This window comes from Savagea faecisuis (assembly GCF_042675605.1).
Classification (GTDB): Bacteria; Bacillota; Bacilli; order Bacillales_A; family Planococcaceae; genus Savagea; species Savagea faecisuis.
In genome coordinates this window covers 1-57,671 of record NZ_JBHTJF010000042.1, presented here as the reverse complement: position 1 = coordinate 57,671, position 57,671 = coordinate 1, and the positions used below count along the sequence as shown (strand labels likewise).

Genomic DNA, 57,671 nt, shown 5'->3' with positions numbered 1-57,671 from the left:
GACCTGAACGAGGACCGAATGGACCTTCATCTAGCCATTTTCCGAGAGCTGGAATATGTGGTGCTAAAAACGCTGCCATTTCTCGTTTTAATTTAATATCTTCATTCGTTCCTTGAATATGTTCAAGTGCTAAGTTCGAACATTCACGGTTCCATAAACCAGCTGCTAAACGCTCATCTGCTGCAGCTTGGATTGCCGCACGACGTTCTTCTGGATTTGATTCTGCTTGTAATGCTTTTGCGATTCCATCAACAGCGACTGTTGCATCAGGAACACCTGAGTTTAAACCACGTGCGCCAAATGGAGCAAATAAGTGTGCTGACTCTCCTGCAAGAATGACACGGTTGTTTTCATCTGTGTATTTATCAGCAACGACTTGATAGAATGTGTATGTTGAAATCCAAGTGATGCGATCTGCATATTTCGGATCCATTACTTTTGGTAACCACTCACGAACTCCTTCTTCTGAACCGTACCACTCGCGGTCATCTTCATCGAATAATTGAAGGTCAATACGCCATCCGCCAGCAAATGGTACGTGCATGACGTTACGTCCTCCAACACTTGGGTGTTCATAGTGGAAAATACGCTCGATTGGTAGTGGATTTTCTTCATCTTCTTCAACGTCCACAACGATGAATGCATCTGATTTACGTGGACCTTCGAATTTAATGTCTACTGATTGACGAACAACTGAACGTGCCCCATCTGCACCAATGACATATTTTGCAGACCATGAACCGTTTTCTGTTTCAACCGTCACGCCTTCTTCAGACGTTACAACGTTTGTCACAGGCTCTCCCCAAACAAATTCGATCCCTGCTTCTACACAACGACGATACATTGCTTTTTCAATTTCATGCTGATGTAAGCTTGAAAATGCAGGAATTGTATTTGGAGCTGGTGGTTCATATACGCGCTTATACACTTCGTCACCTTTATAAAGTGAGCGTTTTACTGGCCATACAACGCCGATATCTGCTAGTTCCATGCCAAGCCCTGGAGAAACTCCTTCAAGTAATTCTAATGTTGCTTTATGAATATAAATCGCACGGCTCCCCGCACGCTCACGCCCTAGCTCTTCTGCTTCTATAATTGTTGCTTTAATTCCTTTGCTATGTAGCGCTAATGCTGCTGTCATTCCTACTGGACCAGCACCAATTACTAATACTTCTCTTTGGTTTGTCATACTAATTACCTCCAATTAAATATTGTTCCATTTTCTTTTTTACATCTTCTGGGATTGGCTGTGCTTTTGGTTTTCCACTTTCAAGAGAAACCCATGCACGTACTTCATACCCTTCAGCTAAGACCGTCTCACCATCTTTAAAATGATGAATGAGCTTAAACACTTTTTCTCGAATCATTTCAACCTTTGTCGTTAAAACGATTTCTCGGTTAAACAATCCTGGAGACTTAAAAACACAATTTGCCTCCACTAACGGTGTAGCTAGTTTTTTAGACATTAGTTGATCTGTCGGGTAACCGAGGCTCTGAAAAAACTCATGGGTCGCCTCATCCATCCACCGATAAAAGTTCGGATAATACACGATTCCCGCTGCGTCCGTATCTCCAAAACGGATTTTAAAGCGATATTCCACTATGTATTTCCCCCCTTTCTTGCTGCTAACTAAATCTCTCGTTGATCGAGGACACGTTTTGCCTTCATTTCAAAACGAGGCAATGTATTTTCTTCCACTCGTTCTACCTCAATTCGTAAACCTACTCGTTCACGTAATAGTTTTGCAAGTGGTTTAACAACACTTTCAGGACCTTCAATTTGTAATTTCACTTGATGTAATTCATCTTCTGTATAATAAACGATACGGAATTCTTTCACTTCACTAAATTCACGCACAATCGCTTCGAGTGATGTTGGATAAATGTTAATGCCACGAATGGAAACCATATCATCTGTACGGCCAACGATCCCGCCAGGTAGGAAATGATTTGTGTTACCACATGCACAATTTTCTGTCTGATAAATAACTGCATCTCCTGTACGATAGCGAATCATTGGATAGCCGTAGCGTCCTAAGTTTGTTAGTACTAATTCCCCTTGTTCACCCGGTTTCACATGTTCTAACGTATCTGGATCGATAATTTCCACGATAAATTCACTTTCATTTACGTGCATTCCCTTTCGTTCACTACAAGAGTAGCCGTATGCACCCATCTCAGTCATTCCGATATGGTCGTAAAGTTTAGCGCCCCATAGATTTTCAATTTGTGAACGAGTCGATGGAACAGACCCACCTGGCTCACCAGCTGTAATAATTGTACGAATGCTTGAGTTTTTAATATCTAGTCCCATATTTGCTGCTACTTCCGCAAGACGCAGTGCGTAACTCGGTGTACATAATAGAACAGTTGCATTATTGTCCAACATGCTCTGTAATCGTTGTTCAGATGACATCGTTCCCCCAGGCATTGCAAGTGCCCCTAATTTTCGCACCCCTTCATGCGCAGCCCAGAATCCAATGAATGGTCCAAATGAGAAAGCGAAGTAACAGCTATCCGCTTTTGTCACTCCTGAATTTTTCAGTATTTCAGTCCAACAACGTGCCCACCAATCCCAACTTTGTTCTGTATCTAATACTTTTAGCGGACGACCCGTCGTACCAGATGTTTGATGGTATCGAATGTAACTTTCTTGTGGGTACGAGTGATTACGACCTAGTGGAGCATAGTCAATTTGATCTTGTGCTAGTTCCTTCTTTGTCGTAAATGGAAGACGTCTTAAATCTTCTAAATCCTTAATTGGTAAATGGACATCTTTAAATTTCTCTTTATAGAACTCATTAAAATTTGATGTGAAAACTAATAGCTCATTTAAGCGTTGATAGCGATATTTTTTTATATCTACTTCTGTTTCATATATTTGATGAACTGTCATAGTTGCCCTCCTATACAATAACTTTCTATCTTTTAGAAAATTATTAATTTTTAGTATATAAAGTATGTTAAAGTGAATTATAGAATTTGAAAAGGTTTACATTCTGCTATGTGGAACAAATTCATATATTTTTCACTTTTTATCATTTATTTTGATTTTCTATTTTTTTCTTTTTATTAACCTTTTACAATATTGCTATATTAATATAATTCTGAAAGGAGTAGAACTGTACTATGACACGTACAAAAAAGAGTTCTTTGACAAATGCTTTGCATATTTTAAAGAGCTTTACAGTCGATGATACTGAGTTATCACTCGGTGAGATCGCTGAACAAGTAGCTGTTTCAAAAAGCACTGCATGTCGCTTAGTCCAAACGTTAGAAAGTGAAGGGTTTATTATTCAAAATACCCGTTCGAATACGTACACACTCGGAACATCAATTTTATCGCTTTCAAACACGATGCTCGATCAATTTTATCGACTAAAAGAAATGACTGTTTTTTTAAAACAATTAACATTAGCAACAGGTGAATCTTCACACATAGCTGTTTTAAAAGGAAATGAAGTTTTATATTTAAAAAAGGAAGATAGCCAATACAGTGTGCAGTTGCGGTCGCACATCGGAAAATGGAACCCTGCTCACTGTACAGCTTCAGGTCTTGCTCTATTAAGTGCACTGAAAGAACAGGAGTTAGTGAAGCTATATAAGGAAGGTTTTGAACAACCTACCCCCTTTTCCATTTCTTCGATTCGTCAATTAACTGAACGATTACAAGAAAGTAAAAAACAAGGGTACTTTATGAGTGAAGGAGAAATGGTAGAAAATGTTCTTGCCATTGGGGCACCGATTTTTAACGAATACGGTGAGATTATTGCTTCTATTAGTGTGGCAGGGTTACGCCAGCGGATGCGACCTCAACTAAAAAATGTCATTCGTCAAGTGACTCAAACGAGTGATGAACTTTCTCATTTCATTAAACAAAGGAGGGAGTGATTCAATTATGAAACATGCATTAGATGAGAAATACTTTGTACAATCTGTTAAAAATGCTCTAAGGGTGTTGAAATTATTTACGCCAAAAACACCACAGCTTTCCGTAACGGATATTTCCAAAACATTAAACTTACCGAAGTCGACCACTCATCGTTTAATCAAGGAACTCGTCGTAGAAGGCTTTTTAAGGCAGGATGAGAAAAACGCTAAATATATGCTCGGTTTCTCCATCTTAGGGTTAGGGGGAGTTGTTCGAAGTCATAAAGAAATTTATTTGGAAGCCCAACCACTTTTAGCACAGTTAGTCGATCGTTTTCAACTGCCTGTCCATATTTGTGTCATGGAACAACGAAATATCGTCTATTTAATGAGGGAAATGGGGGAAATTCCTATGAAACTCATTACTAAAACAGGTCGTCGCAATGATTTGCATTGTACAGCGGAAGGATTGGCCATTCTTGCGTTTAAAAGTAAACCGGTGATTGAAAGTGTTCTAATGCAACCGTTAAAAAAATATACACAGTATACACTGACAGATGCAGATGCACTAAAGGAAGAAATTTTAAACGTCCATTACAAGCAATTTGCCATTACAAAAAACACATACGCCATTGGTTATTCCAGCTACGCAGCCCCGATCCAAGATTATACGGGAGAAGTTGTTTCCTCACTCGCGATCATTGCTAAAAATAACTATTTTCAATTACATGAGGAAGAAGACATAATAGAAGCAATGAAAGAAACCGCCAAAGAAATTTCAGAACTCCTCGGTTATTATGAGTAGTTTTTGGGGAATGGACATTTGTTTTCTGTAGAAAAAGCGACCTAAGCCTCCGACATTTGTGGAATCTTAGGTCGCTTAGAATAATCCAAAACATCTCACTAGCGTCGCATTAAAATGACTTAACACCTTTGAATAAACAGAGTTTTCTGTAATATAATTCAAGTAAAAAAATCCTTTATAATGGTTGGGCGGTAGTAAACCATCCAAATCCAAAATAAAGGACATAAGCATGGATAAGCTTACACGAAAAACATCATTTAAACAATGGTTTTCACCAATTCCTCAAGAAAACTTGAGGAATTGGTGGAAGCCTAAATTACTATACAAAGAAGCTACATATCGCTTCATTCTTGAAATTATTTATATTCGCGCAGCTCAACGAAATCGAAAGTCTGCGTGCAGTTAGTGAGACCTTGTTTTCTGACGATCTTCAAAAAGCAACGGATTTAGAATCGATTAGCTTTTCTCAACTAGGACGCCGATTGAATCAAATTCCAACAGAAGTGTTTCAGGAGCTCTTTCTCGATTTAGTTGCCCAAATCCATGAAAAATCGCAATATAAGCAGCACCGAAAAACGACAACACCATTGAAAATTATTGATTCGAGTACGTTGCCACTCAACTTAAACAATCACAAGTGGGCTGAATTCCGCAAAACAAAATCAGGCATTAAGCTTCATTTGCGCCTTGTTTTCTTAGAAAAAGGCTGTTCATATCCAGATAAAGCCGTGCTGACGAATGCAAAAGAACACGATCGTGGCCAGCTTGAAGTACTTGTTGACGACAAAGAATGCATGTATGTGTTTGACCGTGGTTACTTGGATTACGAGCGATTTGATCGCATGACGGACGAAGGATATTTCTTCGTCTCACGCTTGCGAAAAAACGCTGTCACGCATTCCATCGAAACATTCTATCTCCCAAAAGAATCCTCCGTTTTATCGGATGAAATGATTTCTTTAGGCACGGCACAAAGTCTGGCGGGCAATGAGTTTCGTTTACTAAAAGTGGTGGATTCAAAAGGAAATGAACTGCATCTGATTACGAATCGCTTTGACTTAAGCGCTGATGAGATCGCCGAACTGTACAAATCACGCTGGGCAATTGAGTTGTTTTTCAAATGGCTGAAGCAGCACTTGAATATCAAAAAATTCTACACACAGAGCGAACAAGGCGTACATAATCAAGTGTACATCGCAATGATTGTTTATTGCCTGCATGTGCTAGCGCAGTTGAACACGAATAGTTCAAGAACGTACTTACAAATTAGCCGCTTATTGAAAGCAGCACCTTGGAAATCCGCTCATTTATGACAACGAAAAATCGCTGGAAAAGCGGTCCCATAAAGGGTTTCTTGTTTCTGTCGCACTCGTCAAAGGTTATAGTAAAAAAATGGATGTTTACTACCTCTGTTCCAGTGTCTTCGTTTTTCTTCTCAAACGGAAAAATAAGAAAACAGAAAATTCTGTTAAAATTTATGCGACACTAGTGAAATCTTTTTAAACAGTTTTATTATCGATGGACAAGAATTTTATTCTAGCGGAAGCATCGGCTTAAGTTTTTATCCAGACCATGCAAAAACGACAGAGGATCTGTTAGATAAAGCGAGCATTGCGGTTTCCAAAGCGAAAGAACAAGCAGGCGTCAACTGTACGATTTATAATGAATCGATGGATAAAGATCAGTTAGAAACATTGATCATTGAACGCAAATTACGTACTGCATTGGAAGATGGAACATTGCAATTGCATTATCAACCAAAAGTAGATGCCCAGACTCAACAAGTCGTCGGGATGGAAGCACTCACACGTTGGATTGATGATGAATTGGGATTTATTTCACCAGGTAAATTTATACCAATTGCGGAAGAGCGGGGACTTATTAATGATATTGGAGAATGGTCGTTACGCACAGCTTGTTATCAAGTGAAAGAATGGAATGAACGTTTCGGTACGGGCTATAAAGTGGCGGTCAACATCTCGCCTACGCATTTCATTCAACCTAACTTTTTAAGCAATGTAAAACAAACGATTAAAGAGACAGGGGTAAACCCTAAGTTTATCGAGTTAGAAATTACGGAAGAAAGCATGATGGAGTCGACAGAGCATACGATTAAAGTATTGTCTACATTGAGAGAATATGGCATCACTTTAGCAATCGATGATTTTGGAACAGGCTATTCATCATTTAGCTTTTTGAAACAATTCCCTGTCGACTCTTTAAAAATTGATCAGTCGTTTGTGAGGGACTTATCGACAGATAATGATAGCTCAGCAATTATCGCCGTGATGATACAACTCGGTCATGCGCTCGGCTTAGAAGTTGTAGTCGAAGGTGTAGAAAAAGAATCAGAATTAATCATATTAAAAAAATTAGAAGCAGATATTATTCAAGGGTATTATTTCAGCAAGCCTATCTCTACGAAAGAATTTACAGAGAAGCTTGAATATATTCATCGTTAATTGAAAAATTCATCACTTTAAGCGAGTAACATATGCTTAAGGTGATGAATTTTTTGTCGTTTCGTACTATTAATAAACTAATAGCTACAGTAGCTATGCTTGCTAGATTATTTATTTTTGCAAGCCATCTTGACAACCGGTAGACATTTCCCTATCGTTCAAATGGAAAGACTAACATAAAAAAGGAGAAATATGATGAAAAAATTATGGATAGCGATCGCTTGTAGTTTAGCGCTCGTCGCTTGTTCAAAAGACAAAGAAGTGGTAGAAACACCCGTAATTGAAGAAGAACTGGAAGAAGTAGTAGAAGAAGTTGTGCTCTACGATGCGTTAACGGGAGTGGAAATTGAAGAAGAGAATACGTTCAAGCCAATCGTTGCGACAATCAATAACGATCCGAAAGCTCGTCCGCAAACAGGGGTCGGTGCGGCAGATATTATTTATGAATTTTTAATTGAAGGACAAGGGACGCGTTATGTCGCACTTTACCATTCCGAAATGCCAGAACAAATTGGGCCGATGCGTAGTGCGCGTCACTATTTTTTACCGATTCCACAAGATTTACAAGCCTTTTACGTCGCACATGGTTATAGTCCGTTAGCACGTCAACAGCTCGGACAAGGAGCGATTAAACATGTGAACGGTATGGAACATGACGGATCGTTATTTAAGCGTTCTTCAGACCGTTATGCACCCCACAATTCATACATTACATACGAAGCGATTCAACAAGCAATGGAGATGACGAATACACCACTCGACGAAAAAACATTGCCAGAGTTAACATTTAATGAGGAGCCTGTTGATCGTGGTACAGTCGAAACGATGTCGGTTCGTTACGGTCCGAGTAATTTATTTAAAAGTGAATATACGTTACAAGAAGATGGGACATACATTCGTTCGGTTAACGGGGAAACGTTTATCGAACGTTTAACGGGAGAAGCGGTACGTTACGCGAATGTGATTGTCATCGAAGGAACGTATGACTGGATTGATCAAGAAGGACGTCGTGATTTTGATTTACAACAAGGAGGACGAGGTTTTCTCTTCCAAAATGGAAATGGATTACGGATCGATTGGACATATGATGGCGGCATCATTCGTCCATTTGTAGATGGTGTTGAAATTCCTTATGAAAAAGGGAAAACATTTATCCACGCGATTCCTTCAGACTTATCGTTGGAGAATAGTGTTTCATACGAAGAAAAAGTTGAATGACTATTCATTTTTTGCGATAATTTGAGCACGAGGTGATAGGTATGTGGACAAAAGATTTGCAAGAGCAACAACTTGCAGTAATACGAGGAAAGAAAGCACCGACGATCGTCATTCAAAATGTGACGTATTTACATGCGTTTTTTAAACAGTGGAAAGTCGGAAATATTTGGATTGATGGGGATCGTATCGTGTATGTCGGAACGGAAATGCCGAATATGCTAGAAGGTACGGAAGTGATTGACGGAAGTGAACGGTATGCTGTTCCTGGTTATATTGAACCGCATACCCATCCCGCTCAGTTATACAATATGGAGTCATTTGCAAATTACGCAGCACAGACGGGAACGACAGGGTTTATTTCAGACAATTTATTACTTCATATGCAATTTGATGAAGAAATGAACGAAGCGATGCACGATGAATTACAACGCTTACCTTATGCATTGTATTGGTGGAGTCGACTTGATTCTCAAACGGCTTTACATGATGAAGCACATTATTTTAATCGTGAAAAATTGAAACGTTGGATGGCGCGACCCGATGTTATTATGGGAGGCGAAGTAACCGCTTGGCCCGTGCTATTAAATGGCGATGAACGAATGAGCAATATGGTCGCTTTAGCGAAGCAAAATGGCTTAAAAGTAGAAGGTCATTTGCCAGGAGCGTCAGAGCGCACACTCGCTCAATTAAAATTGCTCGGCATCGATGGCGATCACGAGTCGATGACGTTGGAAGATGTGGAGAAGCGATTGCAACATGGTTATGCCGTGACATTGCGTCACTCGTCTATTCGCCCCGACCTTGCCGACATGTTAAAAGGGGTCATCGCAGAAGGATGGGACGTATGGGATCAATTTATGATGACGACAGACGGTTCATCTCCTCTTTTCCATGAAACTGGAGTGATCAATGACTGTATCCAAGTAGCGATTGATGTTGGGGTAGAGCCAATGCATGCTTACTTAATGGCGTCTTACAATCCCGCGCGTTATTACAATTTAAGCGAGACGCTCGGTGTTATTGCGACCGGTCGTCGTGCGATGATTAACTTACTACAAGACCCACGAAATGCAACGCCGGTAAGTGTTCTATCTGATGGACGATGGATTGTAAAAGACGGAGAAGTTCAACCGATGGACATTGAGATTGACTGGTCGATGCTCGGCACGTTAGAAACGTCTGTAACGTTAACAGAGGATCTACTTACACCGATGACGAATCTCGGGATTTCTTTAGAAAATGACGTCATTACGAAACCGTATGAATCGGAGCTTGATTTAAGTGTGAGCGGTTTAAACTATGAACATGACGAATCATTTTTAACAGTCATTTCGAGAGACGGCAAAATTCGGATGAGTTCTGTTATTAAAGGGTTTGCTGACCACATCGACGGGATTGCGACGTCGTATTCCAATACAGGTGATTTCATCATCATCGGAAAAAACAAGAAGGCGATGATTCGTGCATTCAATGAAGTGTTACGAATGCAAGGTGGCTACGCTCTCGTTGAAGGAGAAGAAGTGGTCGCATCTATTCCGACACCAATTGCCGGTTCTTTACCTAATTTACCAGTGGAACAATTGATTGAAAAAGAACGCCATTTCAAAAACGAAATGCAAAGGCTTGGCTATCGTCTAAACAATTTCGTCTTCACTTTTTTATTTTTACAATCGATGCATCTCCCATTTATTCGCATCACACGTCAAGGGATGATGAATGTTTTGAAACGAGAAGTGCTCGTCCCTGCTCAAAAATAAATCTTTCGCACATTAGTGTGTGAAAGTGTTACAATAGATTTACGGAAGTATCGTTCGATGTAAATCTATGAGCAGAGGTGAACATTTTGCAAATTAATAAAATTAAAGGAAGACAGACAGAGCAACTGTTTGAAGCGATTTTGTCACTTGAAAATTTGGATGACTGTTATCAATTTTTCGATGATTTATGCACGATTAGTGAAGTGCAATCATTAGCACAACGCTTGGATGTCGCATTTATGTTGCAAGACCAAAAGACATATGACTCCATCCAAAAAGAAACGGGAGCGAGCACAGCGACGATTTCACGAGTGCGACGCTGTGTCGATTATGGCTCAGGCGGATACGAAAAAGTTTTGCAAAATATTCGAACATCTAAATAAGCACGATCTAGGACCGACCTGAATGACATTTCAGGTCGGTTTTTTGCTATACTAAATGAATGAATGATATAGAAGAATGGATGATGAACGATGTATGAGAAAAATTGGCGTCATTTATTTAAATTAGACCCAGCCAAACCTTTAGCGGATGATGATTTGGAGAAAATAGCAGAATCAGGAACAGACGCGATTGTCGTAGGAGGAACCGACGGAATTACACTTGAAAATGTGCTCGATTTACTCGCGCGTATTCGACGTTTTTCAGTTCCTGTTATTTTAGAAGTATCTACGATTGAATCTGTCTCGCTCGGATTCGATTTTTATTTTATCCCGACTGTTTTGAACTCGACAAACGTGAAATGGATGAACGGATTACATCACGAAGCGTTAAAAGAATACGGTCATTTAATGAATTGGGATGAAGTGTTGACGGAAGGTTATTGCATTATGAATTTAGATTGTAAAGCAGCGAAGCAAGCGGAAGTTGTTGAGAAACCGACGGAAGATGATGTCATTGCATATGCGCAAATGGCTGAGCATCTTTTCGGGTTACCTGTCTTTTATTTAGAATATAGTGGCACGTACGGAGAGCCAGAAATCGTCAAAGAGGCGGCCTATCAACTCGAAAACACTAAACTCTTTTATGGAGGTGGCATTGATACGGTAGAGCGCGCGAAAGAAATGGCGCAATACGCAGATACGATTATCGTCGGAAATGTCGTCTATACCGACTTAAAAGAAGCGTTACGCACAGTTAAAGCTGTAAAAGAAACTGCAAAGATTGTATAATAGAACAAACGTTCTAAAAGAGGTGGGATAACATTGGATTCAATTACAGCCAATTTATTAAAAGGAATGAATAAAGAGCAACAAGAAGCGGTGCAAGCGACAGAAGGACCGCTTTTAATTATGGCGGGGGCAGGGTCGGGAAAAACTCGTGTGCTAACACATCGTATCGCGTATTTAGTCGTCGAAAAAAGAGTGTACCCTTCCAATATTTTAGCGATTACGTTTACGAATAAAGCGGCGCGCGAAATGCGTGAACGTGTCGACGGTTTACTCGGAGCGGGAACGAGTGAACGCATGTGGGTATCGACATTCCACTCGATGTGTGTGCGTATTTTAAGAAGAGATATTGACCGCATCGGCATTTCAAAAAGCTTTACAATTTTAGACAGTGCGGACCAATTAACGGCAATTCGCAATGTGTTAAAAGAACAAAACTTAGACCCTAAGTTGAATGACCCGCGCGGTTTACTTAGTGCCATCAGCTCTTTGAAAAACGAATGTATCGACGTGAAGCAATATAAAAAGCAGATCGAACATTCAACAGACCCGAGCGAACGACGTGTAGCGGAAGTGTACGAAGGCTATACGAAAATGCTTGAGAAAAACGAGTCTCTCGATTTCGATGATCTCATTATGAAGACGATTCAACTGTTTAAAGAAATGCCTGAAGTGCTTGAATATTATCAAGATCGCTTCCGATATATTCATGTCGATGAGTATCAAGATACGAACGATGCGCAATACGAACTCGTTCAACTGTTAGCAAAAGCGCACCGCAACGTCTGTGTCGTCGGTGACTCAGACCAGTCGATCTATAAATGGCGTGGAGCGAATATCGGCAATATTTTATCGTTCGAAAAAGATTACCCAGAAGCGAAAGTCATTTTATTAGAACAAAACTACCGTTCGACGAAGACGATTTTAGAAGCGGCGAATGACGTCATTCAAAATAACGCAAGCCGTTATGACAAGCAATTGCGAACAGACAATGCAGATGGCGAGCCGATCTATATTTATAAAGCGCGCGATGAAAAACAAGAAGCGCAATTTATCGTTGAAAAAATTATGGAATTGCGCCAAGAAAAAGGATATACATTAGATGATTTTGCGATTTTATATCGAACGAATGCGCAATCGCGAATGATCGAAGAATATTTAGTGAAATCAAATTTAAATTATACCGTTGTCGGTGGAACGAAATTCTACGAGCGGAAAGAAATTAAAGACTTATTAGCGTATTTACGTTTAATTGCGAACAATAATGATGACTTAGCATTAGCGCGAATTATTAACGAGCCGAAACGCGGCATAGGAGCGACTTCATTCGATAAAATGATGAACTTCGCTTTAATGAATGACCGTTCGATTTTCGATGCATTACAAGAAGTCGATTTTATGGGACTTTCAGCGAGAGCAGCTAATGCAGCGCGCACATTTCGTGAAGGAATTCGTCATTTAACAGAGATGCAAGAGTATTTATCGGTATCTGAGCTCGTCGAAGAAGTATTGGAGCGCACAGGCTACCGCGATATGTTGAAAAATGAAAAAACGATTGAAGCGGAAAGTCGTTTAGAAAACATCAATGAATTTTTATCCGTGACAGATGCGTTTGAGAAGCGTGCGATGGATGAAGGGGAAGATAAATCTCTCGTTTCGTTTTTAACTGATTTAGCGCTCATTGCGGACATCGATAGCCTCGATCAAGAAGAGGAACAAGAGAGCGAAAAAATCGTCTTAATGACGATGCACTCAGCGAAAGGGTTAGAATTCCCAGTCGTTTTCGTCATCGGTATGGAAGAAAATATTTTCCCACATATTCGTTCGATGCATGACAATGAAGAGATGGAAGAAGAACGTCGTCTCGCTTATGTCGCGATTACACGTGCGGAAAAAGAGTTGTATTTAACATGTGCATCAAGCCGCATGTTGTTCGGACGTACGAGCTTTAATATGCCGTCACGTTTCATCAGCGAAATCGATGCAGAACGCACGGAAATGTTACATCAAGAAAATGTCGTCGTGCAATCAAATGTATCGTTCGCATCACGTAAACCTGTACAACGTACGACGATTCGCAAACCGGTTTATGAAAAGAGTGGTAGCGAGAAATTAGCGTGGCAAGCGGGAGATCGAGCGAGCCATAAAAAGTGGGGCGTCGGTACAGTCGTCAGTGTCCGCGGTACAGGAGATGATATGGAACTCGATATCGCCTTTCCACAACCGACCGGCATTAAACGATTACTCGCTAAATTTGCACCGATTGAGAAGGAGTCGTGAGCGATATGTTAAATGGAAAAGAACGTATCGAAGAGTTGCGTAATTTGTTAACGCAATATGGTAAAGAGTATTACACCTTAGATAATCCGACTGTGTCAGATTATGAATACGACCAACTCATGCAAGAGTTAATTCAATTAGAAGACCAGCATCCAGAGTATTTTTCTGCGACATCTCCTACGCAAAGAGTAGGAAGCACACCTTTAGAAAAATTTGAAAAAGTGACCCATACGACGCCGATGCTCAGTTTAGGAAATGCTTTTTCGAAAGAAGATGTGCGCGCATTTCATGAACGGGTGACGGAATCTTTACAAATGACACCGACTTACGTTTGTGAGTTAAAAATCGATGGATTAGCGATTTCATTAACGTATGAAAATGGACAGTTTGTAAGAGGAGCGACGCGAGGGGATGGTGTTGTAGGGGAAGATATTACGTCTAACTTACGTACGATTCAAACGATTCCGTTAGCTTTACCGACTGCAGAAACTCTCGAAGTGCGGGGAGAGGCGTACATGCCGATTCAATCATTCGAAAGGTTGAATGAAGCACGTGCGAAGGCAGGAGAAGCATTATTCGCCAATCCGCGAAATGCAGCGGCAGGTTCATTGCGTCAATTGGATCCTAAAATTGCAGCGAGTCGCCATTTAGCGGTGTTCATTTACGCTTTAGGCGAACAAGGAACGTTAGATGGCATCACTTCACATTCAGAGGCGCTCGCACGTTTAGATGAGCTCAATTTCGTGACGAACCGAGAGCGACGTGTATGCGAAACGATTGAAGAAGTAATTGCATATACGGAGTACTGGACAGAACATCGTCATGATTTACCGTATGAAATCGACGGCATTGTCATTAAAGTCGATCCATTTGAAGACCAAGAGCAATTAGGATATACGGCGAAAAGCCCTCGTTGGTCGATCGCTTATAAGTTTCCAGCGGAAGAAGTGACGACGGTTATTCGCGACGTGGAGTTAAGAGTAGGACGTACTGGTGTTGTCACACCGACAGCTATTTTAGACCCTGTACAAGTAGCGGGAACGACGGTGCAACGTGCTACACTTCATAATGAAGATTATATCGTTGAACGCGACATCCGTTTAGGAGATCATGTCGTATTACGAAAAGCAGGAGATATCATCCCTGAAATTGTGAAGCCGATTGAAGAACGTCGAACAGGCGAAGAAATTCCGTTCCGCATGCCTCATGAATGTCCGAGTTGTCAATCTGAACTCGTTCGTTTAGCAGAAGAAGTCGCTCTTCGCTGTGTCAATCCGAGCTGTCCTGCGCAAATGAAAGAATCGATCATTCATTTCGCTTCACGCAACGCGATGAATATTGACGGACTCGGTGAAAAAGTGGCCTATCAATTGTACGACGCTGGACTCGTTCAGAAGTTGAGCGATTTATATACGCTTGAAAAAGAGCGACTTTTGGAATTGGAGCGCATGGGAGAGAAAACGGTAACGAACTTGCTTGATGCTTTAGAACGCTCGAAACAAAACTCATTAGAAAAACTATTATTCGGGCTAGGGATTCGTCATGTCGGAGCGAAAGTCGCTTCTATTTTCGCACAATCGTTCGGCACGATGCGTGCATTGATGGAGGCGACGGAAGAAGAGCTCGTCGCGATTGACGAAATCGGACCGATTGTGGCAAACACAGTCGTTCAATATTTCGCTTTAGAAGAAGTGCAACAATTAATCTCAGATTTAGAACGTTACGGACTGAATATGACATACGACGGACCTGTCGCACAATCGAATAATGAAGAAGCACCGTTGTTCGAGCAAACGGTTGTGTTAACAGGAAAGCTTGAGCAAATGACGCGTAATGAAGCGAAGCAATACGTCGAGCAGCTCGGCGGGAAAGTGACGGGCAGTGTTAGTAAAAACACGACGTTACTTATTGCCGGTGAAGCGGCAGGTTCTAAATTGAAAAGAGCGCAAGAGTTAGAAGTGGAAGTGTGGACGGAAGAACAATTCGTAGAACTTCTGCAGAAAGAAGGGATTGTATGAACAAAAATGTGAAACGGTTATTGGCCGTTTCTAGTATGACTTTGTTGTTAGCGGGATGTATCCCATCGCTTTCTCAAGAAGACTCGCTGACGCAAGAAACAGAAGAGAGTCAAGAAGAAGTCGTCATGATTCCTGAAGTGCAATTGAAAGAAAGTTACTATCGCACATTGTTACCGTTCAAAAAGAGTCCAGTACAAGGGCTCGTCGTCAACAATATTTATACGAAATATGATATGAAAGAAGCGGAAGAAGGATTACTCCGCTTATCTTCTCAATATTACTCGACAGACGACCATTTTTATCAAGAGGGACAATATTTATCAGAGGATACAGTGAAACAATGGTTACAACGCGTCTCAGCGGATGAAAAAGGATTGAATCCAGCGAGTTCAAATACAGGTCGAGACGAACAAAACCCACTCTTTTTAGCGCATATTATGGAGCAAAACTTTTTGAAAAGAACGTCAGACGATAAAGTCGTTGTGGAAGGAATTACGATTGGTCTCGCTCTCAACTCCGTCTACTACAATTTAGAAGGGAAAGAGTTTCCGCTCGGCGATGCTCAAGTGAAAGCAGAGGGTGAAAAAATCGCCAATGAAATTGTGAAACGAATGCGAGAAGAGTTAGAAATTCAAAATTTACCGATCGTCGTCGGCTTATTTAAACAACAGCCGCGCAATGCGATTGTTCCAGGGACGTATTTTGCGGTAGGAAAAGCAGATAAAGGGAAGACGAGCATCGGAAATTGGACAGCGATTCAAGAAGAGTATGTGTTATTGCCAACAGATAATACGGTCGAAAAATATCGCGATGTGAATATGAAATTTAAAAACTTTAAACAAGAAGTGGATGAATATTTCCCGAGCTTTGTGAACGTCGTCGGAAAAGCGTTTTATAAAGATGGTGACATGCAGCAATTGACGATTCGCATGCCGATTCAGTTTTTCGGTACGAGCGAATTGATCGGATTTACTCAACATGTAACCGGTCTCGTTCAAAAGCATTTTTCATCGACGAATGTCGAAGTGAATATTACGTCGACGAATGGGCCGGAAGCTTTAATTGTTAAACCAGCCCAAAGTGATGAGCCATTTGTTCACATTTACGATTATTAAAGTGAAATGGCAACTTTTCACGTTACAAAAACGATGTTATGATAGGTAGAGTACAAGATAGGAGGCGCATTATGTCAAACTTTACAAAAGAAGATGTTCAATACTTTGCAGACTTCGCACGTCTCGCATTAACAGAAGAAGAAAAAGCAGCGTATGCAGAGCAGTTACAACAGTTAGTTGAGTTAACAGCAAAGTTGAAAGATGTTGATACGGAAGGTGTAGCACCGATGACACATCCATTACATCGCGTGAACGTATTACGTGAAGATAAGCCAGCAGACTTATTAGACCGTGAAGAAATGTTGAAAAACGTTCCAGAACATGAAGACGGCATGATTCAAGTACCGAATACATTTTAAACGAGGAGGATCCTTGAAAGATGAGCTTAATGAAAAAATCGGTGATTGAACTTCAATCACTCATTCAAAATAAAGAAGTTTCTGTTAAGGAATTAACGGAAGCGGCACTCGCTCAAACAGAGAGTGTAGAACAAGAAGTACAAGCTTTCATCACAGTGACGAAAGAAGAAGCACTCGCTCGCGCAGAACAGTTAGACAATGCGGATTCAAAAGAAGGCGCATTGTTCGGGATTCCAGCAGGAATTAAAGATAATATCGTAACGAAAGATATTACGACAACTTGTGCAAGCAAAATGTTAGAAAACTTCGTACCTGTTTATGATGCGACAGTCGTTACAAAATTGAACGAAGCGGGTGCAGTATCGCTCGGTAAATTAAACTTAGACGAGTTCGCGATGGGTTCAACGACAGAAACATCAGCGATGAAAGAAACACGCAACCCGTGGAATACAGCGAAAGTTCCAGGTGGTTCTTCAGGTGGTTCTGCAGCGGCAGTAGCGGCGAATGAAGTAGCGTTCGCACTCGGAACAGATACAGGTGGTTCTGTCCGTCAACCTGCAGCTTTTTGTGGAATCGTCGGTATGAAACCAACATACGGTCGTGTATCACGCCTCGGTCTCGTCGCATTCGCTTCGTCATTTGACCAAATCGGTCCGATGACAAAAACAGTCGCAGACAATGCGCTCGTTTTACAAACGATTGCAGGAGAAGACCGTTATGACACGACATCAGCAACTGAAGAAGTGCCGAACTATGTGGCGCAATTAGATGGTAACTTAAAAGGACTCAAAATCGCGATGCCGAAAGAATTTTTCGGAGAAGGTCTCGATCCACAAGTGAAAGAAAAAGTGGAAGAAGCGATTAAACAATTAGAAGCACTCGGCGCAACGGTGGACGAAGTGTCGATTCCGCATGTCGTTTACGGTGCAGAAATGTACGCGGTGATCGCTTATGCGGAAGCTTCATCAAACTTAGCGCGCTATGACGGTATTCATTTCGGTTACCGCTCACCAAATGCGACGAACTTAGACGAAGTGTACACGATGTCACGTGCGGAAGCATTCGGCCCAGAAGTGAAAAAACGTCTCTTATTCGGAACGTATGCTTTAAGTGCTGAACATCACGATCCATTGTACGTACAAGCACAAAAAGTACGTACGCTTATGACGGAAGACGTTCAAAATGTTTTAAAAGACTATGACATCATCGTCGGACCGTCAGCAGCAAGCGTCGCTTATGATTTCAAAGCGCAAGCTGATCCAGCGCGTTCACGCATGGATGATATTTTAGCAACTCCAGCGAACTTAGCAGGAATTCCAGCACTTAGCGTTCCTTGTGGATTTGTTGATGGCTTACCAGTCGGTTTACAATTGATGGGTAAACATTTCGACGAGTTGACATTGTATCAAGTCGCACATGCTTACGAGCAAACGACGAAGTTTTATGAGCAACAACCACAATTAGCAGGAGGTGCGAACGCATGAATTTCGAAACAATTGTAGGACTTGAAGTTCACGTAGAATTAAAAACAGATACGAAAATTTTCTCACCAGCACCTGCACATTTCGGTGCTGAACCGAATACGAACATTAACATTACAGACTTAGCATACCCAGGTGTGCTTCCTGTGTTGAATACGCGTGCGATCGATTACGGAATGAAAGCAGCACTCGCGTTGAACTGTGAAATTTCACGCGAGCAACACTTCGACCGTAAACATTACTTCTACCCAGACAATCCGAAAGCGTACCAAATTACACAAGATGAGCGTCCAATCGGTGTCGGCGGTTATGTCGATATCGAAGTCGACGGTGTGAAAAAGCGCATCCGTCTTCACCATATTCATTTAGAAGAAGACGCAGGTAAATTAACGCACGGACCAGGATACTCTCTCGTAGACTTAAACCGTCAAGGAACACCTTTAATCGAGATTGTAACAGAAGCGGACATTCGCTCAGCAGATGAAGCATATGCGTTTTTAGAAAAGTTAAAAGCAATCATTCAATATACTGGCGTTTCTGACGTACGTATGGAGGAAGGTTCACTTCGTTGTGATGCGAACATTTCAATTCGTCCGTACGGTCAAGAAGGATTCAACACGAAGACAGAATTGAAAAACTTAAACTCATTCAACTTCGTACGTCGTGGAATTGAGCGAGAAGTGCAACGTCAAATTGAAGTCGTAACAGCAGGTGGAGAAATCCAATCTGAAACACGTCGTTACGATGAAGCGACAGGTGAGACGACGCTCATGCGTATTAAAGGTAGCGCAGACGACTACCGTTTCATCAACGATCCAGACTTAGCGGAAGTGCATGTCGATGAAGAGTGGATTGAACGCGTACGCGCAGAAATTCCAGAACTTCCAGACGCTCGTCAACAACGTTACGTAGAAGAATATGACCTTCCAGCATACGATGCGATGGTTTTAACATTGACGAAAGAAATGTCGGATTTCTTCGATGCGACAGTACAAGCAGGAGCTGACCCGAAACTTGCATCAAACTGGTTAATGGGTGATGTTTCAGCATACTTAAATAAAGAACAAATCGAATTACACGATACGAAATTAACACCTGAAAACTTAGCGAGCATGGTAAAATTAATTTCAGACGGTACGATTTCTTCAAAAATCGCGAAAAAAGTATTCCAAGAGCTCGTCACAAATGGTGGAGATGCAAATAAAATTGTGAAGGAAAAAGGAATGATTCAAATTTCTGATCCAGAGCAATTGTTAGCATTCGTTACAGAAGCGCTCGACAATAACGAACAATCTATCATTGACTTTAAAGAAGGTAAAAATCGAGCAGTCGGATTCCTCGTTGGCCAAGTGATGAAATTATCAAAAGGTCAAGCGAACCCACAACTCGTCAACAAGATTTTAATGGAAGAAATTCAAAAACGATAAGACTAAAAGAAACACCCAGTGCGCTGGGTGTTTCTTTCAAATGGAGGAAAATAAAATGACCGTTGAACGTCAATTTTTTGAAAAAGGAATTTCATTACAAACGTATATGGAACAAATGACGGAGAAAAAAGAAGAGAGCGAAAAAATTTATCAAACGTTTCAATTGCCAAAAGCTGTGCATTATTACGAAGCGTTCCGTCCGAAATCTCAAAATGTGTTAGTGATCACGGAAGATTGGTGTGGCGATGCGATGATGAACAATGCGATTTTGCGCCACTTAGGTGAAGTGTACGACCTCGATATGCGCATCGCCTACCGAGATGCAGATACGACGTTAATCGATCGCCATTTAACGAATGGGGGTCGTTCAATTCCGATTTATTTATTGTTAGACGATGAAGGAGAAGTGCTCGGGAAGTGGGGACCACGTGCACAAATGATTCAGCGTGACGTAACAAAGATAATGAGCAACTTACCGGATAAAGAAGCTCCGAATTTTGAAGAAAAACGTTCGGAAGCGATTCAACATTTAACGACTCAATATAAAGAAAACCGTGACTATTGGTTAGCGGTCCATGACGAATTAGTGATGTGGCTTACAAAGGGGTAGGAACATTTTGAAGCGTGGAACGTTATCATTACAGTAAATGACGATGAGAAAGAAGGAAAAATATGAAACGTGCACGATTAATTTACAACCCGACTTCTGGTCGTGAAATCATTCGTAAACATTTAGCTTCAGTTTTGGAAAAGTTAGAACGTGGTGGCTATGAAACGAGCACACATGCGACGACATGTGAAGGTGATGCGAAACATGCGGCAGAATGGGCAGTGGAGCAAGGCTATGATGTCATCATTGCTGCAGGTGGTGATGGGACGTTAAACGAAGTCGTCGCAGGGATCTCTCATTTTGAAAAACGCCCGAAAATCGGCTTAATTCCGACAGGAACGACAAATGATTTCGCGCGAGCTCTTCACATTCCACGAGAAATTGAAGAAGCTGTCGACATTATTGTAGACGGCTATTCACTACCTGTTGATGTCGGTTTAATGAATGGAGAACGCCATTTCATTAATATCGCAGGGGGCGGGAGAATTACGGAACTCACCTACGAAGTCCCGATTAAACTAAAAACAATGCTCGGCCAACTCGCTTATTATTTGAAAGGGATTGAAATGTTACCTTCCATCCATGCGAGTCATGTACATATCGAATACGATGGGGAAGTGTTCGATGAAGAAGCGATGTTATTTTTAGTAGGATTAACGAATTCGATTGGTGGATTTGAAAAGTTAGCACCTGGTGCGAGCATCAACGACGGTAAATTTACCTTGCTCATTTTACGCAAATGTAATATTGCAGAATTCATCCGAGTCGCAACGAATGCTTTACGTGGTGAACATTTAAATGATCCACTCGTCATTCATGCCCGCGCATCTTCTATTAAAATTCATTCAAATGATGAAGTATTGTTGAATTTAGATGGTGAATACGGTGGAAAACTTCCAGCAACATTCGATAATTTAGAACGCCATATTGAAATATTTGCGCCGAGTACCGCACTTGAACAATATACAAAATAAGAAGAACGCCGTTTGAATATCGTCACTCGATGTTCAAACGGTATTTTTTTCATTTCCTGCGCAATAATTCGAGGAAAGAATCGGAGAGAGCTTCTTTCTCGCTACATTCCGTGGTACACTAAATTTAAATTACAACAATTAGGAGCTATACGATGAAAAAAGTACTTACCTTTTTCACCACGTTAATAATTGTCGGCTTATTTATGTATTACCGCATTTATTTTATTCGTCTTAGTGGAAGATTGACTATCAAAAGCACCACGTTCACCTCAAAGTTTGAAGGAGACGTATCAAAAATTAATGACAATGGATTTACAACCGAAACAATTTATTGAAGTAGAAGAAAATCACCTTACTCCTGTTCAAAAAAAGCAAGAAGAATCAATATCAACACCTATTGAACAGCGACCAAAGCGCTCAGAGCCAGAGCGTGAGTCAGTCGAAGAGGATGCGCAACAAAAACAAAAAGAAGTATTAGGTGTTCCGATTATCGAAGGTTAAACGAATTTTGCGGATTGTACGGAGTTGCGAAGAGTATATCCAGATGGTGTTCCGAAAGGGCATCCAGCATATCGAGTAAAATTGGGTCGAGATGATGATGATTGGGCATGTGAAACGAGTAAATAGAGGAGGAACGTACGTGTCATTTGTAGTACATAAAAACGAACAACATATTGTCGACATCGTGGATTTAACGTCAGAAGGTCACGGTGTCGCTAAAATAGAACAATATCCGATTTTCATTCCAGGAGTTCTCGTCGGAGAAAAAGTGGAAATTAAAATTGTGAAAACATTGAAGAAATATGGTTTTGGAAAATTGCTCACGATTCTTGAAGAGAGTCGGGACCGAGTAGAGCCACCTTGTCCGGTATACGACGCATGCGGCGGCTGTCAAATGCAACATTTATCTTATGAGGCTCAACTTCAACAAAAATGGCAAAACGTACGTCAAACATTAGATCGCATTGGACATTTACAACATGTTCCGGTTCATCCTGTGAAAGGAATGAGTGAACCTTGGCGCTACCGCAACAAATCGCAAGTTCCGCTTCAACAACAAGGAGAGCGTGCAATGTGGGGATTTTATCGTCCGCGAACTCACGACGTCGTCGAAACATCGGAATGTCTCATTCAGTCGGCACATGCTGATCGTATTTTGAATGGGATGTTGCCCCATTTGCAACGTTTACAGCTAGAACCATATGACGAACAAACATTAAAAGGAACATTGCGTCACATCGTCGTCCGTGTCGGAGAAGCGACGGGCCAGTTGATGGTTGTTCTCGTGACGAATGTGAAAAAGTTAGCGAAAGAACGAGAAATCGTCGAACAGTTACTCGAAATTGAACCGACTATTACATCGATCGTGCAAAATGTGAATATGAAAAATACGAATGTCATTCTCGGCCACGAATCGACACCGATTTACGGTCCAGCCGTCATTGAAGATGAACTGAATGGCATCACATTCGAAATTTCAGCTAATTCGTTTTATCAAGTGAATCGCAAACAGACGGAAGTATTGTATGATCAAGCACTGCAATATGCAGACTTAACGGGAAAAGAGACAGTCATCGATGCGTATTGTGGCATCGGGACCATCTCCCTTTCTTTAGCGAAACGAGCGAAACATGTATATGGCGTCGAAATTGTCCCTGCTGCGATTGCAGATGCGAAGCGGAATGCGGAGCTAAACGGCATCGAAAACGCAACGTTCTTAGTCGGAAAATCAGAAGAAATCGTCCCAGAATGGTATGCTGAAGGGAAAAAATTTGACGTTCTCGTCGTCGATCCCCCACGCAAAGGCTGCGACGCCCAACTGTTAGAAACGATTCTCACATACAAACCAGAACGCGTCGTCTACGTATCGTGCAACCCCGCTACATTAGCCCGCGACTTAAAAATTTTACACGAAGGCGGCTACAACATAGAAGAAGTGCAACCCGTCGACATGTTCGGACACTCTACTCATATTGAAAATGTAGCGAAACTAACAGTTCGTCCAATGTAATTGTCCGTGTAGATGTTCGTCATTTCGCAACATCGCTTTAGAGAATACGAAAGTCCACGGCATGACGCTGTTAGCTGGAATCTCTAACGTGTATGGAAATTGAGCGGTTGCGATGAGTGTACCGCTAGCTTCGTAATTCATTTTAGGTGCTTCGATAAGTAGTGTGTGATCGGAAGCATTTTGGATAAATGTGTGAACGGCGATTCCCCCGTCTTTTTTGCGAACAGGAAGAATGGGTGAGAACCGTTCATCTGTTTTTGAAGTAGATGTTTCATACGTTTGTTTCCACATGTCTAGGTCAGATTTTGAAAGTTGACGTTCCCACGTCGGATGAAATTGAATTTGCATATGTACACAACCTTTCGATTAAAATGAATATATCTTAGCATACATGAAAAAAGACAAAGTTGATTGTTCAACTTTGTCTTCACGTATTATTTATTGAATTTTTCTTTCACTTTGTTTGAAAGTTCTTCTGTTTTTTCTTTCATTTCATCAGCAGCGTGGCTCGCTTTATCTTTCACATCGCCGAAAGCTTGTTCAGCTTTCCCTTTTAATTGGTCGAGTTTGCCTTTTGCTTCTGTAGATGAATCATTTGTCGCTTTACCAGCAGCTTCTTTCACGTTACCTTTTACTTCGTCTGCTGCGCCTTTTACATGATCTTTATTCATAATATGTAACCTCCAAATGTTTTGTTAGTATATGTTTACCCGAAATAAAAAAGTTCAAACATTTTATTATAATTTAACGTCTAATCATTGCATAAACAGCAAGGAAGGTGATTTTGTTGAAACGTCAGCCATCGATTCAAAGTGAGCGGCGTTATATGACAGGGCTCGATGGATTAAGAGCAATTGCGGTCATTGCCGTATTGTTTTACCATATGAATTTTCCGTGGGCATCCGGAGGATTTTTAGGAGTTACGTTATTTTTCGTTTTGTCGGGTTATTTAATTACAGATTTACTAGTCGTGGAGTGGAAACGAGATCGAACGATTGACTTTAAGCGCTTTTGGCTTCGAAGAGCGAGACGTTTACTTCCAGCGATGTATGTGATGGTCATAGCAGTTACCGCATGGATCACATTATTTGATAGACAATTAGTACATACGTTAAAAGAAGATTTATTATCTGTCTTTTTCTACTTTAGTAATTGGTGGTTTATTTATAAAGATGTATCTTATTTTGAAACTTATGACTCCCCGTCACTCGTGACTCATTTTTGGTCACTCGCGGTGGAAGAGCAGTTTTACATTATGTGGCCTGTTATCATATTCATATTATTTTTCTTATTCCGAAAAAAACAAGTCGTCGGTTTTATTTTATTTTTATTGATGGCTGCATCGACAGTTTGGATGGGTATTTTATATGAGCCAGGAGAAGATCCGACACGGGTCTATTACGGAACGGATACACGTGCATTTTCTTTAATCGTCGGCGCTTTATTAGCGTTCGTTTGGCCGAGCCGCCAATTGTCGGCAGATGTAGGGAAAGGTGCGAAAGCATTATTAGATTTTGTCGGTTTTACGAGTTTAGTTTTAATTATTATTTTAATGAATGCAATCGATCAATTCGATCCGATTTTATACTACGGAGGTATGTTGTTAATTTCGGGATTGATGGCGATTGCAATTGCGGTTGCAGCGCATCCTGCTAGTTTCTTCGGCAAGTTGTTGAGCATCAAGCCATTAGAATGGGTAGGCTTGCGTTCATACGGGATTTATTTATGGCATTATCCGATTATTATGCTCGTCGGTTCGTCTTATTACAATGACGGTACGTGGAGTTGGACAGTGGCATTCCAAATCGCGCTCGTATTACTACTTTCAGATTTATCTTGGAAATTGATCGAAGACCCTATCCGACGTGGACGTTTGAAACAGTGGATAATTGCCATTCGCAAACGTCAAACGACAGTTATGGATGCTTTCATTGCAACGCGACGTCGTTGGCAACCATTATTACTTCTTCTCGTTGTTGCGACATATGGACTTGTCGTCGCTGAACCGTATGTGAAAAGCGCGCAAGTTGAAGAAGAGTTAGAGGCAGCTTTAACTGAGCAATTTGAGCAAGAACAAGCAGCGCGTCTGGAACAGCAAGAGAAAGAGCGAGCGGCGCGTGAACAAGCTGAACAAGAAATTTTAGCAAAATTATACGAAGAACCGATCGTCTTTATCGGAGATTCTGTCGCACTTACTGCGATTCCTTATTTACAAGAGCTATTCCCAGCAGGAGAAATTGATGTGAAGATTGGACGTCAATTCCGTGCAGCTCCTGAAATTATTGAGCAATTGAATGTGCAGGGCAAACTGCATGATTACGTCATTTTCAGTCTCGGAACGAATGGAGTCTTCAATGAGCAGACAGCGACGAGTATGATTGAACAGCTCGGTCCAGAACGCCACATATTTTTCGTGAATACACGTATGCCTGATCATTGGCAAGAGAGAGTGAACGGAACGCTACAAAAAATGGCGAATCAATATGATCACGTTCATTTAATCGATTGGTACAATTTAAGTGCGAACTATGTCGATCATTTTGAACCAGATCTCACTCATTTGAAGCCGAGTGGTGGCCAAAAATATGCAGAAATGATTGCGAAAGCATTGGAAGAACATGCGTTAAATCGCTAAAAGAGAAGCTTCTTGTTATAATATAACGGGAAGCTTCTTTATGTTATAATTTGAACATCATCGAAATACGTAAGGAGAGGCTCATTATGATTCATGTCGTATTCGTCTGTCTCGGTAATATTTGTCGTTCTCCGATGGCAGAAGCGGTATTTCGCCATCTTGTGAAAGAGCGAGGATATGAGAAGAAAATTAAAGTAGATTCAGCTGGAACGAGCAATTGGCATATTAACAAACGCCCGCATATCGGGACACTTGATAAATTAGAAAAATATAACATTTCGTCTGAAAATATGTATGCACGTCAATTTCGTAAAGAAGACGGTAAAGCGTTCGATTATATCGTTGCGATGGACCAAAGCAACTATGACAATATCGTCAGCGTATTAGACCCTGACGACTGTTCGCACGTCTTTAAATTATTAGATTTAACAGAAGTTGAAAATAAAGATGTACCCGACCCATACTATACGGGTGACTTTGAAGAGACGTATCAGCTCGTTTTAGATGGAAGTGAACGTTTACTCGCAAAAATTATTAAAGAACATCAGTTGTAAAAGGAGAAGCTATTGAATATACCGATCATTTATGAAGACAACCATTTACTCGTCGTCGAAAAAGTGCCGAATATTCCGGTTCAAGAAGATGCGAGCGGAGACCGAGATATGTTAACGATTTTAAAAGAAGACTTAAAAGAACGTTACAATAAACCAGGCAATGTGTATTTAGGGCTCGTTCATCGTTTAGATCGCCCGGTCGGAGGAGCGATGGTATTTGCGAAAACATCGAAAGCAGCCTCGCGCTTATCAGACACATTGCGCAAACAAGAAATGGACCGCACATATATCGCAGTCGTCAATGGGCGTGTCAAACAACAAAAAGGGACGCTTGAACATTATTTATGGAAAGATCGTCAAAAAAATGAAGTGTATGCAGTTGGCGCGAAAAAGCGTGATGCGAAAAAAGCAGTGTTGCACTATGAAGTCATCGGTCGTCATGCTGATTACACGATGGTGCGTGTGAAGCTTGAAACAGGACGCTCGCATCAAATACGCGTGCAATTCCAAACGATTGGACATCCTTTATACGGTGATCAAAAGTATGGAGGGCGCTACGTTCAAAAAGGTGAACAAATTGCGCTTTGGTCTTCTTCGTTAACGTTTCCACATCCGACGCAAAAAGAACCGCTCACTTTTGAAGCACCATTACCTAAACATGCGCCTTGGAACTTATTTAACTAAAGATTAACGGAGGCTATTATGACAGAACATCCATTTATTCCAGTAATTATCGGAACGAATATTAACGCTTATACGATGGCTCGTTCTTTTCACGAAGAATATGGAGTGAAGCCGATTATCGTCGGTCGAGCATCGTTGCCATTCACTGAATATAGTACGATTATGCACGCTTATGAATATGAAGCGGACTTACACAATCCAAAAACATTCGTCACTTTTTTAAATATGGTGGCACGTAAATATGCGAGCTTAGAGAAAAAATATATTTTAATTGGTACGGATGATTTATACGTACAGCTCATCATTGAAAATAAAGAAATGTTGCGCGAACATTATTTATTTAATTACATCGATGAAGATTTAATGGAACAAGTGTATATTAAGAAAAATTTCTACAACTTATGTAGAGAACATGATATCGATATTCCATCGACATACTATCATTCATGCGCTTCAGATGAAGAATTTACAGAAGAAGTGATGTTCCCTGTAATTATTAAGCCGAGCGATGGTGTGCAATATTATCGCAATCCATTTGAAGGTTTGCAAAAAATTTATAAAGTGGATTCGTACGAAGAAATTAACGAAGTTATTCGCCTTGTAAAAACAGGTGGTTATCAAGAAGATTTAATTATTCAAGATTTCATCCCTGGGGATGATACATACATGTGGGATTCGGTGTATTATGCGGATCAGGACGGAAAAGGCCAGCTCATCTCATTCGCGCAAGTTGCGTTACAGGAACACGCAATGACAGCTATCGGAAATTATACCGCATTGCTCACACGTTACAATGAACAAATGATGACGAAGCTCGCGCGCTTTTTAGAAGCGATTGGCTATGTTGGCTTTGCGAACTTCGACTTGAAATACGATGAACGCGATGGGAAATTCAAAGTGTTCGAAGTGAATATTCGTCAAGGACGTTCGAGTTATTACGTCAACGCTTGTGGTTACAGCATGGCGAAACTATTCGTCGATGACTTAATTTACCGTGAGAAAAAAGAACTCGCGTACGTGAAAGAACCGATGTTATTTTCAGTCGTTCCGAAATACGTATTACGCAAATACGTACAAGACGAGAAGCTCGTACAAGAGATGAACCGTCTCATCAAGCACGGCAAATACATCGATCCGCTCGATTACAAAGCGGACAATTTATTGAAAAGAAAATGGTATTTATTAATGCGTCAATTAAATTACGTTAAAAAATACCGCAATAGCAGTTGGAAATAGGCTTTTAAAAATATGAAGGAGTGTTCAAAAGAATGCCAGTTTTAGATCGCACGAATGCAGCGGAAGTAGAACGTTATGAAAAGTTTGTAAGGGAGACACCGTACCGTTCTTTAACACAGGACTTATATTGGTCTGAAGTGAAAGACGATTGGGGAAATGAACAAGTGTACGTAGAACGTGACGGTGAAATCGTTGCGGCGATGTCGATTTTAATTAAATCGGTACCAGGAGGATATTCATTGCTTTATGCGCCACGTGGACCGTTATGTGATTTCAATGACATTGAACTCGTTGAAGAGTTGTTGCAGGAAGCGGAAGTTGTAGCGAAAAAGCATAAAGCATTCGCTTTAAAAATGGATCCGGAACAATTGTATACAGAAGAGCTCGATGCGTTATATCGCGACCGAGGTTATGAAGTGACGAACGTAGGCGCAACGAAAGAACAATTAATTCAACCGCGCTTCAATATGATCGTTCATTTAAAAGATGAAGACCCAGATTCACTCATGTTGAAATTCCGTGGACGCACACGCAGTAAAATTCGTCGCGCAGCACGTGAAGGAGTAGAAGTTTCATATGGAATAGATGAACAATATTTAAAAATCTTCTATTCAATTTATGAAGAAATGGGGAAACGTAACCAAATCTCAATCCGTTCTTACGAATACTTCATTAAAATTTTGAAAGCATTCCCGAACGATGCGCGCATTTACGTTGCGAAGCACGAGGAAGACTATTTAGCAGCGGCTGTGACGATTAACTATGAAGGTAAGTTATATTATTTATACGCGGGAAGTTCTAATGAAAAACGCAACATGAACGCAAGTCATTTACTCAATTATGAAATGATGCTTTGGGGAATTGAAGCGGGAGCGGATCAATACGACCTCGGTGGTGTCTTTATTTTAGACGGTGAAAAAGATGGACTCTTTAACTTTAAAAATGGGTTCTGTCAACAAGATGGCGTCACACATTATATAGGGGAAGTCGATAAAGTGTACCGTCCGATGGTGTATAAAATGTTTGTGAAGCTCGTTCCGAAATTACAAGAAATTCGCAAGAGTTTAAGTCTCGGTTAATCGAGCAAGGGGGAAGACGATGATTACTCAATTAATGCAATCGACTCAAAATAAATGGAAATTTGATCAAATGATGCCTGTGCAAGAACAGATGATTCCGCTCATGTTAGAAGGGCGTGACATTATCGCAGAATCGCCTACAGGAACAGGGAAGACACTCGCTTACGTATTACCACTTCTTGAACTCATTCAAAATGTGGAAGGGCGCACGGCTGCTTTAATCGTCACACCGTCACAAGAGCTTTCGATGCAAATTGTGAATGTCATCCGCGATTGGTCCGCAGGGACTTCGATTAAAGTGACACAGCTCATCGGTGGGGCGAATGTGAAAAGACAGATAGAAGCTTTGAAAAAGAAACCGCAAATTGTTGTAGGGACACCAGGGCGTATTAATGAATTAATACGTGATAAGAAATTTAAAATTCATGAAGTATCTTATATCGTGTTAGATGAAGCGGACCAATTGTTGTCACGAGACTATCGCGTCATGGTGAAAAACTTTATCGAACGCGCGCAAAATGACTGTCAAGTAGCGGTTGTATCAGCGACAATTACAGAAGAAATTGAAATTGTGGCGAAGCGCTTTATGAAAGAGCCAGCACGCATTCAAGTAGAAGCGAGTGAAATTATTCAAGGAAGCACGATTACACATTCATACGTGAAGGTGGATGAGCGTGATAAGTTGAAAGTTGTCCGTGGTTTAGCAGCATTACCGAACATGTACGGGCTAGCTTTTATTAACAATGTCGATCAAATTATGATTAAAGAAATGCAACTCAGTTATACGAATACACCGATCGGCATTTTGTACGGAACGATGAGCAAAAAAGACCGTACAGACGTGTTACGTCGTTTCCGAAATGGTGATATTAAAATTTTAATCGCGACCGATCTCGCTGCGCGTGGATTAGATATTGAAGGACTTACGCATGTCATTCATATGAATGTCCCTCATTCTGAAGAACAATACATTCATCGTTCGGGACGTACAGGCCGAGCAGGCGAAGATGGAGAGTCTTTATCGCTCATTTCGTATAAGGAAGAACGCAATTACCGCAAATTGACGAAATCTTATAAGCCAATTCAAAAAGAATGGCAAAATGGTAAACTTCGAGAAAAACAAAAAGAGACAAAACCGAAGTTTCAAAAGAAAAAACGTAAATAAAAATAGCTAGAGAACAGTACAAACGGTACGTCGTTCTCTAGCTATTTTTTAATTTTCGTCCAATTGCGTTAAGATGATCGGTTTATCTTTCGTGACAACGATTGTATGCTCAATTTGAGCGACAGGGGAGCGGTCAGGTGTAATAAATGTCCAGCCGTCTCCTGATTCGATAATTTGGTCTGCAGTATGAGAGATAAAAGGCTCTACCGCTAATACCATGCCATCTTTCATAATCGTTTGATCCCAAGCGTCATAATAGTTTAAAACGTGTTGTGGTTCTTCATGTAGTGATGTTCCGATACCGTGTCCTGTTAAGTTACGAATCACTTTTAGGCCGTTACGTTTCGCCACACTTTCAACAGCTTTTCCGATTTGGTTTAACTTTGAACCAGCTTTCACTTTCGTCATCGCCCAGTTGAACGCTTCTTCTGCTACGTCGCAGAGCTGTTGTTTTTCCGCGTCATCGCCGACGACAAATGAAATACCTGTATCCGCGAAATAGCCACCGTGTGAACCAGAAACATCAATGTTGACGATGTCACCTTCTTTAATCACTTGATCGCTCGGAATACCGTGCGCTACTTCATGGTTCACACTAATGCATGTTTGACCAGGGAAGTCGTATTGATCAATCGGTGCTGAGACAGCATCGTATTTTTTAAATAATTCCTCAGCTAAATTGTCGAGCTCTTTCGTTGTGACGCCTGGTTTTGTCGCGGCTTTCATCTCTTCGCGAATTGTCGCGACAATTTGTCCGATTTTTTTAAGTCCTGCAAGTTGTTCTTCGTTTGTTACGATCATTGTTTTCATCCTTTACACTTAGTTTGTTCTTTTACTATACCATAAAGAAAAAGTATCGCGCTAACGGGCGATACTTTCAAGTTTGTATTTGAATTGTTTGACCCAAACAATAAAACCAAAAATAACAGCACTGAGAAACAGTGCAGCGACAGAAACAAATAATTCTTCAAATCCATTTTTCATTGCGATGCCTACAAATGTCCAAATGAAGACGAGACCTAAAGGGATGTCTGTATAATGATAGACGAAATGTAAAGCAAAAGCTGTAGCAAGCGTCAACATAATGACAGCCCAAAGTGGATCACTTAAGCCGAATGCAGACCAATTATGCCACGTAATTGCATAGTTGAAGTCAAACATCATCATTAGAAATGTCCATCCGAATGAAAGACTAACCGGAACTCTACCGTCCCACTGATTTATATGTTTGTCATACGTTAAATAAAGCAAGTAATGAATGAGCAATGAAAGCAATAATGACAATGTGGAATACATATAAAAATCATTGTGCCATAACATTAAATGTCCTAAGTTCAATATCCAAATTCCGATTAAAAGCAAAGCTCTCGTTTGGAATACTGTATTGATTTCGGATTGAAAGCTGCGATACACCCAATAAATGAAAGCACTAATAATGGCTAAACGTATAAAGAAAGTGTAATAAGCTGGCATGATGAGAATAGGTAGGCGGTTGACGATTTCATTCGTCGACCCACCGTGAAAAGGCAAGACATCTGCGAGGATGTTTACGATGGAGACAGTGAGCAATGAAAGGATAAGCAATAATCGAGTTAACATTGTCTACCTCCCCCTATCATAGTATACAAAGAAAACAGTTTAGAAAGTATATGAAAAATCGAAAGTTTCGTCACAAAACAATGACAATATACAAAATCGAATAAATGTTATACTGAGAAATAGAGAAAATAGGTACGGGAATGAAAATGATTACATCATAATACAGATAGGAAGGGCAGAGCGATGAGAATAGATGGAGAGCGTATGTATTTGAAAATTTTAAGCGAAAATGATGTGTACGTATTTACACAATTATTAATTCGCAATAAAGAGTATTGGTCGATGTATGAGCCGAGATTTAGTGATGCTTACTATACGGTCGATACACAGCGAGATAAAATTAAACGTTCTTTGCAAGCTTATCGTGAAAAACGTGAATTTAATTTCGGAATATATTCGTATGAAACGAATCAATTACTCGGTCATATTTCACTTTACAATGTAAAACGTTTACCATTTTTAAGTGGATTTGTCGGTTATTCAATCGACGAGACTCAAGCGGGAAATGGATATGCGACAGAGGCTCTCTCTTTAGTAGCAGATTATGCTTTTCAACGTTTGAGTTTGCATCGATTAGAAGCATATGTTTCGCCAGAAAATGAAGGTTCTATTCGAACGTTAGAAAAAAATGAGTTCGTTCGCGAAGGGTTATTACGTAATTTAATTTATATTAATGGAGTATGGGAAGATCATTATTTATATGCTCTTTTACGTAAAGATTATGAAGCGCAATTGAATTAATAAAATGCCCGTGCTCCATGAGCGGCGGGCATTTTGAATGGAAAAATTAAATATGATCGTATCCGTTAATTATGACATCTAACTTCCCAGTGTCAGGGTCTGCGACGAGGCCATGAACGGGAACATTTTTCACCATGAGTGGATGGTTACGCACAGCATCGACACTTTCGGTAACGCTTTCAGTAACGTTGTCGAAACCGCGTAACCAATCTTCTAAGTCAATGCCTGAGTATTTCAACATTTTAAATGTGTTTTCGTCAATTCCGCGGTCGATCATATTATGTACGACACGGTCTACATTGACGCTAGACATACCACAGTCATAATGACCGATAATGTATACTTCGTCGGCTTGTAATTCATAAATAGCGACGAGCACACTACGCATAATACCTCCGAATGGATGAGCGATCATTGCACCTGCACTTTTAATAATTTTCGCATCGCCATTTTTTAAATTCATCGCTTTTGGTAAAAGTTCGATGAGACGCGTATCCATACAAGATAAAATGACGATATGCTTGTCGGGGTACTTCGTTGTTTGATATTGTTCGTACTGTTTTTCTTGTACGAATGAATCGTTATATTGTAAAATTTCATCTAAAATAGTCAATCAAGAAACCACCTTTCATCTATTAAAAGAACATGCATTCTTTTGTATATAATACCACTTAAAGAAAATTGTGGGTAGATAAAAAATCGCAAATGAAAGATTTTTTAAAAAAGACACTTCGTTCATAAAGAAAAAGGCATCTATGTTTTAAAAAACCCATTCATTTGCGACAGTCATGCATGTAAACGATTATAGATTTAAGCGGTAATCGTGTTCTGGTTTAGGATCTACAACTGATGCATCTTCTGAGTGTACTGCACGCTGTAAGAAGTAAGTTGTGAAGTAAGAAGAAAGACCAAGTAAAACCATGTATCCAATTACTGTTGTGTACATTAAAGCCATGAAAAATCGACTCCTCTCCTAAATACATACTTCATACATTATACATGAAAGCGTTAAAATAATTAAGTGTTTTCACAAAAATTTCTTAAAGCGCCCAATTTCCATTGCGGAAAATCGGCACAATTTCACCAGCATGTGTTTTCGCATCGATATTCATCTCTGCTGAACCGATCATGAAATCGACGTGCGTTAAGCTGTCATTTAGTCCACGAGCCGCTGTTTCTTCAGGTGTCATATCTTTCCCACCTTCTAAGCAGAAAGTATACGCGCTCCCTACCGCTAAATGATTAGATGCGTTTTCGTCGAATAAAGTGTTATAGAAAAGCGTGTTTGAGTTTGAAATCGGTGAATCGTGTGGCACGAGTGCTACTTCTCCTAAACGCTTCGAACCTTCATCTGTTGCGATGAGTTGTTTTAAGACATCTTCACCTTGCGCTGCTTTTACATCGACGACAGCCCCATCTTTAAATGTTAATGTAAAATCGTCAATAATATTTCCGCTATAGCTTAAAGGTTTCGTGCTCGAGACGAAGCCATTCACACGGTCTTTATGAGGTGCGGTAAATACTTCTTCTGTCGGCATGTTGGCCATGAAAGTATGCCCGTCTGCGTTGACACTACTACCACCCGTCCAAATATGGCCTTCTGGCAAGCCGATCGTTAAATCTGTGCCAGGTGCAGTGTAAATTAATTCATCAATATTTAAAGCATTTAATGCATCTGCTTTTTCATGAAGAATCGCATCGTGTTTTTTCCAAGCTGTGACAGGGTCCTCTTCTGTAATGCGTGTCGCTGCAAAAATAGCATCCCATAAATGGTTCACTTGCTCTTTCTCTTCGACTTCGGGGAACACTTTAGCTGCCCAAGCAGGAGAAGCGGCTGCGACAACGGTCCAACTAAATTGATCCGCTTGCATGAGGCGACGGAATGGAACGAGCGCTTTACCCGATGCTCGTTGTGCCGCACTTAAACGTTCTGAAGAAATCGACGCAAAAACATCAGGGTCTTCAGACACAATACTAATAAATGCTGCTTTTTCCTCCGCTAACGTATTACGTTCGAGTGCTTTCCACGAAGGGAACGTTTGAAGTGATTCTAAAGGAGCGTTCTCATAGTGAATTTTAGAGGTCTGTTCGTCTGACCAATCTACGTGAACGACTTTAGCCCCGTTATTATAAGCTTTTTCAACGAGGTGACGTGTCAGTTCTTTCGCTTCAAGTGAAGAGCGAATGTGTAAAGATTGGCCTTCTTGTAAGTTTACACCGACTTTAATAATTAAATCTGCATAATTCAAAAGTTTGCTATTTAGTTCAAACATCTCTTAAAAACTCCTTTCAATTTCTGCTATAATGGTATCAAGTCGTAATCGTATGTACAATTATTTGAGAAGAAATATGAAAATTGCACATATCATCACTTTTAAATTGTATACTACGAATACAATGAAATAAAATGTTTGGAGGTTAGGAAATGGATATATCAACAGTTGTTGGTCTGATCGTCGGGTTTGTCTCTTTACTTCTCGGGATGTACTTTAAAGGAGTAACTCCTGACGCGTTAATTAACCCTGCCGCAATTCTCATCATTATTGCTGGGACAATCGGTACAGTTATTATCGCATTCCCATTAAACGAACTAAAACGCATACCTAGTTTGTTTGGCGTATTATTTAAAGAACAAAAGCTACAGTCAGACGAAGAGTTGATTAAAATGTTTTCCGAATGGGCAGATGTTGCTCGTCGTGAAGGACTTTTATCATTAGAATCAAAAGCTTCAGATATCGATGATCCGTTTTTGAAAAATGGATTAAACTTAGCGATTGATGGGCAAAACGCAGACTACATAAGAGATGTTTTAACGGAGGAAGTAGATGCAATGAGTGAGCGACATGCCTCAGGTGCATTGATATTCTCTCAAGCAGGTACATACGCTCCTACATTAGGGGTACTTGGTGCGGTTGTCGGATTAATTGCAGCTTTGAAAGATATGAACGACATTGATGCTTTAGGAATCGCGATTTCTGCGGCGTTCGTAGCGACATTATTAGGTATCTTTACGGGATATGTAATGTGGCACCCATTTGCTAATAAATTGAAACGTAAGTCATCTGTTGAAGTCCAGCAGAAGATGATGATCATTGAAGGGATACTTTCTGTTTTAGAAGGGGAAGCACCGCGTGTCATTGAGCAAAAATTAGCATCATTCTTGCCAGCAAGCAAACGAAAAGCGTTAATCGCTGACGATGATGAGTAAAGGGGTGACAGTGTAAGTGGCGAAAGAAAGACGTAAGAAAAAACAAGAAGAATGTGCCGATGAATCCTGGCTTCTTCCTTATGCCGACTTATTAACATTGCTGCTCGCTCTATTTATCGTTCTTTTCGCATCGAGTTCTATCGACCAAGAGAGAATGCAACGTTTATCTTCTGTTTTCAACGATATTTTTGATGGAAATAGTGGAATTATGCAAAATAACTCACCGACAGAAGTTCCGCGTCCGAGTGACTCTAATCAAGAATTAGAAAATTCTTCTTATTTAGAAGATCAACGTTCATTAGGTGAAATTCAAGAAAAGTTGGATGAGTACATTGCATTAAACGAATTAGAAGGGCAGTTCGAGACACATTTGACAGATGAAGGCTTACTCATTACGATACGAGATAGTATTTTATTCGAGATGGGAAAAGCTGAAGTAAGTGCAGAATATTTGCCATTAGTTGAAGAAGTAGCTGAGCTTTTAATTTTCGATCGTCCGCGTCAAGTCATCATTACAGGACATACGGACAACATTCCGATTAACACAGCAGAATATGCATCGAACTGGGAGCTCAGTATGATGCGCGCATTGAACTTCTTACGAGCACTCGTGGCACATGAAGATATGGATCCTTCATTTTTCAGTGCGAAAGGATACGGTGAATATCAACCGATCGCTTCGAACGACACGGCAGAAGGAAGAAGTAAAAACCGTCGTGTTGAAGTGTTAATTCAACCTTTAATTACGAAAGACGGCACGACATTACCACTGCCATAAAAAAATCACCGCATTCTCAAAAGTTGAGAGTACGGTGATTTTTTATTTACGTAAGTTGCCAAGTTCAGCCGCAATTGCTTGCATTTCATTCGCTGAAATATGATCGCGCTTCATGACCATTTCGTAAATAAATTTTAAATCTTCATAATTTGAATCGTTGAAGTGCTCCGCTTTCATCGCATCAACGTTCGCCATCTTTAATTTATCTTTCATCGCTTCAATCATTCGCTCGATATTGAGTGAAGAAGGTTGTGACAAGTCCAAGTGCAAATCCCCCTTTTTTAAAAAAATCGTATGTTCTTATCATTCCACGAATATACGCGGAAGTCAATTGTATGAATAGTGGATTACAGTTTGTTTTTTACGAGAAAAGGGTATAATACAAATAGGATATGACTACTAATATGGAGGGTCTTTACATGAAAAAAAGCAAATTAGGGAAATTTATCGTATTAGGAGCGCTCGTCGGTGGCGCGCTTAGTTTATTAGATCGAGGGACACGAGAAGTCGTAAAAGAGCGTACAGACCGTGCGTTATACTACGCGAAAAACCCTCAAATTTTAAAAGAAGAAATCGAACAACAAGTGGAGAAATGGTCATCGATTTATGAACAAGCGTCAGGTGAAATTTCTTCATTTGCTGAACAATTTAATGATTTAAAAGAATTGACACCACAAGTGAAGCAGATGGTTGTAGAAGCGAAAGAAGCCTTTATTGACCAAAAAGAATAAGAGAGTGAGGGGAGATTATGGGAAAGAAAAATAAATTTGTAGAGAAAAAAGATGAATTGATGGAGGAGACGAAGGTCGGTCAATTTATCGATGATTTAAAAGATGGAACAATTGAAGAGTTTGATGCGACGACGAAAGATGGATTTATTAAACAGTTCATTATTCGCATTCAAAAAGTAGATGTCTCAGGTCTCGCTTCTCAATTAGCGTTTTTCTTCCTATTGTCACTCTTCCCTCTACTCATTTTTATGATGACATTGTTGCCGTTTTTAAATTTAGATCAAACACAAATATTATTATTTATTAAAGAATATGCACCTGAAAATGTCGCTTCATTAATTGAAACGACGTTGAAAGAAGTGTTAAGTAATCGAAGTGGAGGATTGTTGTCCATCGGTGCCCTTGCGACAGTATGGTCAGCATCTAAAGGGATGAATGCTTTAACGAAAGCGTTAAATCGTTCATATTATGTAGAAGAAACACGTAATTTTGCGGTTGCGCGAATTATGTCGGTCGTCTTTACAATTATGTTAATTGTTGCGATTGCAGCTGCCCTCGCATTGCCGATTTTTGGAGAGCAGATCGGACGTGTCATTTTCTCTTACTTAGGACTAGAAAACGGCTTTATACAAGTGTGGAATCAGTTGAGATGGCTATTGCCATTTTTAATGATTTTCATCACGTTTACACTCATGTATTGGGTCGTACCGAGTAAGCGTCTACCATTTATGACTATTTTGCCAGGAAGTATCGCAGCAACACTTGGTTGGATTATTACATCGCTCGGCTTTTCGTTCTATATTAGTAATTACGGAAACTATTCGAGCACGTACGGTAGCATCGGGGCGATTATCGTCTTAATGATGTGGCTTTATTTTTCAGCTATCATTTTAATTATATGTGGACAACTAAATGCGGTACTTTATGATCGCCATGAAAAGAGAAAAAAAGACGCAGAAACACTCGTAGATTTAACAGAAGTATAAATAAAAATGCATGGACAGAAGTTTGATTCTGTTCATGCATTTTATTTTTTTAAGACTCAACGCTATTTAACATACGAAGTCCGTTTAAAATAACGAGAATTGTACTACCTTCGTGCCCGATAACGCCGAATGGTAAATCGACGACTTGTAAGAAGTTTGAGATGATTAAAATCGCAATGACTGAAACTGAGAAAAATACGTTTTGTTTCACAATGCGGTTCATTTTTTCAGAAAGTTGAATCGTGTAAGGAATTTTCGTTAAGTCGTTTTTCATTAAGACGACGTCCGCTGTTTCAAGGGCCACGTCTGTCCCTTCACCCATCGCGATACCTGAAGTTGCAGTAGCGAGTGCAGGAGCGTCGTTAATGCCATCTCCAATCATTCCGACTTGTCGACCGTCTTGCATCATCGCTTTAATTTGTTCGACTTTCGTTTCAGGTAAACATTCAGCGACGTAACGGTCAACTCCAGCTTCTTTCGCGATCACTTCTGCCGTACGTTCGTTATCACCTGTTAACATAACCGTTTCAATTCCGAGTTGTTTCAATGCTTGAATCGCATCAATCGCTTCTTGACGTAACGTATCTTTCAATGCGGCAGCGGCCATGACTCCTTGTTCGTCTTTCATGAAGATGACTGTTTTACCTTCTGATGCAAGTCGTTCCGCGACATTGTTTTGGAAATTCGCTACATGATTTTCTCCAATAAAACGTGGGTTTCCGACGAAAATTTCTTCGTTTTTTGAATAAGCACGCAAGCCGTGACCAGGTACGTCTTCAATTTCTAGTGAGCGACTGTAAGCGATATTGCGCTCATCTGCATATTTTGTAATCGCGATTGCAAGTGGGTGGTTCGACTGTGATTCGATCCCTGCGAGTAAAGCGAGCACATCTTCTTCTTGTAATCCGTCACGCACGATGAAGTCTGTAACGACTGGCTTACCTGTCGTTAAAGTACCTGTCTTATCAAAAGCGACGACATCGAGTGTTGCGAGGTGTTCTAAGTGAACGCCTCCTTTAAAGAGAACGCCACGTTTCGCTCCGTTTGAAATTGCAGCGAGTGTCGCTGGCATAATCGAAGCCATTAATGCACAAGGAGATGCGACGACGAGAAGGACAATTGCACGATACAATGATTCTGTCCATGTCCATCCGAGTGCATAGTGAGGGACGAGAGCCATTAATACCGTTGAAGCGACGACAATTTTAACATATGTGCCTTCAAAGCGTTCGATAAACTGCTGAGAAGGAGATTTTTCACTTTGCGCGTTTTGTACCATCGTAATGATCTTTTGGAATAAAGAATCTTCACTCGGTTTCGTCATTTCCATTTGAATCGCACCGCTCATATTGACAGTACCTGCGAATAAATCATCGCCGATTTCTTTCGTCACGGGCACTGATTCACCATTGATCGCCGACATATCGACTGATGTTGTTCCGTGGATGATCGCACCGTCGACAGGGATGCGTTCACCTGGTTTGACGAGTAATTTTGAACCGACTTGCAAAGAAGAAGTTGCGACTTTAATTTCAGTACCATCTTCTTGAATGAGCCAAGCTTCTTCTGGTTGCATTTCCATTAAAGCTGAAATTTCTTGGTGACTTTTATTTAATGTGAAAGTTTCCATCGCTCCGCTAATGGCGAAGATGAAAATTAAAATCGCACCTTCTGCCCAATACCCGATCAGTCCAGATCCGATTGCGGCGAACACCATGAGCATTTCAACGTTTAGCTCTTTATTGGCGATCGTTTCTTCGATTCCTTCTTTCGCTTTTGCGAATCCACCGATGATGAAAGCGATAATGTACATAATGACAGAAGGTTGTTCGAGTCCATTTTTTCCTAAAAGCCATGCGATGACGATTAAAACCCCTGAAATAATCGCAGCGATTATTTCCATTTTCGCTTCTAAATTCGCATCGTTTTTCGGTTTTTCTTGTTGGATATTTTGAATTTTATCATTTACACAAGTTGTCATTGTATTCCTCCTAATTGATAATTTATTTCATTTAGAATAATTATCATAAATAAAGAGATGTTGATACATCAATGTTTATCTAATTGAAAACGATTCTTAGTAACAATTCTTTATTTATAATGATTATAATGTAATTGTACTTCATCTAGGAATAGATGCAACCGAAATGTATTGTGAAACTTCATTATTGTCGAAATTGTGAACGAGAAAAGACAAATGAAAAAGATTCTCTTCTTCAATAGAATAAACAAAAAAAGAAAGCCTCGAATGAGCAAGGCTTTCTTGTAATCGGGAGAGGAGTCTCTCAACTAGTGAACTACCCACCACTTAACTTCGTTTGAAGTGGGGGCTTCTCGCTTCCACGAACATAGCTTGCAAGCAAGTCTTATGTGTTCTCCACGAGCGTGAATTCGGGGCATTCCAACCCTACTGATACGCAATGTTTTTAGTACCTTGGATATTTTACGCATACGAGGGGCTTGGTTTTCGCTCTTATTTCCGTATGCAACTCCATATATCCAGTTGTCAAAGAACATTATGTCTATATTTTACCAAATTCTTTGGCTAAAGCCAACCGAAATTCATCTCCCACCTACTCATTGGTGCTATTCGCACCTTCACACTCCTTGAGGATGGGAGACTTCTTTCGGAAAGTCGTTAAATTAATTGTTTTTAATACGTTCGACTTGTTGTTCGATTTCATCGATGAGCGATAATAATTCGTCGATATGTTGAACGTCTGTCGTTTCTGGTTCGATTTGATCGAGTGATTGTAAAAGAACTTGGAATCTTTCTTTTAATGTTTGAACAGAATCGTCTTTTGATTCGATAGACATGCGGACACCTCATTTCCTCGTTTTATCGTAAGCGATTTTTTGAGGGAGCGCAATAGAGAAATTAGAGGATTGTAAATGTCTTGACGAGCTCGACAGAATTTTTAACTGTTTGGGCCATCGCACAGTTTTTCGTCGATACTTCAATCGCTTTTTCGAACTTTTTCTCTGTGAGATGATCAGCCTCTACTGTGAAATGGAAATGAATTTTCTCGATTCGATTTCCTTCTTCTTCAACACGTCCGATTTCTTTCACTTCCACGTCTAAATTTTTCACATCGATGCGCATTTTTTTCAACACTTGACGCAATACCCCTGCACTGCAAATGACGACTGCTGATACGAGTAGTTCACCCGGTTTAAATCCTTTCGTCGCATCTCCTGAAATATCGATTGTTCCAAAGTCTGTCGTCATCGTATACCCGGTTTCTGTCATATTAAATTTCATATTGTATTCCCTACTTTCTTCTATCTTTTTTCACATTTGAGAAAAGTATACCGCCCGTTCGAAAGAAGTACAATGAATGTGTTTTCAAAGCGAGTAAAACGAATTACAATGAAGGTACTGTTACAAAGTAAGGAGTTTATGGAATGAATCAGAAGCGACGTTTTTGGATATTAGTGATTATCGTATCCATTTCAGGTTTTTCACAAGGGATGTTGCTCCCTTTAATATCAGCAATTTTTGAAAAAGACGGTGTATCGAGTACGCTCAACGGTTTAAACGCGACAGCCCTCTATATTGGAACGTTAATCGTCTCTCCTTTTATGGAATTATTGCTTAGAAGATTCGGTTATAAACCGCTCATTTTATACGGTGGGGCACTCGTCTTTATATCGTTAATGGCGTTTCCGTTATGGAAGTCGGTCGTCTTTTGGTTTGTTTTGCGTTTGTTGATCGGAATAGGGGATCACGCGCTTCATTTTGCGACGCAAACGTGGATTACGAGTTTTTCATCGATGGATCGACTCGGGAAAAATATCGCTATTTATGGATTGTCCTTCGGTGTAGGGTTCGCTGTTGGACCTCAATTCGTACCGCTCATGAACATTTATGAAGGGTTACCTTTTATCGTTTCAAGTCTTCTTTGTTTATTCGCCTGGTCATTCGTCTTTTTCTTGAAAAATGAGTTTCCAGAAAACGTTCAAATGAAAGGGGAAGATGTCGGTTTTTGGAAACGAGTGACGTTGACATCGTCTGTCGCTTGGGCTGCCTTTTTAGGTCCGTTCGGATTCGGATTTTTAGAATCATCCCTCAATGCGATGTATCCCGTTTATGCTTTACGTAACGGAGCGAATCTCGTCCTCATTACGCAAACATTGACTGCTTTCGCTTTAGGTGGAATTTTAACGCAGTTACCGCTCGGGATGCTAAGTGACAAAATAGGTAGAAGAGCGGTCGTGTTACTTGCCTTTGGTGGAGGAACTGTATTTTTCCTCATCGCGACACTCATTCCCGTCGCTTCTTGGTGGGTCGTGTTCGCTGTATTTTGCGCAGGGATGTTTATCGGTTCAGCTTTCTCTTTAGGGATTGCATACATGTCCGAACTCGTCCCGAAACAATTATTACCGATGGGAAATTTATTATGTGGATTCTTTTTCAGTATCGGAAGTTTATCAGGGCCTATCGTCGGTGGATATGTGATGGAACATACGGTGATGAATTACTTAATGATTCTCGTTATTTTACTTGCGTTTATTACTGTCGTTTTATTGTTTTCACCATTATTTATGAAGAAAAAAGAAGCGCTCGATTAAGAGGGCTTCTGTGAACTACCCACCACTTAGTTAACCTTACGGTCTACTTGAAGTGGGGGCTTCTCGCTTCCACGAACATAGCTTGCAAGCAAGTCTTATGTGTTCTCCACGAGCGTGAATTCGGGGCATTCCAACCCTACTGATACGCAATGTTTTTAGTACCTTGGATATTTTACGCATACGAGGGGCTTGGTTTTCGCTCTTATTTCCGTATGCAACTCCATATATCCAGTTGTCAAAGAACATTATGTCTATATTTTACCAAATTCTTTGGCTAAAGCCAACCGAAATTCATCTCCCACCTACTCATTGGTGCTATTCGCACCTTCACACTCCTTGAGGATGGGAGACTTCTTTCGGAAATCCGTTAAAATTGCATCGATCGCTTCTTTCGCAGTCGGATACTTGAAAGTAAACGATGTTTGTAATAGGCGTGCAGGTTCGACATACTGACCTTTTGTTACGAGAATATGCTTGTCTCCGAGCACAACTTTTAGTAAAGGTGCCGGAACTGGGAATAAGTGCGGGCGATGTAATGCTTCGCCGATTAATTTACCGAACGCATCCATTTGAATGGGGAACGGTGCAGTGAAATTAAATACACCTTCTAACTGATCATCTTGAACGATGTAGTCGATACCTCGTACGACGTCGTCTAAATGAATCCACGATATCCACTGCGTCCCTTTACCAACTTTACCGCCTACACCGAACTTGTAAGGGAGTGTCATGAGAGGGAATGCGCCGCCTTGATCGCTTAAAATGACACCGAATCGTGTGAACGCGGTGCGAATATTTAAAGATTGTAAAGGCTTGAGTGCTGCTTCCCATTGATGAACGACGCGTTGTAAAAACTCATCGCCTGACGTGTCACTCTGTTCTGTGTAACGTGTCGTTTCACTCGTATGATACACACCGACCGCGCTCGCTTGTAAGACGAGCTTCGGTTTCGTATCCATTTCTTGAATGATACTGACGAGCTCTTCACTCGCTTGTAGTCGACTTTCTAAAATCACTTTTTTATCATCGTCTGACCAACGTCCGTCATTGATTGATTTACCGGCTAAGTTAATGAAAACATCGACGGAACTAAGTTCTTCAATCGTTTGCTTACGATCTGAAAGCCATTGCACGTAGCGGACACCATTTTTCTTCATCGAAGGCTGTCGCGTTAACACCGTAATATCGTGTTCATCTTCCCAAAGATTTTGTAGAGCGTTACCGACGAGACCAGAACCTCCTGCAATTGCGATATGCATGTCATTTCCTCCTTTTGAAGCATCATTAGTATGAAATCTCTTTTCGTTCGATGTATAGTAACGTATAGAGGTGATTCACTTTGGCTGTTATTACAAAAATAACACAACAGAAACGAGATAGCGAAAGATTTAACATTTTTTTGGATGGTGAATATAGTTTTAGCGTTCATGAATCCGTGCTCGTCCAATTCGGCTTAACGAAAGGGATGGAGTTAGACGATTGGGCATTAGGTGAATTGCAGTATGAAAACGAAATCAATAAAGCATTTAACCGGGCGCTTCACTTTTTATCTTTTCGCATGAGAAGTGAAAAAGAGATTGTAGATAAATTAAAAAAAGAAGAATACGGGGAAGCGGTCATATTAGAAGCGATTGTAAAATTAAAACGCTTAAATTTTGTGAACGACGAACAGTTTGCGGAGGCATTTATGAAAACAAAAATTCAAACGACAAAACTAGGTCCACAAGCATTGAAGCGTGAAATGAATCAAAAAGGAATTGCACGTGATATTCAAGATGATTTATTAAGTACGTATAATGAAGCGGAACAATTCGAAATCGCCAAAGACTTAGCAGAAAAAGTAGCGCGTAAAAATGAGCGTCAAGCTTCGTTGCAAGTAAAAAGAAAAATCGAATCACATTTATTAAGAAAAGGATACAGTTATGATATGATTCGAAATGTATTAGAAGAAATTGACTTAGATCGCGATGAAGATGAATGGAGCGCCATTGTAGAGCGAGAAGGAGAAAAAGCATGGAATCGCATTTCTCGCAAATATAGTGGCCGAGACTTACATTATCGTGTGAAACAAAATTTATATAGTAAAGGAATCCCGATGGAAGTCATTCAAGAGTTCATCGAGATGAAGGAGAATGAAGATGACTGAAGAAAAATCATACCGTGACATGTCAGAACATGAAATTCGTCAAGAAGTAGGACGTTTAATGGAAAAAGCGCGCAAAGCAGAAGCGTTAGGCATCATTAATGAATATGCTGTTTATCAACGAAAAGCTTTAATGGCGCAATCGTTTCTCGTCGATTTATCGACGATCGTTCCTGGAGAGATTTATAAGATTGAAGGGGACGATGCTTATTTCCACGTCGACTATTTAAAAGGGCGATTTGCTTGGGGGTATCGTCTCGGTGGTAGTAAGTTAGAAGAAGCGTTACCTGTTGCGATGTTAAAACCGTTAAAGAAAAATGAACAAACAAAATAAAAAATATCCTTCACTCCTTTGAAAGTGAAGGATATTTCAACATAGAAAGCGAAAATTGTTTCGCTTTTTTATTATTTCTCGATGTGCAATTTTTTTTGAAGTTTTTGTTCGGAGAAAATCCATCCGGTGTACGAATTTAAAATATCGTATTCATGATCTAAATGGACGACGGCAACGAATGGGTAATATCCTTTACTTCGGTAACGTAAGTCAATCAATCGTACTTCATATCCGCCGTCTTTCAATTCATCGATGACCCAACGGTACGTCGGTGAAAATGAAGTGAAAGCGCGCATATTGGAGTCCGTCATCGCTACTTTGACGACTTTCTCTTCAGTCGGTAAAGGTAAACGGTCGAACTTATCATAAATCGTGACAGACCTGCCATATGCTCGTCCGACATAATGTGCTTCTTTTGTAGAAGCTGCAACACGCCATTGGAAGAAACTCATCGTCGGAGCGACAAAAATTTCTTCAGCATTTGGAACAGTATGTTCGACTGCATGAGTGACTGCTCGTTTCATGGCGAAGCGCAATATATAATAAAGAACGAGAGTCGCAAGCAACCCGAGCATTGTCGGAACAGGTGCGCTTGTCTTCCACCAGACACCGAATGCGATTAAATGTAAAGTGAAAATAATCGGATCGAATGTGTTAATGACGCTGAGTGCTACCCACTTATGTGAAAAAGGCCGCAACGCTTGTGTTCCGTATGAGTTAAAAATATCGACGAACACGTGTAAAAAGACAGCGAGAAATGTCCACAACCATAGATGCAATAAGTTTACATCTGGGTAAATCCAATATAAAATCCCCGAGATTAAAATAGGCCAAAGAGCAACGGCTGGCATCGAATGTGTAATGCCTCGGTGATTTCGAATATATACAGCATTATTTCTAAATTTTAAAACAGTATCGACATCTGGAATGAGTGAACCGACGAGTACGCCTGATATGACGGCTTTATGTGTAATCGGTTCTGAAGCAATGACGGGATCGATTAAAGCTAACCCGCCTAAGGCAACACCCATCGCGATATGTGTGCCTGTATCCAAATAATCACTCCTCACTATGAATTACTCACTAGTATACCTTTTTCTCTATAAAAACGTAAACGATATGCTAAGGAAGGAAGTTACAATTGCGACAAACATTTGACAAAGAACAGTTTCAAAAAGATTTATTACAATGGTACGAAAAGGAAAAGCGAGATTTACCTTGGAGACGCACGTCAAACCCTTATTACATTTGGGTTTCTGAAATTATGCTTCAACAGACACGGGTCGATACGGTCATTCCGTATTATTTAAAATTTATCGAACGTTTTCCGACGATGGAGTCATTGGCAGAAGCGGATGAGGAAGAGCTTTTGAAATTGTGGGAAGGGCTCGGTTATTATTCACGTGTGCGCAATTTGCAGACCGGTGTTCGTGAAGTAGTTGAACATTACGGAAGCGAAGTGCCAAAAACACGAAAAGAAATTAGTTCATTAAAAGGAATCGGCCCGTATACGGCAGGGGCGATTTTAAGCATCGCATACAACTTGCCAGAACATGCGGTTGACGGTAATGTGATGCGTGTTTATTCGAGATTGTTTGAAATTCCAGACGACATTAGCAAGCCGAAAACGAAAAAGATATTCGATGAGCTCGTCACAAAAACGATCAGTCATGAAGATCCGTCTAGCTTTAACCAAGCGATTATGGAATTAGGAGCGGTCGTTTGTACACCGCGCAATCCGCATTGTTTATTATGTCCAGTCCAAGAGCATTGCGTTGCTTATGCAAGTGGGACACCTCTCGACTATCCAGTGAAAAAAGGAAAGACGAAAGTGCGCAAAGTTGATATATTTCCATTCGTTTTGCAAGATGAATACGGTCGCTATTTAATGAGGAAGCGTCCGAGTGAAGGGTTGCTTGCGAATATGTGGGAGTTTCCATATGTAGAGCGCGCCTCAGAAGATTTAACAGACCCACAACAACAAATCGAAAAGCAATTAAAAGTGAAAATAAAAACGGAACAAACATATGAGCCGTATAAACATATCTTTTCTCACATTCATTGGAACATTTACGCAACAAATGGACGAATTCATGACTCGAATGAGATAGAAGAAACAGAAACGATGAAGTTTTTCACAGTAGAAGAAATGAAGGCCCTCCCGATGGCTGTGCCTGTTCAAGTGCTATTCAAACAGCTCCTCGACGGAATCATATTGTGAATTAGTATAACTTTTGCATACGAGTTGGTATAATGGGTAGATATAGTTAAATCGTTCGTTGTGTAAAGGTGGGATGAATATGGGAATTCCAACAGAAGGAGAAACAATTCAAGTACATAGTTACAAGCATGATGGAAAAATACATCGCGTTTGGCAAGAGACCGTTGTCCTAAAAGGGACGAAAAATATCGTCATCGGTGGAAATGAAAAAACACTCGTGACGGAATCAGACGGTCGAACGTGGCTGACGCGCGAGCCATCTATCTGTTATTTTCATGCGAAACATTGGTTCAATATCATTTGTATGTTGCGTGAAGATGGCGTGTACTACTATGTCAATTTAAGCTCGCCATTTATATTTGAACACGGTTCGTTAAAATATATCGATTATGATCTCGATGTGAAAGTTTTCCCTGATATGAATTACATCATATTAGATGAAGATGAGTACGCATTGCATAAACGATTGATGAATTATCCGCCTGTAATTGACCCGATCATGAAACATAATATCGAAGAGTTAATTCGTTGGATTAAACTGCGCAAAGGACCTTTTGCGCCAGAGTTTATCGAAGTATGGACAGAGCGTTATCAGTTTTACAAACAATTAAATGAACGAGAATTTTAGCCTCACTGCGTATGTGCAGTAGGCTTTTTCAATGGGGAGGTACTATGGAGAAATCGAAACGAAGTACAGTTTCAAGATACATGGATTTTGTGAAGCCGTACTGGGGAGAAATTGCGTTAACGATCGTCATCGGAATTTTAAAATTTGCGATTCCATTATTTTTACCATTTTTAATGAAGATTATTATCGATGGCATTTTGGCGAACGATGCGATGAGTGCGGCAGATAAGACGGAGAAGCTCTTTCTTTATTTAGGTGGAACGGCGATTTTATTTTTCGTCATTCGTCCACCAGTTGAGTATTACCGTCAATATTTCGCTCAAAATGTGAGCAATAAAATTTTATACGACATTCGTCAATCACTCTTTGGCCATTTGCAGCAGTTAAGTTTGCGTTATTACTCGAACACACGAGCAGGAGAAGTCATTTCACGCGTGATCAATGACGTGGAGCAGACGAAAAACTTTATTATGATTGGCCTCATGAACGTTTGGCTCGACTTAGCGACGATCCTTATCGCGCTCGGTATTATGTTTTCACTCGATGTGAAATTGACGCTCATTACATTGATCGCTTTCCCGTTTTATGCGTTCAGTGTTAAATACTTTTTCGGTCGTTTACGAGGACTGACTCGTGAACGTTCACAAGCGCTCGCGAATGTGCAAAGTTATTTGCATGAGCGCGTGTCAGGAATTAGCGTTGTGAAAAGTTTCGCGTTAGAACAGCATGAACAGGAAAATTTTGACCGTGTAAATGGACAATTTCTCGATAAAGCATTGAATCATTCGCGTTGGAATGCGAAAGCTTTTGCGGTCGTCAATACGATTACAGAAGTCGCACCGCTCATCGTCATCGGATATGCAGGGTATCATGTCATTCAAGGAAATTTAACGCTCGGTACGATGGTTGCGTTTATCGCCTATATCGATCAGTTATACAATCCGCTTCGTCGACTTGTAAACTCTTCGACAACATTGACGCAGTCATTCGCTTCGATGGACCGCGTTGTAGAGTTGATGGACGAGCCGTACGACATTCAAAATGATCCATCTGCAAAACCAATTAATCGTGCGAACGGACAGTTATCTTTCCGAAATGTTTCATTTGAATATGAAGAAGGGCAACCTGTGTTGCAAAATATCGATTTTGACGTTCGTGCAGGAGAGACGATTGCGCTCGTCGGGATGAGTGGGGGAGGAAAGTCGACAATTGTCAGCTTAATTCCACGCTTCTTCGATGTGACAGATGGCGACATTCGTTTAGATGACCAATCGATTCAATCGATTGAAATCGAGTCCTTGCGTCGCAATATCGGAATCGTCATGCAAGACAATATTTTATTTAGTGACTCTGTGCGCAGTAACATTATGATGGGAAATCCCGATGCGACAGAAGAAGAAGTCATCGCTGCAGCAAAAGCGGCAAACGCGCATGATTTCATTATGAATTTGCCGAAAGGATATGATACGGAAGTCGGCGAACGTGGTGTGAAATTATCAGGGGGCCAAAAGCAAAGAGTCGCGATTGCTCGTGTCTTTTTGAAAAACCCGCCAATTATCATTTTAGACGAAGCAACGTCAGCGCTCGACCTTGAAAGTGAAGCGCTCATTCAACAATCGCTCGATGAACTCGCTCGTGACAGAACGACAATCATCGTCGCGCATCGGTTGTCGACGATTACGAGTGCTGATCAAATTCTCGTCATTGAAAATGGCATGTTAATGGAGCAAGGAACTCATGAACAGCTGATGAATGAACGAGGAACGTATTACAATTTATATTCGATACAAGATTTGTAACGTTTAGAAATCTGAGCCGTCTACTTAAAAAAGGAGGAAATGATTATGAAAAAATCATTTTGGGGATTCGTCCTCGTACTGACATTATTCACTTTAGGGGCTTGTTCGAATGAAGGGGCTCAACCGACAATTGAACCGTCAAAAGTGATGGATCAAATATTGGAACAAGTGGAGCAACCTGCTTTAATGCCACTTGAAGATGAGCAAGTAGAAGAAATGTACGGCATCGATTTAACGAAAGTAGAAGATTACGACATTCGCATGCCGATGATGAATGTTCAAACGAATGAAATTGCGATCGTTCGTTTGAAAGATGCGAAAGATGCAAAAGAAATTGAGCAAGGAATGGAACAAAGAGCAGAAGTCGTTCAAAAACAATTTGAAACGTATTTACCCGATCAATATGAAAATGCGAAAAACTATCAAATTGTGAAAGAAGCGAATTACGTATTATTCGTTATTTCTGCAGAAGCGGATGAAATTGTAAAACAATTTAAAGAAGCGTTAAAGAGCGAGTAAGCTCTTATGGTATTTAGTAGTCTCGTCTTTTTATTCGTCTTTTTACCGCTCGTATTACTCGTGTATTACCTCTCTCCTCGCCGTATGAGAAATGGCATTTTATTTGCGGTTAGTCTCGTCTTTTATGCGTGGGGAGAGCCGATTTATATCGTACTGATGATTTTTTCGACTTTTGCAGATTATGCATTCGGTTTAGCATTAAGTAACTCGAATCGCTCGGACCGTTTTAGAAAATGGATTGTGTTTGCATCTGTCGTCGTCAATTTATCTGTACTCTCGTTTTTTAAATATGCTGATTTTGTCATTGAAACGATCAATGGATTAGCACACACTGAAATCCCTTTGGTTGAGTTACCTTTACCAATTGGGATTTCTTTTTATACGTTTCAGTCTTTATCGTACATTATCGATGTATATCGGAAAGAAGCGGAAGCCCAAAGGAATTGGATTGACTTCGGCGCGTACGTTTCTTTATTTCCGCAACTCGTTGCAGGACCGATTGTCAAATATCATACGATTGCCGAACAGTTACAACATCGACGTGAAAGCATTCCGCTCTTTGCGGAAGGGGTGCGTCGCTTTTTAATCGGACTTGGAAAAAAAGTTTTGTTGGCGAACAATATCGGTTTGTTGTGGGATACGATTTCTCATAGTTCGATGGAAACGATGCCACTACTTATAGCGTGGCTCGGCATTCTCGCCTTCGCTTTACAAATTTACTTTGATTTTAGCGGCTATTCCGATATGGCGATCGGTCTCGGGTTAATGTTCGGTTTTCGTTTTGAGGAAAACTTCCGCTATCCGTACACAGCGGAAAGTATGACAGACTTTTGGCGACGGTGGCATATATCCCTCGGAAGTTGGTTTCGCGACTATGTGTACATCCCACTAGGGGGGAATCGTCACGGACTGCCGAAGCAATTAAGAAATATTGCGATCGTCTGGTTATTAACAGGACTTTGGCACGGAGCGAGTTGGAATTACGTGTTATGGGGAGCATATTTCGGTTTGTTACTCGTCTTGGAAAAAATGTTTTGGTTACGTGCATTGGAAAAAGTTCCGAAATGGTTCCGACATGTCTATGCCTTACTTGCGATTGCGGTCGGATGGGTCATTTTCGTATTTGAAGACTTCAGGGATATGACGCATTATTTCGTTCGCATGTTTACGTCGCAAAACGGTTTCTATGACGATACGACATTGTATTACGTTTTGACAGAAGGTCCGTTGATCATCATCGCTATTTTAGCGTCATTGCCAATTATGAAAAATGTAACATTTAAAAGTTGGCATATCGTTTTGTACATGATGATTTATCTCATGAGCATCGCTTATTTAGTGGATGCGAGTTTTAATCCATTTTTATATTTTCGATTTTAAAGGAGGAAACTATGGCTGAAAAATTACTCGTCGTTTTATTCATTTCGATGTTAGCAATCGGGAGTCTCGGTCTACTCTTTTTTCCGAAGCAATCCTTTTCTCCAATCGAAAATCGCCCGTTAGAAAAATGGCCGAATATTACCTCTGAAACGATTATCAATAAAAAAGCGATGACGCAATTTGAAACGTATTTATCCGATCATTTTCCGTATCGGAACGGTTGGATTAAAACGAAAGCGTTCGTGGAGCAAGTGAGAGGAAGAAAAGAAAATAACGGCATTTATTTAGGGCGGGACGGATATTTATTTGAAAAAGTCGATTCGACGATTGAACGGCAAATCGACCGCCAAATTCGTGAGATTGAAACATTTGCGGAGCGTTATGATGAAAAATCAATCGAACTTATGCTCATACCGCCATCCGCTATATTTTATGAACAACAATGGCCAGCCTTTGCACCGATGGCAGATCTTGTCGCAATGCAACGGACGATTATGGAGCGGATACCTAGTCTAGTGACGACCTATGATGGAGCGCGCATGTTAGAGCCGTATCGAGAACAGTACATTTATTACAAAACGGACCACCATTGGACGACGCGTGGCGCATATATCGCTTATGCGCATTATGCTCTCCAACAAGGGTGGGAACCGATCAACTATGAACCTGTCATCGTCAGTGAACAATTTTACGGAAGTTTCGATACGAGAGGGCAATTTATTAGAAGAGAGCCGGATCGTTTAGAACGTCCAGTCTTAAATAATGAATCGACCTTATATATTGAAGACAGAAATGAACTGCGCCATACGTTGTATGATGAAGAAGCTTTGCAACAGAAAGATCAATACCGTTACTTTTTTGGCGGTGTTCACGCGGCGATGCAACTGAAAACACCAGATGCGCCAATCGAAGAGCCGCTACTCGTCGTGAAAGATTCTTACGCCCATGCTTTGTTGCCATTTTTAACAGCGCATTACGCGAATATTTATGTGCTTGATTTGCGGTATTATAATGGGAGCGTGGAGCAATATATGGTAGACCACCACATTGCTCACGTTTTACTTCTATGGAATACGACAACCTTTTTAGAAGAAACGCAATTGTTTAAACTAAACCGTTAAGCGAAAAGCTCCTAGCACCTGAATAAAGGTGCTAGGAGCTTTTTTAGTAAATGTCATCTTCAAATTCTTCAATATACGATTCTTCGTGGTGACGTTGATACGACGTGATGAGCAAATCGAGATGTTCTAAATGTTCATCGTAGTAAAGCATCGCCGATAACACATGCAACAAGTGATACGGAGAGAACTCTTCTAACTCTGTCGTCAACGTAATCTCTTGCATAAAAATATCCATCACTTCATGGCGTTGTAAATAATCTTCTTTTTCTGGGATGTGAATCGTATCTGCTTTTAATTTCCCTACGAATTTCAAATGAAGTTGTTCGTGATACGTGAGTAAAGTATCGAGACGTTCTTGAATCATCATACGAAAATGTTCAGGCATCTCAATGAGTTCATTTTCATATTGATGCAGTCGTTTTAATAAGTCGTAACTGCTAGAACTTGTCGCAATCATTTGGCGATAGACGACGAGTTTACGTGATTTTCCAATCGTATTTCTTTTGAAATATTTACGTTCTTCTTTAAACAGAACGTACAATTCATCAATCTGTTTTAAACTATCTTTAATTTTATCGAGTGCGTGCTGTGTCGCATGATGTTCGGAAGCTTGTCTAGCAGCGAGTCGTGTCCATCGAATAATTTCATCCTGTGTTAAATGAATCGTCTGAAATAGTTTCTTTTCGTATTTCGGTGGGATGAATACGAGATTGACAACGAATGCAGACAGTACACCGATGATAATCGTCAGTAAACGTAAAAGAGCGAAGTTTAAAAATGCGTCGCCTTGAATTTCCATGATCGCAATCATCGTGACGAGTGCAAGTGAAATCGATTTTTCGAGCTTTAATTGCAGCATAATCATAATGATAATAATTGCGGCAAGTCCGATAATGAGCACTTGTTGGCCGAACAACATAACGAAGACGACCGCGATACTGGCTCCGATTAAATTACCTTGGATTTGTTCAACGATTGTTAAATAAGACCGGTAAATGGACGGCTGAACTGCAAAGATAGCGGCAATTCCAGCGAAGACAGGATTCGGCAATTGCAATAAATCTGATAAAAAAAGTGCGAGTGCGATGGCGATTCCTGTTTTAAATATTCGAGCACCAAGTTTCATAAATTGTGATCCTTTCAATCGTAAATTAACATTGCATCTAGTATTATAATTTCATTTTATATGAAATGTTCGGAAAGGCAAACAATTGCAAGTGAAGCGATCGTTTTGTACGATAACAGAGAGAATAATCAATTAAGGGAGGAATTTTCATGAGTTTAGTAGGAAAACAAGCACCAACGTTTACGTTAAACAATCAGCAAGGTGAAGCGGTCTCTTTAGAAGATTTTAAAGGGAAGTATGTCGTTTTATATTTTTATCCGAAAGATTCGACACCAGGATGTACGACACAAGCATGTGATTTCCGAGATTCAATCGAAGATTTCACAGCGTTAAATGCCGTCATTTTAGGCGTGAGCCCAGATAATGAAGCATCACATCAGAAGTTTATCGCGAAGCACGAACTACCATTTGATTTGTTAGTCGATGAAGAAAAGGAAGCAGCAGAAGCGTACGACGTTTGGAAACTGAAGAAAAACTTCGGTCGCGAATATATGGGCATAGAACGTTCTACTTTTTTAATCGACCCTGAAGGAAAAGTAGTGAAAGAGTGGAGAAAAGTTCGCGTGAAAGACCATATTGAAGATGCTTTAACTACATTGAAGGAAATGGTGAATGCATAATGGATATTTTAGTGACAGTCCCTTTAAAAGATCATATGAAAAAAGATTTAGCAGAATCATTTCCGACAGTGACATTTCATTATGAAGAAGCAAATCACGAATTGTTGGAAAAATCAGAAGTGCTCGTCACATACGGCAATGATGTAAATGAATCAGTTGTCGAGCGCGCGAAAAATTTGAAATGGCTCATGGTCGCTTCAGCAGGGTTTGATAATTTTCCATTAGAAATGATCGCTGAGCGCAAATGGCTCGTGACGAATGCGAAAGGAATTCATAAAATTCCGATGGCGGAATCGATGCTTGCACATGTGCTTGCACTATCGAAGGGATTCCCGCAAATTTATGAAAATGAACGCCAAAAAGTATGGGACCGCCGTGTTCCACAAATTGAAATTAGCGGTCAAAAAGCGCTCATCTTAGGACCAGGGACAATCGGAAGCGAAGTAGGTCGACTGCTTCAAGCATTCGGTGTGTACACGATTGGATACAATCGCTCAGGCAAACCGAGCCCGAATATGGACGAAATGATTCAACCAGACCAATTGCTTGATACATTACCAAAAGTAGATTCGGTGATCTCGATTTTACCGAGTACACCAGAAACGAGAGAGTTGTGGCAGGTAGAGCATTTCGAAGCGATGAAGGAAAGTGCGGTCTTCTTAAATTTTGGACGCGGAGATTTCGTCAAAGAAGAAGTCGTGTTAGAAGCATTGAACAAAGAAATGGTTCGTCACGTCGTGTTAGATGTCTTTGAAAAAGAGCCATTGCGTGAAGAAAGTGAGTTATGGACGATGCCGAACTGTACCGTATCGCCACATATTTCAAGTCTATCTAATCAATATATTCCGCGCTCGCTCGACATATTTAAAGAGAACTTACAACGTTATTTAGACGGCGAAAAAGATTATGTAAATGAAGTAGATATTTTAAGAGGGTATTAATACAATTCTACTTGCACAAATATTGACAATCATCCTTCCAATCACTTATGATAATTATAATGATTATAAATAAGTCGTAAACATCATTAAAAATATATAATAGATTGGAGTGGATACGATGTCTGAAACTTATTTAAAAGACGCGCTCGCAACATTACGCGAAAGTGGTGTCCGTATAACTCCGCAAAGGCATGCGATACTCGAATATTTAATTTCATCTGAAGCTCACCCGACAGCGGACGAAATTTATCGAGCTTTAGAAGACGATTTTCCGAATATGAGTGTAGCGACAGTATACAACAATTTAAAAGTATTTTTAAATACGGGACTCGTGAAGGAATTGACTTATGGGGATTCATCAAGTCGTTTTGACTTTGCATCACATGATCACTATCACATTATTTGTGATGATTGTGGTAAAATTGTCGACTTCCATCATCCAGGGTTACAAGAAGTTGAACATCTAGCATCTCATATGACTGGATTTAAAGTGAACTCACATCGTCTTGAAGTATACGGAACATGTCCGGAATGTGCGAATATGAAACGTCAATAAAAGAAATGCACTCGCGAATGATTCATTCGCGAGTGCATTTTTTATTCATGACTATTCTTTTTATTGTAACGTTCGTCAAATTCTTTCCCTTCAAGTGCAGGATCTAAAGTTAATGGTTCACGACAATGTCCACACATATCTGCGCGCCCTAACATTTTCGTAGGTTTTCCACAAGATGGACAGACGACTTGAACAGCTTTAGTCGACAGCATCCCAATCCAAGCATAAATGACAGTACTACCTAAAATGGAAAGTACACCTAAAATCATAAAGATGAGCATTAACACTTGATTCGACCGGAAGAAAATACCGCCATACATAATGATTACTCCGATGAAGATGAGTGAAAGTGCAAAGGAACGAATCCGATTAATTTTATTTTTATAAGGTTTCGCCAACTGAAGTACCTCCTTGTTTATGTACTGTATGATAGCACAATTTATATCATAATCATATGAAATGAAAAAGAAGCGATCGTAAATAAGTAATAAATATTACAGAGTATTATATGAAGAGAAAAAAGATGATAAAAAAATGCTAAAAAGGTTTGACAAAAAAGAAAGAAGCATGTTAAGATTCATATTGTCGTTTGGAACGGCACACAAAACAAAATCAAAAATGCTTGAAAAAAGATTTGACAAAACAAATCAAAGCATGTTAAATTATAAGAGTTGCTAAAAAAAGCAACGCAATGAACATTGAAAACTGAACAGTAACTTGTTGATGAAATAAACCGTTTCTTTATTCAACCCCGTTGGA

Annotated in this window: 58 protein-coding genes and 2 pseudogenes (1 of these 60 running past the window's edge); 42 read left to right on the top strand and 18 right to left on the bottom strand. The window is 40.3% G+C overall.

From position 1 onward, the window contains the following. The 3 genes in view from ACFQ0V_RS12415 to ACFQ0V_RS12405 are tightly spaced (at most 29 nt apart) and all read right to left on the bottom strand, a layout consistent with a single transcriptional unit that may run on beyond the window. A protein-coding gene (locus ACFQ0V_RS12415) for an FAD-dependent monooxygenase (protein ID WP_381014119.1) crosses the window boundary here: on the bottom strand, nucleotides 1-1,189 show its 5' portion. The gene continues 26 nt to the left of window position 1, outside the view; the window shows 1,189 of its 1,215 coding nt (coding positions 1-1,189); it begins with the start codon at nucleotides 1,187-1,189; its stop codon lies beyond the left edge, outside the window. Between the two features lies 1 nt (nucleotide 1,190). Next, on the bottom strand, nucleotides 1,191-1,601 hold the full coding sequence (locus tag ACFQ0V_RS12410; protein WP_381014116.1) for an acyl-CoA thioesterase: 411 nt from the start codon (nucleotides 1,599-1,601) through the stop codon (nucleotides 1,191-1,193). A 29-nt stretch (nucleotides 1,602-1,630) separates the two neighbouring features. After that, nucleotides 1,631-2,896 (bottom strand): phenylacetate--CoA ligase family protein, encoded by a 1,266-nt coding sequence (locus ACFQ0V_RS12405; RefSeq protein WP_381014114.1) that lies wholly within the window; start codon nucleotides 2,894-2,896, stop codon nucleotides 1,631-1,633. 233 nt (nucleotides 2,897-3,129) lie between these two features. Here ACFQ0V_RS12405 and ACFQ0V_RS12400 point away from each other — a divergent pair, with 233 nt between their 5' ends. The 19 genes and pseudogenes from ACFQ0V_RS12400 (at nucleotide 3,130) to rlmD (ending at nucleotide 23,556) form a co-directional block, all read left to right on the top strand. Then, nucleotides 3,130-3,891, top strand: coding sequence for an IclR family transcriptional regulator (locus tag ACFQ0V_RS12400; RefSeq protein WP_381014112.1), 762 nt, complete (start codon nucleotides 3,130-3,132; stop codon nucleotides 3,889-3,891). A gap of 7 nt (nucleotides 3,892-3,898) precedes the next feature. Then, entirely contained in the window at nucleotides 3,899-4,675 is a 777-nt protein-coding gene (locus ACFQ0V_RS12395) for an IclR family transcriptional regulator (protein WP_381014109.1), read from the top strand. Nucleotides 4,676-4,904: 229 nt separating this feature from the next. Next, nucleotides 4,905-5,988, top strand: a pseudogene (locus tag ACFQ0V_RS12390) (IS4 family transposase). A gap of 357 nt (nucleotides 5,989-6,345) precedes the next feature. Further along, entirely contained in the window at nucleotides 6,346-7,137 is a 792-nt protein-coding gene (locus tag ACFQ0V_RS12385) for a putative bifunctional diguanylate cyclase/phosphodiesterase (RefSeq protein WP_381014106.1), read from the top strand. Between the two features lie 195 nt (nucleotides 7,138-7,332). After that, nucleotides 7,333-8,355, top strand: a complete 1,023-nt coding sequence (locus ACFQ0V_RS12380; protein ID WP_381014103.1) for a DUF3048 domain-containing protein — start codon at nucleotides 7,333-7,335, stop codon at nucleotides 8,353-8,355. A gap of 41 nt (nucleotides 8,356-8,396) precedes the next feature. Continuing rightward, nucleotides 8,397-10,112 carry an adenine deaminase C-terminal domain-containing protein gene (locus ACFQ0V_RS12375; RefSeq protein WP_381014100.1) on the top strand — a complete coding sequence of 572 codons (1,716 nt, stop codon included), beginning with the start codon at nucleotides 8,397-8,399 and terminating at the stop codon, nucleotides 10,110-10,112. Nucleotides 10,113-10,198: 86 nt separating this feature from the next. Further along, the gene (locus ACFQ0V_RS12370) at nucleotides 10,199-10,495 is read left to right on the top strand and encodes a YerC/YecD family TrpR-related protein (RefSeq protein WP_381014098.1); all 297 of its coding nucleotides are present in this window, start codon (nucleotides 10,199-10,201) and stop codon (nucleotides 10,493-10,495) included. Between the two features lie 90 nt (nucleotides 10,496-10,585). Then, complete coding sequence (locus ACFQ0V_RS12365; RefSeq protein WP_381014096.1) at nucleotides 10,586-11,284, top strand: heptaprenylglyceryl phosphate synthase; 699 nt, start codon at nucleotides 10,586-10,588, stop codon at nucleotides 11,282-11,284. A gap of 33 nt (nucleotides 11,285-11,317) precedes the next feature. Then, a complete protein-coding gene (pcrA, locus tag ACFQ0V_RS12360) occupies nucleotides 11,318-13,561 on the top strand; it encodes a DNA helicase PcrA (protein ID WP_381014093.1) in 2,244 nt (747 codons plus the stop codon). Nucleotides 13,562-13,566: 5 nt separating this feature from the next. Then, the gene (gene ligA, locus ACFQ0V_RS12355; RefSeq protein WP_381014090.1) at nucleotides 13,567-15,579 is read left to right on the top strand and encodes an NAD-dependent DNA ligase LigA; all 2,013 of its coding nucleotides are present in this window, start codon (nucleotides 13,567-13,569) and stop codon (nucleotides 15,577-15,579) included. Continuing rightward, complete coding sequence (locus ACFQ0V_RS12350) at nucleotides 15,576-16,694, top strand: CamS family sex pheromone protein (protein ID WP_381014087.1); 1,119 nt, start codon at nucleotides 15,576-15,578, stop codon at nucleotides 16,692-16,694. The genes ligA and ACFQ0V_RS12350 overlap by 4 nt, the downstream gene beginning before the upstream one ends. Nucleotides 16,695-16,765: 71 nt before the next feature. Next, the gene (gene gatC, locus ACFQ0V_RS12345; RefSeq protein ID WP_381014086.1) at nucleotides 16,766-17,053 is read left to right on the top strand and encodes an Asp-tRNA(Asn)/Glu-tRNA(Gln) amidotransferase subunit GatC; all 288 of its coding nucleotides are present in this window, start codon (nucleotides 16,766-16,768) and stop codon (nucleotides 17,051-17,053) included. 20 nt (nucleotides 17,054-17,073) lie between these two features. Continuing rightward, nucleotides 17,074-18,537: an Asp-tRNA(Asn)/Glu-tRNA(Gln) amidotransferase subunit GatA gene (gatA, locus tag ACFQ0V_RS12340; RefSeq protein WP_381014084.1), complete on the top strand. Its 1,464-nt coding sequence runs from the start codon at nucleotides 17,074-17,076 to the stop codon at nucleotides 18,535-18,537. After that, the gene (gene gatB / locus ACFQ0V_RS12335) at nucleotides 18,534-19,961 is read left to right on the top strand and encodes an Asp-tRNA(Asn)/Glu-tRNA(Gln) amidotransferase subunit GatB (protein WP_381014081.1); all 1,428 of its coding nucleotides are present in this window, start codon (nucleotides 18,534-18,536) and stop codon (nucleotides 19,959-19,961) included. Before gatA ends, gatB begins: the two co-directional genes overlap by 4 nt. A 55-nt stretch (nucleotides 19,962-20,016) precedes the next feature. Next, nucleotides 20,017-20,571, top strand: coding sequence for a thioredoxin family protein (locus ACFQ0V_RS12330; protein WP_381014078.1), 555 nt, complete (start codon nucleotides 20,017-20,019; stop codon nucleotides 20,569-20,571). A gap of 62 nt (nucleotides 20,572-20,633) precedes the next feature. Beyond that, a complete protein-coding gene (locus ACFQ0V_RS12325; protein ID WP_381014075.1) occupies nucleotides 20,634-21,545 on the top strand; it encodes a diacylglycerol kinase in 912 nt (303 codons plus the stop codon). 300 nt (nucleotides 21,546-21,845) lie between these two features. Then, nucleotides 21,846-22,046 (top strand): hypothetical protein, encoded by a 201-nt coding sequence (locus tag ACFQ0V_RS12320; RefSeq protein ID WP_381014074.1) that lies wholly within the window; start codon nucleotides 21,846-21,848, stop codon nucleotides 22,044-22,046. A gap of 18 nt (nucleotides 22,047-22,064) precedes the next feature. Next, nucleotides 22,065-22,172 (top strand): annotated as a pseudogene (locus tag ACFQ0V_RS12315) (excalibur calcium-binding domain-containing protein); the annotation flags it as partial. 13 nt (nucleotides 22,173-22,185) lie between these two features. After that, nucleotides 22,186-23,556, top strand: a complete 1,371-nt coding sequence (rlmD, locus tag ACFQ0V_RS12310; RefSeq protein ID WP_381014071.1) for a 23S rRNA (uracil(1939)-C(5))-methyltransferase RlmD — start codon at nucleotides 22,186-22,188, stop codon at nucleotides 23,554-23,556. Here rlmD and ACFQ0V_RS12305 read toward each other — a convergent pair. Beyond that, nucleotides 23,536-23,904, bottom strand: a complete 369-nt coding sequence (locus tag ACFQ0V_RS12305) for an SLAP domain-containing protein (protein ID WP_381014068.1) — start codon at nucleotides 23,902-23,904, stop codon at nucleotides 23,536-23,538. The genes rlmD and ACFQ0V_RS12305 overlap by 21 nt on opposite strands. A gap of 86 nt (nucleotides 23,905-23,990) precedes the next feature. Beyond that, nucleotides 23,991-24,227 carry a CsbD family protein gene (locus ACFQ0V_RS12300; protein ID WP_381014066.1) on the bottom strand — a complete coding sequence of 79 codons (237 nt, stop codon included), beginning with the start codon at nucleotides 24,225-24,227 and terminating at the stop codon, nucleotides 23,991-23,993. Between the two features lie 116 nt (nucleotides 24,228-24,343). Here ACFQ0V_RS12300 and ACFQ0V_RS12295 point away from each other — a divergent pair, with 116 nt between their 5' ends. The 6 genes from ACFQ0V_RS12295 to ACFQ0V_RS12270 all read left to right on the top strand — a co-directional run bounded on the left by ACFQ0V_RS12295 (nucleotide 24,344) and on the right by ACFQ0V_RS12270 (nucleotide 30,909). Further along, nucleotides 24,344-26,191, top strand: coding sequence for an acyltransferase family protein (locus ACFQ0V_RS12295; RefSeq protein WP_381014064.1), 1,848 nt, complete (start codon nucleotides 24,344-24,346; stop codon nucleotides 26,189-26,191). Nucleotides 26,192-26,277: 86 nt separating this feature from the next. Further along, nucleotides 26,278-26,745 (top strand): low molecular weight protein-tyrosine-phosphatase, encoded by a 468-nt coding sequence (locus tag ACFQ0V_RS12290; RefSeq protein ID WP_381014061.1) that lies wholly within the window; start codon nucleotides 26,278-26,280, stop codon nucleotides 26,743-26,745. 12 nt (nucleotides 26,746-26,757) lie between these two features. Further along, nucleotides 26,758-27,429: an RluA family pseudouridine synthase gene (locus ACFQ0V_RS12285; protein WP_381014060.1), complete on the top strand. Its 672-nt coding sequence runs from the start codon at nucleotides 26,758-26,760 to the stop codon at nucleotides 27,427-27,429. A gap of 18 nt (nucleotides 27,430-27,447) precedes the next feature. Further along, entirely contained in the window at nucleotides 27,448-28,665 is a 1,218-nt protein-coding gene (locus tag ACFQ0V_RS12280; protein WP_381014057.1) for a carboxylate--amine ligase, read from the top strand. 32 nt (nucleotides 28,666-28,697) lie between these two features. Next, the gene (locus tag ACFQ0V_RS12275) at nucleotides 28,698-29,744 is read left to right on the top strand and encodes a lipid II:glycine glycyltransferase FemX (RefSeq protein WP_381014055.1); all 1,047 of its coding nucleotides are present in this window, start codon (nucleotides 28,698-28,700) and stop codon (nucleotides 29,742-29,744) included. Between the two features lie 19 nt (nucleotides 29,745-29,763). Next, a complete protein-coding gene (locus tag ACFQ0V_RS12270; protein WP_381014053.1) occupies nucleotides 29,764-30,909 on the top strand; it encodes a DEAD/DEAH box helicase in 1,146 nt (381 codons plus the stop codon). A gap of 48 nt (nucleotides 30,910-30,957) precedes the next feature. Here ACFQ0V_RS12270 and map read toward each other — a convergent pair whose 3' ends face one another. Both map and ACFQ0V_RS12260 read right to left on the bottom strand, forming a co-directional pair. Continuing rightward, nucleotides 30,958-31,710, bottom strand: a complete 753-nt coding sequence (map, locus tag ACFQ0V_RS12265; protein ID WP_381014051.1) for a type I methionyl aminopeptidase — start codon at nucleotides 31,708-31,710, stop codon at nucleotides 30,958-30,960. A gap of 60 nt (nucleotides 31,711-31,770) precedes the next feature. Next, nucleotides 31,771-32,508 (bottom strand): tryptophan-rich sensory protein, encoded by a 738-nt coding sequence (locus ACFQ0V_RS12260; RefSeq protein ID WP_381014048.1) that lies wholly within the window; start codon nucleotides 32,506-32,508, stop codon nucleotides 31,771-31,773. Nucleotides 32,509-32,691: 183 nt separating this feature from the next. Here ACFQ0V_RS12260 and ACFQ0V_RS12255 point away from each other — a divergent pair, with 183 nt between their 5' ends. Next, a complete protein-coding gene (locus ACFQ0V_RS12255) occupies nucleotides 32,692-33,249 on the top strand; it encodes a GNAT family N-acetyltransferase (RefSeq protein WP_381014045.1) in 558 nt (185 codons plus the stop codon). A gap of 46 nt (nucleotides 33,250-33,295) precedes the next feature. Here ACFQ0V_RS12255 and ACFQ0V_RS12250 read toward each other — a convergent pair whose 3' ends face one another. The 3 genes from ACFQ0V_RS12250 to ACFQ0V_RS12240 form a co-directional block, all read right to left on the bottom strand. Then, nucleotides 33,296-33,862 carry a beta-class carbonic anhydrase gene (locus ACFQ0V_RS12250; protein WP_381014043.1) on the bottom strand — a complete coding sequence of 189 codons (567 nt, stop codon included), beginning with the start codon at nucleotides 33,860-33,862 and terminating at the stop codon, nucleotides 33,296-33,298. A 189-nt stretch (nucleotides 33,863-34,051) separates the two neighbouring features. Continuing rightward, nucleotides 34,052-34,204, bottom strand: coding sequence for a hypothetical protein (locus tag ACFQ0V_RS12245; RefSeq protein ID WP_381014040.1), 153 nt, complete (start codon nucleotides 34,202-34,204; stop codon nucleotides 34,052-34,054). An 85-nt stretch (nucleotides 34,205-34,289) separates the two neighbouring features. Continuing rightward, nucleotides 34,290-35,522 (bottom strand): aminopeptidase, encoded by a 1,233-nt coding sequence (locus ACFQ0V_RS12240; protein ID WP_381014038.1) that lies wholly within the window; start codon nucleotides 35,520-35,522, stop codon nucleotides 34,290-34,292. Nucleotides 35,523-35,674: 152 nt separating this feature from the next. Between ACFQ0V_RS12240 and motA the strand changes: the two genes are divergently transcribed. Both motA and motB read left to right on the top strand, forming a co-directional pair. Then, entirely contained in the window at nucleotides 35,675-36,457 is a 783-nt protein-coding gene (gene motA, locus ACFQ0V_RS12235; RefSeq protein ID WP_381014035.1) for a flagellar motor stator protein MotA, read from the top strand. Between the two features lie 16 nt (nucleotides 36,458-36,473). Next, nucleotides 36,474-37,235, top strand: coding sequence for a flagellar motor protein MotB (motB, locus tag ACFQ0V_RS12230; RefSeq protein ID WP_381014032.1), 762 nt, complete (start codon nucleotides 36,474-36,476; stop codon nucleotides 37,233-37,235). A gap of 42 nt (nucleotides 37,236-37,277) precedes the next feature. Here the strand turns inward: motB and ACFQ0V_RS12225 are convergent, their stop codons facing one another. Continuing rightward, nucleotides 37,278-37,499 (bottom strand): DUF1128 domain-containing protein, encoded by a 222-nt coding sequence (locus ACFQ0V_RS12225; protein WP_381014030.1) that lies wholly within the window; start codon nucleotides 37,497-37,499, stop codon nucleotides 37,278-37,280. Between the two features lie 155 nt (nucleotides 37,500-37,654). On the opposite strand from ACFQ0V_RS12225, the gene ACFQ0V_RS12220 reads away from it, so the two are divergent. Beyond that, entirely contained in the window at nucleotides 37,655-37,966 is a 312-nt protein-coding gene (locus tag ACFQ0V_RS12220) for a hypothetical protein (RefSeq protein WP_381014027.1), read from the top strand. Nucleotides 37,967-37,983: 17 nt separating this feature from the next. After that, nucleotides 37,984-38,952 (top strand): YihY/virulence factor BrkB family protein, encoded by a 969-nt coding sequence (locus ACFQ0V_RS12215; protein WP_381014024.1) that lies wholly within the window; start codon nucleotides 37,984-37,986, stop codon nucleotides 38,950-38,952. Nucleotides 38,953-39,001: 49 nt separating this feature from the next. On the opposite strand, the gene ACFQ0V_RS12210 is transcribed toward ACFQ0V_RS12215, so the two are convergent. The 3 genes from ACFQ0V_RS12210 to ACFQ0V_RS12200 form a co-directional block, all read right to left on the bottom strand. After that, complete coding sequence (locus ACFQ0V_RS12210; protein WP_381014022.1) at nucleotides 39,002-40,933, bottom strand: heavy metal translocating P-type ATPase; 1,932 nt, start codon at nucleotides 40,931-40,933, stop codon at nucleotides 39,002-39,004. 662 nt (nucleotides 40,934-41,595) lie between these two features. After that, nucleotides 41,596-41,769, bottom strand: a complete 174-nt coding sequence (locus ACFQ0V_RS12205; RefSeq protein WP_381014019.1) for an SE1561 family protein — start codon at nucleotides 41,767-41,769, stop codon at nucleotides 41,596-41,598. A 61-nt stretch (nucleotides 41,770-41,830) separates the two neighbouring features. Continuing rightward, nucleotides 41,831-42,214 carry an OsmC family protein gene (locus ACFQ0V_RS12200; protein WP_381014016.1) on the bottom strand — a complete coding sequence of 128 codons (384 nt, stop codon included), beginning with the start codon at nucleotides 42,212-42,214 and terminating at the stop codon, nucleotides 41,831-41,833. A 143-nt stretch (nucleotides 42,215-42,357) separates the two neighbouring features. On the opposite strand from ACFQ0V_RS12200, the gene ACFQ0V_RS12195 reads away from it, so the two are divergent. Next, nucleotides 42,358-43,524 (top strand): MFS transporter, encoded by a 1,167-nt coding sequence (locus ACFQ0V_RS12195; RefSeq protein WP_381014014.1) that lies wholly within the window; start codon nucleotides 42,358-42,360, stop codon nucleotides 43,522-43,524. 302 nt (nucleotides 43,525-43,826) lie between these two features. Here the strand turns inward: ACFQ0V_RS12195 and ACFQ0V_RS12190 are convergent, their stop codons facing one another. Then, nucleotides 43,827-44,783 carry a TIGR01777 family oxidoreductase gene (locus ACFQ0V_RS12190; protein ID WP_381014011.1) on the bottom strand — a complete coding sequence of 319 codons (957 nt, stop codon included), beginning with the start codon at nucleotides 44,781-44,783 and terminating at the stop codon, nucleotides 43,827-43,829. Between the two features lie 80 nt (nucleotides 44,784-44,863). Here ACFQ0V_RS12190 and recX point away from each other — a divergent pair, with 80 nt between their 5' ends. Together recX and ACFQ0V_RS12180 are read left to right on the top strand one after the other, a co-directional pair. Further along, on the top strand, nucleotides 44,864-45,670 hold the full coding sequence (gene recX / locus ACFQ0V_RS12185; protein ID WP_381014008.1) for a recombination regulator RecX: 807 nt from the start codon (nucleotides 44,864-44,866) through the stop codon (nucleotides 45,668-45,670). Then, a complete protein-coding gene (locus tag ACFQ0V_RS12180) occupies nucleotides 45,663-46,001 on the top strand; it encodes a YfhH family protein (protein ID WP_381014006.1) in 339 nt (112 codons plus the stop codon). Before recX ends, ACFQ0V_RS12180 begins: the two co-directional genes overlap by 8 nt. 71 nt (nucleotides 46,002-46,072) lie before the next feature. Here the strand turns inward: ACFQ0V_RS12180 and ACFQ0V_RS12175 are convergent, their stop codons facing one another. Beyond that, nucleotides 46,073-47,056 (bottom strand): metal-dependent hydrolase, encoded by a 984-nt coding sequence (locus tag ACFQ0V_RS12175; protein ID WP_381014003.1) that lies wholly within the window; start codon nucleotides 47,054-47,056, stop codon nucleotides 46,073-46,075. 86 nt (nucleotides 47,057-47,142) lie between these two features. Here ACFQ0V_RS12175 and mutY point away from each other — a divergent pair, with 86 nt between their 5' ends. The 6 genes from mutY (at nucleotide 47,143) to ACFQ0V_RS12145 (ending at nucleotide 53,669) form a co-directional block, all read left to right on the top strand. Beyond that, complete coding sequence (gene mutY, locus ACFQ0V_RS12170) at nucleotides 47,143-48,222, top strand: A/G-specific adenine glycosylase (protein WP_381014000.1); 1,080 nt, start codon at nucleotides 47,143-47,145, stop codon at nucleotides 48,220-48,222. Nucleotides 48,223-48,301: 79 nt separating this feature from the next. After that, nucleotides 48,302-48,850 (top strand): nucleoside tri-diphosphate phosphatase, encoded by a 549-nt coding sequence (gene ntdP / locus ACFQ0V_RS12165; RefSeq protein WP_194563685.1) that lies wholly within the window; start codon nucleotides 48,302-48,304, stop codon nucleotides 48,848-48,850. A 44-nt stretch (nucleotides 48,851-48,894) separates the two neighbouring features. Then, nucleotides 48,895-50,649, top strand: coding sequence for an ABC transporter ATP-binding protein (locus ACFQ0V_RS12160; protein ID WP_381013996.1), 1,755 nt, complete (start codon nucleotides 48,895-48,897; stop codon nucleotides 50,647-50,649). Nucleotides 50,650-50,694: 45 nt separating this feature from the next. Further along, the gene (locus ACFQ0V_RS12155) at nucleotides 50,695-51,168 is read left to right on the top strand and encodes a DUF4358 domain-containing protein (RefSeq protein WP_381013993.1); all 474 of its coding nucleotides are present in this window, start codon (nucleotides 50,695-50,697) and stop codon (nucleotides 51,166-51,168) included. A 6-nt stretch (nucleotides 51,169-51,174) separates the two neighbouring features. After that, complete coding sequence (locus tag ACFQ0V_RS12150) at nucleotides 51,175-52,548, top strand: MBOAT family O-acyltransferase (protein ID WP_381013990.1); 1,374 nt, start codon at nucleotides 51,175-51,177, stop codon at nucleotides 52,546-52,548. A gap of 11 nt (nucleotides 52,549-52,559) precedes the next feature. Then, the gene (locus tag ACFQ0V_RS12145; RefSeq protein WP_381013987.1) at nucleotides 52,560-53,669 is read left to right on the top strand and encodes a DHHW family protein; all 1,110 of its coding nucleotides are present in this window, start codon (nucleotides 52,560-52,562) and stop codon (nucleotides 53,667-53,669) included. A gap of 43 nt (nucleotides 53,670-53,712) precedes the next feature. Here the strand turns inward: ACFQ0V_RS12145 and ACFQ0V_RS12140 are convergent, their stop codons facing one another. Further along, the gene (locus ACFQ0V_RS12140; RefSeq protein ID WP_381013984.1) at nucleotides 53,713-54,795 is read right to left on the bottom strand and encodes an FUSC family protein; all 1,083 of its coding nucleotides are present in this window, start codon (nucleotides 54,793-54,795) and stop codon (nucleotides 53,713-53,715) included. A gap of 149 nt (nucleotides 54,796-54,944) precedes the next feature. On the opposite strand from ACFQ0V_RS12140, the gene bcp reads away from it, so the two are divergent. The 3 genes from bcp (at nucleotide 54,945) to perR (ending at nucleotide 56,912) form a co-directional block, all read left to right on the top strand. Then, nucleotides 54,945-55,415, top strand: coding sequence for a thioredoxin-dependent thiol peroxidase (gene bcp, locus ACFQ0V_RS12135; RefSeq protein WP_381013982.1), 471 nt, complete (start codon nucleotides 54,945-54,947; stop codon nucleotides 55,413-55,415). Continuing rightward, nucleotides 55,415-56,356: a D-2-hydroxyacid dehydrogenase gene (locus ACFQ0V_RS12130; protein WP_381013979.1), complete on the top strand. Its 942-nt coding sequence runs from the start codon at nucleotides 55,415-55,417 to the stop codon at nucleotides 56,354-56,356. The genes bcp and ACFQ0V_RS12130 overlap by 1 nt, the downstream gene beginning before the upstream one ends. Nucleotides 56,357-56,474: 118 nt before the next feature. After that, nucleotides 56,475-56,912 (top strand): peroxide-responsive transcriptional repressor PerR, encoded by a 438-nt coding sequence (perR, locus tag ACFQ0V_RS12125; protein ID WP_381013976.1) that lies wholly within the window; start codon nucleotides 56,475-56,477, stop codon nucleotides 56,910-56,912. 41 nt (nucleotides 56,913-56,953) lie between these two features. On the opposite strand, the gene ACFQ0V_RS12120 is transcribed toward perR, so the two are convergent. Beyond that, complete coding sequence (locus ACFQ0V_RS12120) at nucleotides 56,954-57,310, bottom strand: YgzB family protein (protein WP_381013974.1); 357 nt, start codon at nucleotides 57,308-57,310, stop codon at nucleotides 56,954-56,956. Nucleotides 57,311-57,671: the final 361 nt, after the last annotated feature.

What these genes read in the sequence shown, in the direction of transcription:
- ACFQ0V_RS12320 (WP_381014074.1), top strand. Translation starts at nt 21,846, where the DNA reads ATGACAATGGATTTACAACCGAAACAATTTATTGAAGTAGAAGAAAAT.
- ACFQ0V_RS12220 (WP_381014027.1), top strand. Translation starts at nt 37,655, where the DNA reads ATGAAAAAAAGCAAATTAGGGAAATTTATCGTATTAGGAGCGCTCGTC.
- bcp (WP_381013982.1), top strand. Translation starts at nt 54,945, where the DNA reads ATGAGTTTAGTAGGAAAACAAGCACCAACGTTTACGTTAAACAATCAG.
- ACFQ0V_RS12140 (WP_381013984.1), bottom strand. Translation starts at nt 54,795, where the DNA reads ATGAAACTTGGTGCTCGAATATTTAAAACAGGAATCGCCATCGCACTC.
- ACFQ0V_RS12290 (WP_381014061.1), top strand. Translation starts at nt 26,278, where the DNA reads ATGATTCATGTCGTATTCGTCTGTCTCGGTAATATTTGTCGTTCTCCG.
- ACFQ0V_RS12200 (WP_381014016.1), bottom strand. Translation starts at nt 42,214, where the DNA reads ATGAAATTTAATATGACAGAAACCGGGTATACGATGACGACAGACTTT.
- ACFQ0V_RS12260 (WP_381014048.1), bottom strand. Translation starts at nt 32,508, where the DNA reads ATGTTAACTCGATTATTGCTTATCCTTTCATTGCTCACTGTCTCCATC.
- gatC (WP_381014086.1), top strand. Translation starts at nt 16,766, where the DNA reads ATGTCAAACTTTACAAAAGAAGATGTTCAATACTTTGCAGACTTCGCA.
- ACFQ0V_RS12325 (WP_381014075.1), top strand. Translation starts at nt 20,634, where the DNA reads ATGAAACGTGCACGATTAATTTACAACCCGACTTCTGGTCGTGAAATC.
- ACFQ0V_RS12305 (WP_381014068.1), bottom strand. Translation starts at nt 23,904, where the DNA reads ATGCAAATTCAATTTCATCCGACGTGGGAACGTCAACTTTCAAAATCT.
- ACFQ0V_RS12195 (WP_381014014.1), top strand. Translation starts at nt 42,358, where the DNA reads ATGAATCAGAAGCGACGTTTTTGGATATTAGTGATTATCGTATCCATT.
- ACFQ0V_RS12130 (WP_381013979.1), top strand. Translation starts at nt 55,415, where the DNA reads ATGGATATTTTAGTGACAGTCCCTTTAAAAGATCATATGAAAAAAGAT.
- ACFQ0V_RS12180 (WP_381014006.1), top strand. Translation starts at nt 45,663, where the DNA reads ATGACTGAAGAAAAATCATACCGTGACATGTCAGAACATGAAATTCGT.
- ACFQ0V_RS12255 (WP_381014045.1), top strand. Translation starts at nt 32,692, where the DNA reads ATGAGAATAGATGGAGAGCGTATGTATTTGAAAATTTTAAGCGAAAAT.
- ACFQ0V_RS12300 (WP_381014066.1), bottom strand. Translation starts at nt 24,227, where the DNA reads ATGAATAAAGATCATGTAAAAGGCGCAGCAGACGAAGTAAAAGGTAAC.
- ACFQ0V_RS12240 (WP_381014038.1), bottom strand. Translation starts at nt 35,522, where the DNA reads ATGTTTGAACTAAATAGCAAACTTTTGAATTATGCAGATTTAATTATT.
- ACFQ0V_RS12350 (WP_381014087.1), top strand. Translation starts at nt 15,576, where the DNA reads ATGAACAAAAATGTGAAACGGTTATTGGCCGTTTCTAGTATGACTTTG.
- ACFQ0V_RS12275 (WP_381014055.1), top strand. Translation starts at nt 28,698, where the DNA reads ATGCCAGTTTTAGATCGCACGAATGCAGCGGAAGTAGAACGTTATGAA.
- ACFQ0V_RS12150 (WP_381013990.1), top strand. Translation starts at nt 51,175, where the DNA reads ATGGTATTTAGTAGTCTCGTCTTTTTATTCGTCTTTTTACCGCTCGTA.
- ACFQ0V_RS12245 (WP_381014040.1), bottom strand. Translation starts at nt 34,204, where the DNA reads ATGGCTTTAATGTACACAACAGTAATTGGATACATGGTTTTACTTGGT.
- ACFQ0V_RS12160 (WP_381013996.1), top strand. Translation starts at nt 48,895, where the DNA reads ATGGAGAAATCGAAACGAAGTACAGTTTCAAGATACATGGATTTTGTG.
- ACFQ0V_RS12210 (WP_381014022.1), bottom strand. Translation starts at nt 40,933, where the DNA reads ATGACAACTTGTGTAAATGATAAAATTCAAAATATCCAACAAGAAAAA.
- ligA (WP_381014090.1), top strand. Translation starts at nt 13,567, where the DNA reads ATGTTAAATGGAAAAGAACGTATCGAAGAGTTGCGTAATTTGTTAACG.
- ACFQ0V_RS12155 (WP_381013993.1), top strand. Translation starts at nt 50,695, where the DNA reads ATGAAAAAATCATTTTGGGGATTCGTCCTCGTACTGACATTATTCACT.
- ACFQ0V_RS12330 (WP_381014078.1), top strand. Translation starts at nt 20,017, where the DNA reads ATGACCGTTGAACGTCAATTTTTTGAAAAAGGAATTTCATTACAAACG.
- ACFQ0V_RS12270 (WP_381014053.1), top strand. Translation starts at nt 29,764, where the DNA reads ATGATTACTCAATTAATGCAATCGACTCAAAATAAATGGAAATTTGAT.
- map (WP_381014051.1), bottom strand. Translation starts at nt 31,710, where the DNA reads ATGATCGTAACAAACGAAGAACAACTTGCAGGACTTAAAAAAATCGGA.
- ACFQ0V_RS12395 (WP_381014109.1), top strand. Translation starts at nt 3,899, where the DNA reads ATGAAACATGCATTAGATGAGAAATACTTTGTACAATCTGTTAAAAAT.
- ACFQ0V_RS12365 (WP_381014096.1), top strand. Translation starts at nt 10,586, where the DNA reads ATGTATGAGAAAAATTGGCGTCATTTATTTAAATTAGACCCAGCCAAA.
- perR (WP_381013976.1), top strand. Translation starts at nt 56,475, where the DNA reads ATGTCTGAAACTTATTTAAAAGACGCGCTCGCAACATTACGCGAAAGT.
- ACFQ0V_RS12205 (WP_381014019.1), bottom strand. Translation starts at nt 41,769, where the DNA reads ATGTCTATCGAATCAAAAGACGATTCTGTTCAAACATTAAAAGAAAGA.
- ACFQ0V_RS12375 (WP_381014100.1), top strand. Translation starts at nt 8,397, where the DNA reads ATGTGGACAAAAGATTTGCAAGAGCAACAACTTGCAGTAATACGAGGA.
- gatA (WP_381014084.1), top strand. Translation starts at nt 17,074, where the DNA reads ATGAGCTTAATGAAAAAATCGGTGATTGAACTTCAATCACTCATTCAA.
- ACFQ0V_RS12280 (WP_381014057.1), top strand. Translation starts at nt 27,448, where the DNA reads ATGACAGAACATCCATTTATTCCAGTAATTATCGGAACGAATATTAAC.
- motA (WP_381014035.1), top strand. Translation starts at nt 35,675, where the DNA reads ATGGATATATCAACAGTTGTTGGTCTGATCGTCGGGTTTGTCTCTTTA.
- ACFQ0V_RS12400 (WP_381014112.1), top strand. Translation starts at nt 3,130, where the DNA reads ATGACACGTACAAAAAAGAGTTCTTTGACAAATGCTTTGCATATTTTA.
- ntdP (WP_194563685.1), top strand. Translation starts at nt 48,302, where the DNA reads ATGGGAATTCCAACAGAAGGAGAAACAATTCAAGTACATAGTTACAAG.
- ACFQ0V_RS12145 (WP_381013987.1), top strand. Translation starts at nt 52,560, where the DNA reads ATGGCTGAAAAATTACTCGTCGTTTTATTCATTTCGATGTTAGCAATC.
- ACFQ0V_RS12190 (WP_381014011.1), bottom strand. Translation starts at nt 44,783, where the DNA reads ATGCATATCGCAATTGCAGGAGGTTCTGGTCTCGTCGGTAACGCTCTA.
- ACFQ0V_RS12215 (WP_381014024.1), top strand. Translation starts at nt 37,984, where the DNA reads ATGGGAAAGAAAAATAAATTTGTAGAGAAAAAAGATGAATTGATGGAG.
- gatB (WP_381014081.1), top strand. Translation starts at nt 18,534, where the DNA reads ATGAATTTCGAAACAATTGTAGGACTTGAAGTTCACGTAGAATTAAAA.
- ACFQ0V_RS12385 (WP_381014106.1), top strand. Translation starts at nt 6,346, where the DNA reads ATGGATAAAGATCAGTTAGAAACATTGATCATTGAACGCAAATTACGT.
- ACFQ0V_RS12405 (WP_381014114.1), bottom strand. Translation starts at nt 2,896, where the DNA reads ATGACAGTTCATCAAATATATGAAACAGAAGTAGATATAAAAAAATAT.
- ACFQ0V_RS12380 (WP_381014103.1), top strand. Translation starts at nt 7,333, where the DNA reads ATGAAAAAATTATGGATAGCGATCGCTTGTAGTTTAGCGCTCGTCGCT.